This is a genomic window from Frankia sp. RB5, from assembly GCF_059816245.1.
The window spans coordinates 1-48,837 of record NZ_JCBATA010000061.1; the positions used below are offsets into that span (position 1 = coordinate 1).

Genomic DNA, 48,837 nt, shown 5'->3' on the forward strand with positions numbered 1-48,837 from the left:
CCAGCGGTGCGGGCACGCCGCGCACGCCGACGTGAACGCGGCGGTCAACATCTTGAGGGCCGGGCTGGCCCTTCGGGCCGCGCAAGTCGCCTGAGAAGCCGGCGGCTTCAGCCGTCGGAGTAGTCACGACCTCATCCCGGGCCTCCCGGCTGCCCCTGGTGGTCGCCTGCGGCGGATCCTTCCTCGCCTTCCTGGACGCCACGATCACGAACCTGGCCGTCCCGGACCTGGCCGGCGACTTCCACGTCGGTGTCACCTCGCTGTCCTGGGTCGTCACCCTCTACACGATCATGTTCGCGGCCCTGCTCGCCCCGGCCGGCTGGCTCGCCGACGTCGTCGGCCGGGTCCCGCTGTTCGTCACCGGGGTGGGCGTCTTCACCGCCGCGTCGCTGCTCGCCGCCGTGGCACCGACACTCGAGGCGCTGCTCGTCGCGCGGGGGGTGCAGGGCGTCGGGGCGGCCCTGCTGATCCCGGCGTCGCTCGCGTTCGTGCTCGCCGACACCCCGCCAGAACGCCGGGCGGCGGCGATCGGGCTCTGGAGCGCCTCCGCAGCCCTCGCCGCGGCGGCCGGCCCTGCCCTTGGCGGAGTGCTCGTCGACACGATGAGCTGGCGTGCGCTGTTCTGCATCAACGTGCCCGTGGGCGGCTGGCTCGTCTGGCAGGGCTGGCGGTGGCACCGATCCGGATCCGCCCGGCCCGCCGCACGCGGCGGTGAGGCCCGCCGGCCGGACGCGATCGGCACCGTGGCGCTCGCCGGCGGCATCGGCGTGCTCGTGCTCGGCGTCACCGAGGCGTCCACCTGGGGCTGGGCGTCGGCGGCGACGATCGGATGCCTGGTCGGCTCGGCGGTGCTGGTGGCGGCGGCGCTGCGCCGTTCGGCCGGCCATCCCAGCCCCGCGGTGGAGATCGGGTTGTGGTCGAGCCGGACGTACGCGGCGGCGAACGTCGTCTCCTTCCTGTTCGGCGCGGTCCTCTACACGACGCTGCTGCTCGGCGTCCTGTATCTGATCGACGTCTGGGACTACTCGGAGCTCGCCGCGGGCCTGGCGATGACGCCCGGAGCCGTCGCGTCCGCGATCGTCGGCATCGTCATCGGCAGGCTGACCCGCCGACCCTCCCCGCGCGCTCTGGTCATCGCCGGCTCGCTGGTGCTCGCGGGGACGACGGCCGCGCTCGCGCTGTGGCTACCCGCCGAACCGCGTTTCCTCACCGCCTGGCTGCCCAGCGGCCTCGGCCTGGGCCTCGGGATCGGTGCCTGCAGCGTCGGTGTGTCCAGCGCGGCCGCCCTGTCCGTGGCACCGGTGCGCTTCGCCGCCGCGACAGGCCTCAACGTCGCCGTCCGCCAGATCGGCGGCGCCCTGGGCGTCGCGGTCCTGGCACTCCTGCTGAACGACCGCGCGCCGAGCGACGGCATCGATCCGTTCCTGCACGTCTACTGGATGGTCGCCGCCGTGTCCGCCGCCGCCGCGCTCGCCGGCCTGGCCCTCGTCCTGCCGACCCGCCCCACCCCCACCCGGCCCGCCGCCTCGCCGCAGCCCGCCGCCGAGACGACGGGTCAGACCGCGGGGGTACCCGCAGGTGGGCGGATGGGATAACCCGCCTGCGTGCCCACGATGGCGGCCATGGCGCGCTGGCCGGCGGGCAGGGGATGGCCGCGGAGGTTCCCGCCGGACAGGCCGATGGGAAAGATCCACGGTTCCTTCGTGCACAGCTCATGGCCGGCGAGCGCGCCGGCGACCGATACGTAGGTCGCGCCGGCCGCGGTGGCTGCGGCGCGCAGCTGGCCGTCGAGATAGTCCTCGACCTGGTTCAGATGGAGGATCTCGGTAGCGGAGAGCCAGCGGCAGCCGGCGATCTGCGTGCCGGGCCGCGGAACGATCCGGGGATAGCCGACGACGATGACGCGGGCCTCAGGCGCGGCCTGCCTGATAGCGGGGACGACCTCCTGCCGGATCCGGGTGGCGACAGCATCGATCTGAGGCGCCTCATCCGCGGGATGGCGCACGCAGGCGATCAGGAAACAGGCCGCGAGCGTGCGGCTGAATCCGAGATCGTTCCCGCCGATCGTCACGCTTACCACGCCGACCGGGGTCTTGCTGTTGATGGCCGCGAGCCGGGTGACCTGCGGCGTCGCGTCGATGGAGCCTGGATGCTGCCCGCGTTTGAGGACGTCGTCGATGACTGCTCCCGAGCAGGCCAGGTGGCCGTTCGCGGCGATCTGGCCGGAAACCTCGACGCCCAGCAGGCGTGGCCAGGCCTGCTGGCTGCGGTGACAGGGATCCTTCAGGGTCGCCGTGCCGGAATCGAACGGCGGGTTGCCCTCGCCCGAGGAATAGGAGTCGCCCAGCGCCACATAGGTCGTGCGGGGATGCGTGCCGGTCGCCCACAACGCGACCCGGCCGGGAGCGTAGAGAACGAGATTGCCGTCGTTCTGCAGCTCCATCCAGGCGCCGCGATGGCCCTGCGTGCCGCTGGCCCAAAGCGGGCGGCGGCCGGGCGCGTAGAGGACAAGGTTTCCGTCCGGCTGCATCTCGAGCGATGAACCGTCGGTTCCGTTCGTTTCCGTCGACCATCTGGCGACATGGCCGCGGCCATACAGAACGGCATTCCCGTCGTCCTGCATCGTCAGCGACCAAACACCGTCCGGGGATCGCAGGCTCTGGCCGGCCAGCAGCGTTGTGCCGCCGGGCGCCTGGGTGCTGGTGGCCGGAACCGTGGATGCGGGCACCGCGGATTCGGCCAGCTCCACGATCCCGGTCTGCGCCGCGCTCGCTACGGGGGCCGCGGCGACCGACAGGTAGCTGAACACCAGCGCGAGCGCGAGGGCGAGGACGAGGGCGTATCGACTGTGCCGTGCGCGCCGATACGTCGACTTCTTCGTCAACTGCCCTCCTGGAAGCCCGCAAAGCGGCGGATCAGGACGTCGGAGAATTGACTTTAAGGGCGGCCGTCCGAACTGTCAAGAAAGAGCACTTTGTTCGGTTTTCTGGTCGCGATCGGGTATCCCCGAGCATCCCCAGCAGGGGGGAACGCGTGCGTAGCCGTGATTTCTGGCACCGGAGGAGGCCTCGACGGCGGGTGTGCGCGCGGCGCTCGCCGACCAGCCGGCCTGCCCGTCAGGCCCGCTGTGTGCGGAGTTCGGCCGTCCACATCTGGTTTGCGTGACTGTGGGATCCTGTTCGGGTGACGGGCGGGGGCGATGGTCGCGCTCTCGACGTCTTCGTGTCCTGCGCCGAGGACGGGCTCGGCTGGGCCGAGTGGATCACCACAACCCTGGTGGACGCCGGCTACCGGGTGCGGTTCGGCGCGTGGGACGCCGTGCCGGGCACCCACCGTGTCTCCTGGCTGGACGGGGTGATCCGGCAGGCGCGGCAGACGATCGCCGTCGCCTCGGACGGCTATCTGGCGTCACCCACGGCGCCGGCGGAGTGGGGTGCGGCCTGGTCGCCGCGGGTGCTCGACGGGGAACGCCGGCTGCTCGTCGCCCGAGTCACGGACCGGCCGATCCCCGGGCTGCTGGGGCAGCTCGCCCCGATCGACCTGGCCGGCCGCGGCGAACTGGCCGCGCGGGCGGCCCTGTTCAGCGCGCTGCTCGGCGAACCCCGCCGGCCGGAGACGGCGCGCGACGGCGGCACGTTCGCCTCCGGTGCCCGCCCGGAAACCGCCGGACGCGAACGTGCCGGTGGGACGGTGTTTCCGGGGGAGCTGCCGGCCGTGTGGAACGTGCCGCGGCCGGCCGCGCCGTTCGTCGGGCGGACGGGGGCGCTGACACGCCTCGGCGACGCGATGGGCTCGGCCCCGCTGGTCGCCGTGACGGGCCTGGCCGGGATCGGAAAGACGAGCCTGGCCGTCGAGTACGTCCGGGCGCGACGGGCGGACTTCGACGCGGTGTGGTGGGTGCCGGCGGGGCGCCCGGAGCTGGTGGGGGAGCGGGTGCGCGGCCTCGCGCCCGCGCTGGGCCTGCCGGCGCACGCGGAACCGGCGGCCGTGCTGGCCCGCCTCGACGCCGCCGACGGGCGCTGGCTGCTGGTCCTCGACGACGCGGCCGGTCCCGCGGAGCTGCCCGGCTGGCTGCGGCCGTCGTCCGGCGCGGGCCGGGTGCTGGTGACCTCACGCGCCGACGACTGGACCGGGCTCGGGGCGGCCTGGCGCGCAGGCCTGGACGGGGACGGTGCGCCGGCCACCGTGGTGCCGCTCGGGCCGATGGAACGGGCGGAGTCGGTGGCCCTGCTCGTCAACCGGCTGCCTGCGGTCGACCGGACGGCCGCCGGGCGGATCGCGGCCCAGCTCGGCGATCATCCCCTGGCACTCGACCAGGCGGCCCATCGCATCGACCGCGCCCGTGCCCCCGCCGAGACCTACCTCGCGGCTCTGGTCGAACGGCCGCTCGTCGTCCTCGGCCAGGGCGAGGTGCCCGGCCGACCCGGCGTCACGGCGGCCACGTTGTGGACCGAGCCGATCCGCCGCCTCGCCGCCGACGCACCCGCCGCCGGCGAGCTGCTACGCCTCGCCGCGCACGGCGACAGCACCGTCCCGCTGCCGCTGCGCCTGCTCACCGCCGATCCCGACGCGATCCCCACCGCCGAGCTGCGCGCCGCCGCCCGCGACCCGTTCGACCTGGCCGACACCGTCGCCGAGGTGGAACGCGCCGGCCTCGCCCACCGCGACGGCTCCGCGCTGGGCATGCACGTCCTGGTCCGCTCCGCCGTCCGCGCCGACACCAGCCCCGAGCACGCCGACCAGCTCGTCGACGCCCTCGGCCGCCTGCTGCACACCGCCCTGCCCGAGCGGATCACCGCCACCCCCGACGCCTGGCCCGCCTGGCGCGAACTCCTCCCCCACGCCCTCGCCACCCTCGACGCCACCCCACCGGACGCCGACACCCCCCACACCGCCTGGCTCGCCGAACACGCCGCCGCCTACCTCACCGAACACGGCCACGCCGCCACCGCCGAACCCCTCGCCGCCCGCGCCGCCACCGCCCACGAACGCCTCCACGGCCCCGACCACCCCACCACGCTCGCAGCCCGCGAAACGGTTGTGATCAGTCGCGCGGAGTGTGGAGAGAGGTGGATGGTAACTCGCAGCTTTGGGACGGCTGGGCCGTGTGTGCCGGGCCGGCATTTCATGATCCCGGCGTCCGAGCGGCTGCCCGAGGTGCCCGTCCTGGTAGCCAGGGAGAACTACTTCGTCCTGCACGCCCCGCGGCAGACCGGCAAGACGACAGCGTTGCAGGCCCTTGCCGCGGATCTGACCGCCGGCGGTCGCTACGCGGCGATCGTGCTGTCGATGGAGGCCGGGCGCCCCTGGCCGGATGACGTCGGTGCGGCCAGCCGGGCGATCCTCGGACGCGCCAGGCGCACCGCGCGGACCAACCTGCCGGCCGATCTGCGTCCCCCGCCATGGCCGGACAGCTGGGATGAGGTGCTCTTGTCCGATGCGTTCGCCGCCTGGGCCGAGGCCTGCCCGAAGCCGCTGGTGCTGTTCCTCGACGAGATTGACGCGCTGAGCGGGCGGACCCTGCTCAGCATCCTCGGTCAACTGCGCGACGGCTATCGCGACCGGCCTTCCGGCTTTCCCTCGTCGATCGCCCTCTGCGGCCTTCGTGACGTCCGCGAATACAAGGTCGCCTCCGGCGGGGATCCGACCAGGCTCACCTCACCGAGCCCCTTCAACATCACGGTGACGTCTCTGCGGCTGAACGACTTCACTCTCGATGAGGTCCGTGCCCTCTACGGGCAGCACACCACCGATACCGGTCATGGCTGGCCCTGGCCCGTTTCGAGAACGGTCATCCTGCGCCGAGTATCGAGCCGTTCCTGCCGCGTGGTGCCATCCGGGGCTCGGCTGTTGGGCGCATCGGTTCGGGGCGCTGCGTCAAACGGGCAGTCCGGCTTCCAGGTAGGCGAGTGCCTCGTCGACGAGGGCGGGCAGGTCCGCGTGAGGGTCGTCGGCCAGGGCGGGCAGCGTGGCGAGCATGGCGCCGATGGCGCTGCCGGCGATGGTGCGCACGGCGAGAGTGTCTTTCGGGCGCCCGGTGCGTTGTGCGATGGCGTCCGCGAGCAGGAGCGTGGCCTGGGAGATCTGGTCGAGCATGGCGGCGCGCAGGGCGGGCTCGGCGACGATGAGCGATGTGCGTTCCTGTATCGCCTGTCTCTGGTCGGGGGTGAGGGCGTCGAACTGGTGGCGGATCGCGGCCCGTATCGCCTGGACAGGTGAGAGGTCCGGGGGTTGGTGGTGGAATGCCTCGATGATCAGGGGATCGAGGTCGTCCTGGAGGACGACGCCCTCCTTGGTGGGGAAGTAGCGGAAGAACGTCGTCTCGGAGACTTCCGCGGCGTGGATGATCTGTTCGATGGTCGTGGCCTGGTAGCCCTGGTCGCGGAACAGCCGTAGGGCGTGGCTCTGGATGGCGGCCCGGGTCCTTGCCTTCTTGCGTTCTCGCAGTCCGGGTGTTGCCCGGTCAGTGCGCGACGGCATCGGCGGTCCCTTCCTCGGTCGGTTGGCCGGCTTCCGTTCTACGGGATCGACGGCCGGGAAGGACGGCCACGGCCATGACGGCGCCGAGCGTGGCGATCGCGGCCGACCCCAGCAACGCGGCGCTCATCCCGTCGACGAACGCCCCGAGGACTGCCCGGTGCAGTCCGGGCACGCCGGCCGTCGCGGCGGTGCCGTCGTAGAGGCTCCGGCGCGCACTCTCGGCCGCCGTCGCCGGCAGGCCGGCCCTGTCGAGTCGGGCGTGGTAGACGGCGACGAGGATGCTGCCTGTGATCGCTGTGCCGAGCGGGCCGCTGGTCTTGTTGAACGCCTGTACGACGGCGGATTCGGTGCCGCTGCGTTCGGCCGACAGCCTGGCCAGCGCCGCCGCGGTCGCCGCGGCGAGGGCCAGTCCGGTTCCCGCGCCGACGAGCACCGTCCAGCCAGCGGTGAACGCGGTGCTGGAGGTCGGGGTGGCGGTGGCTCCCAGGGCGAGACCAGCGGCCAGGACGACGAATCCCAGCGCGGTCGCCACCCGTGCGGTGACCGCCTCCGCCAGGCGGCTGGCAAGTCCGGCACCGGCGACCATACCGGCGATGAGGGGAAGCAGGCGCACGCCGCTGCCGAGGGTGTCGGTTCCCTGCACGCCCTGGAAGTACTGAGGCAACGTGAACAGCACACCGATCATCGCGAGGCCGGCGACCGCGGCCAGCGCCGACCCCCACAGGAACGGCCCAGGTTGCAGCAGCCGCGGGTCGATCAGCGGCTGGCCGGCGGGCAACCGACCGAGCCGGTGCTCCCACCAGACGAACCCGGCCACCACGACAGCTCCGAGGGCCATCGATCCCGCCGCGTCCGGCCTGCCCCAGCCGCGCTCCCCGGCGCGCACCAGACCGTAGATCACCATCGCGAGTCCCACCGCGGATGTGACCGTGCCGACCGGGTCGAGACCAGGGCGTTGGGTCGACCGCGACTCCGGGATCAGGACGAAGCCGATCAACGCGGCGAGCGCGACCACGGGCACGTTGAGCAGGAAGACCCAGCCCCACCAGAACCGTGACAGCATCCAGCCGCCGAGAATCGGGCCGAGCGGGAGGGCGACGAAGTTCGCCGCCTGGTAGATCCCCACGGCTTTCGGTCGTTCCCGCTCGTCGAACAGGACGACCAGCGCCGACAGGGCCATCACCGTGATACCGGCGCCGGCCAGGCCCTGGAGCAGCCGTCCCGCCAGGAACATCCCGATCGATGCGGCGTAGGCGCAGAGCACCGATCCCAGGCCGAACAGCGCCAGCGAGGCGAGCAGGACCGCACGCCGGCCGAACCGGTCACCCACAAGGCCCACGGGCAGGACCGCCGCGGCCAGCACGAGCAGGTAGCCGGAGGAGAACCAGAGCAGGTCGGACTGCGACGCGTCGAGCGCCGTCGCCAGCGTCGGCTGGGCCACCGACAGGACCGTGCCGTCCAGGCCGACGGCGAGCACGCTCAGGTTGACCGCCCCCAACGCCCACCACCGCCGTGTCCCCACCGCACCCATGTGACAGCTCCCAACTAATGGCGGTTACCTCCAAAAAATTGTAACCCCCACTTCTTCTAGGGTGTCCACTCGTACTCCAGACGGGCCGAGGGTTGGCTGTCCACGTTCGTAGACGTCGGGTAGTGTCTACGGACGTGGACAGATCTGATGCGCTGGGGAGGCAGACCTGACGGGAACCGTGGCGGTCAACATCGTGAACGCGCGGCAGCTCGGCACTGCGGTGCGGGCGGCCCGCAAGGAGCGTGGGCTGTCGCAGGAGGCCCTCGTCGCCCGGGCGGGCGTCTCCCGCGCCTGGCTGGCCCGCTTCGAGAACGGTCATCCCGCGGCGAGCATCGAGCCGGTCTTCCGTGTGCTTGGCGCCCTCGGTCTGAGCCTGGACCTGCGGGAACGCGCGATGTCCGACGGCGAGCGGCGTGTGCTCGACGCCCTCGCCGAGCGGGACAGGCGTCGATGACCACCAAGATTCTGCTGGTCGTCATGCAGGACGAGGTGGTCGGGCGCGTCACTCAGAGCTCCGAGTCGGCCGAACCGGAGTTCACCTACGAGCCCTCCTATCTCGCCACGGGCTCGGTGCCTCTCGGCGTGCGGATGGCGCTCGCCAGCAGCGCCTACCGAGGATCGGTTGTGCGAGCTTTTCTCGAAGGTGTGCTGCCGGAGGATCCGCGGACCCGTCAGCGCTGGGGCGGGCTCCTGGGCGTCGCCCCGGACGACACCCTGGCGATCCTGGCGCAGATGGGTTGGGACTGCCCCGGGGCCGTCCAGTTCTGCCTACCTGATGCGGTCGACGAGATGCGGTCGCGCGGGGGTGAGACGCGTCCAGTCAGCGATGAGGACATTGCCGGTCGTATCCGGGCCTTGCGTACCGAGGACGCCGCGTCGTGGACGCTGCCGGACGAGCACTGGTCGCTGCCCGGTCAGCAGTCGAAGTTCGCGCTCGCGAAGCTTCCGACCGGATGGCACGAGGCCCATGGCTCCGCGGCGACAACGCACGTCATCAAGCCCGGGATCGGGCGCCTCCATCATCAGGCGCTCGTCGAACACGCCACGATGCGGGCGGCGCAAGCACTGGGACTTGACGTCGCCCACACCGAATTCACCTACTTCGGATCAGGCGAGCCGGCGATCGTCATCGAGCGCTACGATCGCCTGGTCCTCGAGGACCAGGCGGTGGTCCGCCTCCACCAGGAGGATTTCTGCTCGGCCAGTGGACGGCTGCCGACGAAGAAGTACGAGGCGCACGGCGGCCCGGGACTGCGGGACCTCGTTCGCATCGTTCAGCAGAACGCGCGTGATCGAGCCGCGGGAAGAGCGGCTCTCGGCGCCTTCGTCGCGTTCAACTACGTCGCCGGTGCGCCAGACGGCCACGCGAAGAACATCTCCCTTCTGCTGCTGCCCGAAGACATTCGCGTGGCGCCACTCTATGATCTCGCGACCAGCCTTCCCTACAGTGGCGACGCAGGACTGCGCGAGGTCGCCATCGGCATCGGGGGCCGGCGGAAGTTCGGCCAGGTCCTCGGCAAGCACTGGGACAAGGCGGCGGCCATCCTCGGTATCCCAACCGACGAGTACCGCGACACCGCCAGGGCGATGGCGGAGGCGTTCCCCGACGCGTTCTCGGACGCGCTGACCGCCGTGGGCACAGCGGAGGCGAACGACGTGCGACGCCGTTCCCTCGACCCGATCGCACGGCACACCGACCAGGTGAGAGAACGTCTCGACGACCCGATCGCACCCTCGCCACGGTAGTCAGCTAGTCTCTGCACCTCCCTTTGCCCAGCACCTTTGCCCAGAACGGATGATGGAGGAGCTTGCCCGTGGAGGATGGCAGTATCCGTCGACTGGTTGACGATGCGCCGGTTGCAACCTCCGCAACCGCCTACCCGCTGCCCGATGACATGGTCCTCTTCGTCGCCCGCGGCGACACAGGTGAGGCGGTCGCGACGTTTCGGCTGCCACGCGTGGCGGCGGAGAAGCTGGCGGACTCGACCCTTCCGGCTGCTCTGATCATTGGCGCGAGTGTCGCCGATGCCATCGCCGCCGACGCGTTCATCACCGGCCAGAACGACACCGCGGACTGACGTCGGCCGACTCCGGATTGACGTGCTGCTGGAGGACTTGTCGTGGCCCTCTTCAGAACCGGAGTTTTTCACAGCGCCGCTCTGGAGCGGCGAGCGGCGGAATGAGTCACTGTAGGTGACCACAGCCGGCTGAGAGCGAGGTGCGTTCGACCAGGCCCGGTGGGGTGAACGGCAGCAGGCAGCGGGAGCAGGCCAGCAGGCCGTCGTCGGCGCAGTCGCAGCCGCGCAGCACCGCCAGCGCGCCGGTGAGCAGCTCGCGGACGCGGCTGGGGCGGGCAAGGTCGGCGAGGTAGCCGGTGCCGCCGGGCACCCGGTCGTGCAGCAGCAGCGCGGTGCGGTCCTGGCCGTCGACGGGCAGGTGCACCTCGAGGACGTCGAGATGGTCGGGCGCGCCGCCGAGCAGTTCCCGCAGGCCCAGCAGCAGCGCCGCGCGGAACGACGGGCCGGCGAAGTGGTCGAGGGTGAACTGCGGCGGCAGCAGGATACGCACCCCCTGCGTGCGCAGCGTCCGCCCGAGGGCGACCTCCGCCCAGGGCACGTCGATGGCCGTCCTGTGCGGGCACCAGGCGCGGTGGCGCGCGCCCTGCACGTCGCGCACGCCTGGCTGGGCGGTCGGGACGACGCCGCAGCCGGGGCAGGTCACGAACAGCGGCGCCCGTACCTCCACGCCGGCGAGGAGGCGCTGCGCGCCCTGCTCGACGGTGCGGCCGACGTTCACCCAGCGAACCTCGAGCTGGCGGACGTACTCGGCGCCGAAACCATGGACGACCACTGTCGCCGGAGGGCGCCGCACGATTCGTTGGTGGCAGCGTTCTGGCAGTGTCACGGCGGTCCGTGTCGCGTAATCCGGGGCAAAGCGGGCAGGGGGCCGCGAGTTCGCGACACGGTGCCGCTGACCCCCGCATCTACTTCCCGCCGGCGGGAAGTGGGCCCGATAGGCGGCTTATGGGAAACGGTCGTCGCCGTCGATGATCACATGCTCGCGGAGACGGTCGCGGTCGCCGAGGGTGCGGGCGAAGTCCTTGAGCCAGCCGGGGGGTGGGATGGTGTAGGGGCGCAGGCGGGTGGGGGTGCCGTCGTCGACGAGGAGGGCCTGGCCGGCGCGCAGGCGGGCGGTGCGGCGGCCGGCCAGCGCGTTGATGCGTTCGTCGAAGGACTCGCCGTAGCGGTGGGTGAGGACGACGCCGAACTCGTTGAGGATCTCGCGGCTGACGCGGCGCACGCCGGCCGCGGGCAGGGTGGCGATCACGAAGATGCCGGTGTCGGATCCTTGCTGAAGCAGGGTGCCGAGCGGGACGGCGAGGCCGCTGGCCTTCCACGCGCCGGGGGCCTGGGCGATGCCGCGGGCGCGGTGCAGGCCGTGCAGGATGACGACGCGACTGTCCGCGACGAGGTCGACGGTGAGGTCGTCGTCGGCCGCCCGGGTCTCCGCGAGTTCGGCCAGTTCCTCGAGGTGGGCGAGGTGTGCGCCGCCGCCGAGGTGGCGCAGGCCGGGGAGCAGCACCGTCAGCTCGTCGTGCACTGTGGGGTACCGGTGGTCGGGCGGGGTGAAGTCGACGACGGAGACGGCGTCGGAGACGGTGTCGGCGCCGGGCGGGCCGCCGCGGCCGACGCCGGCGGCGGCGAGGGAGGTCAGGACGGCGACGATCACGCCGACGTTCTCGTCATCCTCGCCGATGACCAACAGGCCCCGCTGCGCCCGCGCCGCGAGCTCGACGGACACCGGCCCGGCCAGCCCCATCGGCTCCCCGAGCCACAGCCGCAACGCACGCGACGGCGACGCCGCCGACCCGCCCCCAGCCCCAGCCCCAGCGGTGGCCAGGCGGGTGAACTCGCCGTCGCGGGTGATGTCGCCGGGACGGTAGCCGTCATACACCTGCGGAACCCGGTTGGACGGCAGGTCGCGGGCCCGGTCGCGCAGCGCGTCGAGGGTGGCGACGCGCAGGGACTCGTCGTGGAAGGCGACCTGGAAGCGGCTGTCCCGGCCGACCTGGCCGAAGCTCGGGTTGTAGATCGCCTCGCCCTGGGGGCGCAGCTCGGTGGCGGCGGGGTTGTTCTCGGCGAGGATGCGGCGGCTGGTCTGGTCGTCGCAGCGCAGGGCGATGCGCACGGCCATCTGGCGCATCGAGTCGCCCATCCGGACGGGGCTGCTCGGTGTCTGCGAGGCGAGCAGCACGTGGATGCCGTAGGCGCGGCCCATCCGGGTGAGGGTCTCCAGGCATTCGGTGGCCCGGCGGGCGATGTCGTCGTCGGTGTCGAACAGGACGTGGTACTCGTCGATGACGAGCAGGATGCGGGCCAGCAGTGGATCGGCCTCGACGCCGGCCGCGGCCTGCTCGTCCTCGGCCTGGTAGACGGCGAGGGCGCGGGCTCGCCGGTAGGCGGCGAGGCTCACCACGGCGTACTTCTTGAACAGAGCCGCCCGGGTATCGATCTCGGTCAACAGGCGGTTGAGCGCCTCCAGGCCGAACTCCCGGTCGCTGTGGATGGACACCACCCGGGCGTGCGGCAGGGACCGGGTGGCGTACTCCGCGAACTCGACGCCCTGCTTCAGGTCGATGAGGTAGAGCTCCAGCTCCTTGGGGGAGTAGAGGACCGCCGCGGCCGAGATCATCGTGTGCAGCAGGGTCGACTTCCCGGAGCCGGTCATCCCGGCGACCATCACGTGGTGGCGGCCCCCCTCGCCCAGCCACATCGGCAGCACGTCGTCCAGGCTGTAGGTGCCCAGCGGAATGACCAGGCCCGCGGCCGCGTCGGCCTGCCACCAGGTGCCCGGGTCACCGACGCGCACCGTGCGGGTGACGCCGGGGATCCCGCCGACCTCGGGGCGGGCGCCGGGCGGCACCAGCGACAGCAGCCAGTCGAGCGTGACGACGACCCGGTTCGCGTCGCGGGCGAGGTCCGCGACCCGTTCGACGATCGTGCGCAGCTGGGCGGACGCCTCCCAGGTCGGCTCCGGCGGATGCTCCAGCTCCAGGTCCCAGGCGCCGACGGCGGGCGGCGCGAACGCGGCGGGACCGGTGCTCGCCCGTCCGCCGGCGTCGAGCGCCAGATGGTGCGGATGGTCCTCGCTGTCGCCGGTGAGCACGAGCACCGTGTAGATGCCGCAGTGCGGGCCGTTCGTCATCACCTGGTCAAGCCGGGTGAGGCTGTCCGGCGTGGTGAAACCGCGGGGGAAGTCGAAGATGATCAGAACGTGGTAGGGCTCGGGGCGGGCGTTGGACCGGTGGTTGTACTCGACGAGCGAGGTCAGCCGGTGCGGGCCGAGCAGGTCACGGTCGACGCGGCTGATCCGCCCGATCAGCTCGCCGAGCTTGTCCTCGACCGCCCGCGGGTCGATGAGCGGATCGTCCATCAACCGGACGTCGTCCGAGTTGAGCCCGGCGAGCGACCGCACCGATCTGCCCAGCGACAGCGGGTCGACGACGGACAGCCGCAGCTGGCCGGGCGGCACGCAGGCCAGCATCCGGCTGACCAGGCCCAGCACCGCGTCGGCATGCGCGGCGTTGCCGCGAGACGCGCGCACCACGAGGTTCGTCGTCGCGGGGAACGGGAACAGCGCGGGCACGCCGATCCGCTCCCCGTCGGCCCCGGCCAGCAGATGGGTGCCGAGCCGTAGGCCCTCGACAGGGTGGCCGACCGGCCTCCAGCCGCTCCAGTCCGCGCCGGCCGGCGGGCTGTACCCGTCGAGCTCGGCGGTGGCCGCCGCGATGGCCAGTGACAGCTGCGCCAGCGCGTGCTGCCAGGTCCGGGCCGCGGCCTCGACGGCCTCGTCGCGCACGTCCGACGCCTGCTGGACGGCGACCTTGCGACGCTGGTCGGCCCCGGCGTCCGCGCGGGCGATCAACGCGTCGGCGCGGCGGACCGCGGCGACCGCGACCGCGATCCACAGCCGCTTGCGCCGAAACGGCGAGCGGAGCCGGCTCACGGCCAGCGCCAGATCGTCGACGGCCGCCGTCAGCGGACTGCCTGCCGCGTCGCCGGCCCCGCCCTCGGCCGCGCGCCCGCCCCCGCCCGCGTCGGCGCTGTGGCGGCCGGGAGGTTCCCCCCGGGTCGCCGCCCGCTCCTGTGCCTCCCACAGGCTGACCCGCGGGCCGAGTAGCTCGCGGGCCTCGGCGACCAGTTCGCCGACATGATGCGCCCGCCAGGCCGCATGCCCCGCCTGGGTGCGCCGGCGGGCCTCGGTGAGCTCCTCGCCACGGCGGGCCAGCGTCTCGTCGGCCTCGCGGACGGCGCGGTCCCACTCGTGGCGCGCCCGGGTGACCTCGATACGGATGCGGTCCAGCCGGTCCAGGAGCGGGCCGCCGGCCGCCCAGCCGCCGTCGCTCGTCATCACGCGCCCTCGCCGAAGCCCCGGTGAATGCCGACCAGGTCGCCGTCGATCGCCGCGGACAGCTGGTGGATCTCGGTGAGGGCGGCGAGCATCGGCGCGCCGAAGTACTCCAGGTAGTGCCGGCCGGGCAGATCCGTCCAGGATCGCGTCAGCGCGTCGAGACTGCCGCCGAACAGGCTCAGCAGGTCCAGGAGCAGCGTCAGGATGCCGAGCAGTCGACCCCCGCCCCCGCCCTTGCCCTTGCCGGACGACGGCTGCGAACGCCCTCCCGCCCAGGCGGCGGGCGCCCATCCGGCCCGCTCCCGGCCGACCCGTCCCGGCGGGTCGGTGAGGTAGGTCTCGAGCAGGTCGACGCGACGGGTGAGGACGAAGGTCGCGTCGACCGCCAGCTCGTGGAACATCCCCTCGGTGGTGGCCATCGCCTGGCCGAGCTGGACCACGTCGACGATGCGGACCATCAGCTGGCTGGCCGCCTCGACCCGTTCCTCGGCGGCGTGGCGGGCGCGGCGGGCCCGCTCCAGCGCATCCTGAGCGCGGGTCAGCGCCTGGCCGGCGGCCTCATACCCCGACCGGGCCGCGGTGACGGCCGCGTACGCCGTGTCGACGGCAGCCTGGGCGGCGGCGACACCGCTCGACGACCCGTAGCCCGAGCCGCCGCCGCCCCCCTCGCCCGAGCGCGACGCGGCGGCAGCAGCCGCCGCCTGGGCCTGCGCGAGCGCGGCCTGGGCCTGCGCGAGAGCTGCCTGTGCCTGCTCCAGCCTCCGGCGGGCCTCGTCGCGGGCGTCCCGCGCCTCGTCGTACGACGTTTCACATCGCGTCACCGCGTGACGGGCCTGCTCCAGCGCCTGCCGCCGGGCACGCAGATGCTCCGTGCCGCGCCCGTGCAGGTCGTCGAGTGTGGCGACGGCGTCGAGCACCATCCCGCCCGCCTGGGCGATCGCGGTCGCGAGCAGCGCCACATGCGCGGTGAGCACGCTCGGATCGGCGACTACCAGCACCACCGCCATCCACCCCCCGATGGTCTCGTGCCGCGGCTGCCGGTCAGAAGCCGCGCAGGTACTCGTCCAGCGGGCCGGCCTTGCCGAGCAGCTTCGTCGCGATCTCGTTCGCCGTGACGAGGAAGTCGCGGAAGCGGCCCGTCACCTCCTCGACCTCGGTGGCGAAGCGGGCCTGCTGCGCGTCCCGCCAGTCAAGCCCGTCGAAATGCGTCCGCAGGCCCTTGATCTCGTCGCCGACGGTGGTGCCGAAGCGGCCGATGTGGGTCGCGAAATCCCGCAGCTCCTCCGGATCGGCATGTACACCCGACATCCGAAACACCCTCTTCCCCGATGTCGCCACCCGCCGCCGGTATGGCCCGCTCGATCATTACAGCATCAGATCGGTCACGCAGCGCATTATCGGAAAATCCGGCGGAAGGCGGGCCGGGTTGGCGCCCGGATCTTGGGCGTGCGAGGCTCGCAGGGATGGCCGGGATCGGGATCGGGGTCGAGGGGGTGCGGGTCGGGCACTGGACCGACCCGGTGGGGCTCACCGGCTGCACCGTGGTGGAGCTGCCGGAGGGGACCGTCGCGTCGCGGGAGGTGCGCGGCGGGGCGCCCGCGTCGCGGGAACTCGACGTGCTGGCGCCGTCGATGGCGGTGATGTCCGTCGACGCGGTGCTGCTCACCGGCGGGTCCGCGTTCGGCCTGGCGGCGGCGGACGGGGCGATGCGCTACTACGCCGAGCGGGGCCGCGGGGTGATGACGGCGGGCGGTCCGGTGCCGATCGTGCCGACGCTGGCCCTGTTCGACCTGGCCGTCGGCGATCCGACCGCCCGTCCGGGCGCCGAGGCCGGCTACCAGGCCGCGCGGGCCTGCGCCGGCGAGCAGGTGCTGCGCGGACGGATCGGGGCGGGCACGGGCGCGTGCGTCAGCCAGTGGCGCGGACCCGCGCTGCGCCGCCCCGGCGGTGTCGGCCACGCCGCCCGGCGGGCCGGCGAGCTCGTCGTGGCCGCGCTGTGCGTCGTCAACGCCTACGGCGACGTCGACCACGGCAGCGGCCCGATGTCCCTTGACACCGTCACCTCGGGCTGGCATCCCTTCGACCTCAGCCCCGGTCGTCGGCACACGACGATCGGCGTCGTCGTCACCAACGCCCGCCTCGACAAGGGCGGCTGCCTGCTCGTCGCCCAGGGCGCCCACGATGGTCTCGCCCGCGCGATCATCCCGCCGCACACCCGCTACGACGGGGACGCCTTCGTCGCCGCCGCCACCGGGCGCCTCGAGGCCGATGTCGACCTGGTCCGCCTGCTCGCCCTCGTCGCCGTCACCGACGCCATCCGCTCGGTGGACCCGCCCCGCTGAGGATGGCGGCGGGGAACCGGGCGTCGGGTCAGGCCGCGCGGCGCAGCGCGCCGGCGACGAAGGCCAGCTGGGCGGGGGCGACCGAGCGCCAGTACTCGGGCGTGTGGCCGCCAGGTCCGAGGCTGTGCTCCGCGGGGCGCAGGTCGGTGACCGCCTGGCGGGAGACGGCCGCGAACGGGTCGGCGCTGCCGCAGTCGATGCGGTAGGTGACGCCGGGCGCCGGCGGGGTGCCGAGGACGCGGTGGGCGGCGAAGTCGGCCGCCGAGTCGAAGGCACCGGGGGCGCTCGCGCCGTAACCGCGCCACATCGCCGGGCTGCTCGCGGCCGCGGCGACGACGAGGTCCGGATGGCGCCGGGCGAGCAGCAGCGCGCCGTAGCCGCCCATCGACCAGCCCATCAGGGCCAGCCGGTCGGTGCGCAGCCCGGTGGCGGCCAGCCGCGGGCGGACCTCGTCGAGGATCATCGCCTCCGGATCGTCGCCGGAGGCGCGCCGATGCCAGTAGGCGGTGCCACCGTCCACGGTGACCAGGGCGAACGGTGGCGCGCCGGCGCGGATCGCCGCGGGCAGGAGCACGTCGAGGCCGAGCAGGCCGACGGCGCCGCGCGCGTTGTCACCGCGGCCGTGCAGGACGACGCACACCGGCAGGCCCCGACCGCCACCGGACGGGGTGACGACCACCATGCTGACCTGCCGCCGCCGCGCCGCGCTGGCGAACGACGTCGCCGTGACCACGGCCGGCCCGGACGCCGTCGCCGCGCCCGCCGCCATGCCGGCGCCCGTCCCCGTGCCGGTGGCCGTGCCGGCGGTGGTAGTGCCGGCGGTGGTCGCGCCGGTGGTAGGCACGTCGGTGGTGGGGGAGCGGGGTGTGGGCGAGCCGCCGGAGGTGGCGGTCGGATCGGGCCGGTCGTACGGGGAGGCACAGCCGGCGGCGAGGCTGACGAGGGTCGCGGCCGCGGCGGCCGGGGCGGTGATCACCAGGGTTCGCCTGCTCGGTCGCATGGCGCCGATGATCCCAGCTGGCGCGGTTCGTCCCCGCGCGGCCGTCGCACGGCGCCCGGTCGAGCGGCCGACGCGGTGCGCCCGTCAGCGATGGTGAGCGTTAACCAAATGCATTGTTCGGCCGCTATGGGGCTCCCCACTTGTTGTCCCAGCGGGCCGTCCGTGAGGGACGGTGGTCGAGTGACCGATGATGACGACGACTGGGCTCCGCCCCCCGTGCACCACGGTGGCGGGTACCCGGTGGTGGCGGCCGCGGACGCGTACGACGAGGCCCTGCAGGCGCTGCGTACCGGGATCTGGGTCCCGGACATGGACGAGATCGACGCGGCCGTGACCATCCTGCACCGCATGGACATCGGGCAGCGCAGCCCGGACATTCCCCTGCGCCGGGTCGTGCACCGGGCGTTGGACGAGACCTATCCCCTCCTCACGGTGTGGCGGGGCCGTCCGCTGTACCTGTACGCGGCGGTCAAGACCGTGCAACTGCTGGCCTCGGCGCCGCCCAGCGAGCAGAACGCCGTCGCCGCCCGCTCCGCCTGGGACCGGCTCGGCGATCTGCTGCGCGCCGTGACCGCGACCGTCGGTGCCGGCCCCTGACGGCCGCCGGCTGACCTTCCCGCCCCACCGTTCCTTCCCGCCCCACCGTTCCTCTCCGCCCCACCGTTCCTCTCCGCCCCACTGTTCCTCTCCGCCCCACTGTTCCCGACGCTTGCGGACGAACCCTCGGACCGACCGGGCCCGAGGGTTCCCACCATCCCGTCGATGACCTGACAGAGCAGGTCAGGGGCGACCCGGACGACGCTGCCCGTTGACGACGAATCGGGACACTCATTAGCGTGTGAGGCCTGTCACGGGTGGAGGAGGCTGGTCGGATGCGGGGTCGCGTGGTGATCGTGACGGGCGGCGGTGGTGGAATCGGCTCCGAGGTGTCCCTGGAGCTGGCCCGCCAGGGCGCGACGGTGATCGTGGTCGACGACGGCAGCGGCGTCGGCGGCGAACCGCTCGCCGAGGCGACCGCCCAGGACACCGTCGAGCGAATCGAGGCGCAGGGCGGCCGGGCCATCGCCGCCGCGATCTCCGTCACCGACGAGGCCGCCATCCAGAAACTGGTCGACGAGACCCTCGCCACCCACGGCACCCTCGACGCCGTCGTCAACACCGCCGGTGCCATCCGCTTCCCCCGCATCGTCGACGGCACCGCCGAGGACTGGGCGATCGTCCTCGACGTGCACATCCGGGGGCACCTCACCATGCTGGCCGCGACGCTGCCGCCGATGGTGGCGGCCGGCCGGGGTCGCTTCATCGCTGTCTCCTCGGGGGTCGGGCTCGCCCGCACGTCCGTCGACGGCCCCGCCTACGGGGCGGCCAAGCGCGCCGTCGCCGCGCTGACCTGGCAGCTCGGGCCGCGGATGCCGGCGGGGGTGTCGGTCAACGCGCTGTCGCCGATCGCGGCGACGCGGATGGTCCGGGCGAGCCTCGCCTTCGCCGGCGCCGACCCCGGCGGCCTCGACCTGTCCGCGATGCCGCAGCCGGAGCACATGGCCCCGGCGGCGGCGCGGATGGCCGGCGACGCGTTCGGCTGGTGCCGTGGACGGGTGATCTTCTCGGCGGGCCCGGAACTGTCCCTGATCGCGCCGCCGCGGCTGGTGGAGGCGTTCGCGACGGGTGGGGTCGGCGCCGCCGCCGCGCTGCCCACCCTCGGCCCGGTCGTGCTCACCCCGGCCCACGAGCAGCAGCGTTCGACCGGCGGTTCCAACCCGCGCTTCGGCCCGCTGGACGCCGCCGCCGCACCCACGGCCGCGACCGGTGCCGATTCCGGCCGCACCTGTCTCGTCGTCTGCGACGACAGGGACCTCGCCGACGGGCTCTCGGCCGCGCTGACCCCCTGGGGTCACGCCACCGTCGTCGTCCCGGTCGGCGTGTCCGGCGGCCCCGACCCGGTGGCCGGCTTCATGGCCGCGGAGGAGGGCATCCGCCGGGCCGCGGCGACGTCCCCGACCGGCGCCGGGCTCGACGCGGTCATCGTCGTCCACGGCCTCGACACGCCCGACGCCGCCCCCGGTGTCCTGGGGTTGGGCGAACCGGCGTCCGGCGTATCCGCGTCCGGCGTATCCGCGTCCGGCGAAACCGCGTCCGGGGGCGGGCCAGGCTCGGCGGTGGACTGGCAGGCGGTGCTGGCCAGCCATGCCGGGACGGCCGGCGCGATCCTCACCCACGCCGCCTGGGCCCGCGCCGCCGCGCGGCACGCCGCGACGAGCGGCCAGCCGCTGCGCATCGTGCACATCGTGCCGGCGACGTCACCGGGTGGACGCAGCGCCGCCCAGGCCGTCACCCAGCTCGCCCGTTGCGTCGACGACACCCCGGCGGCGCTGCCGGCCGACCACGACGGCGCCCCGCCCGCCGGCGGCCCGGCCCGGCTCGTCGCGTTCGCGATCAGCGGGGAGAGTGCCGATCCGGCCGACGCCGTCCCGCTCGCGGAGCTCGCCGCACGGCTCGTCGCCGCGGACGACGCCCTCCCGCTCGCAGGCGCCGAACTGGTCCTGCGACCAGGCTGGATCGGTCTGCGCACCCATCCCGGCCCGGCCGCCACCCTGTCCCTGGCCGGCGCCGATCTCGGCACCTGGACCGACGACGCCCTCCGCGACGCCCTCGACCCCTTCGCCTAGCGCGCTTCCGACCGGCTGGCGGGGCGGTCGGCGAGGAGGTAGGAGGCGGTCGACGCGGCGGCCGTGACGGCGAGGACGGACGGCCAGGCGCCGAGCTTCTTCGCCAGGGGATGGGCGGCGCCGAAGGCCGCCGTGTACGTGCCGAGCAGCACGCCGGTCAGGGTGGGGCCGCGCTGGCGCAGCCAGGAGCGACCGCAGACCGCTCCGCCGAGGGCGAGCACGACCCCGCCCAGTTCACGATGCCCGCTGAGACGGGCTACCGAGTAGCCGCCGACCAGCCCGGCGGCGACGACGGGTGCAGTGGGTACCGATGCCATGCCGGTCACGCTACGCCCACTGCGCGGCCACGTTCCCGGGCCCAATGTCATCCCCTCGCGGGCCGCCCGCCCCTGTCAGGCTCGGCCGATGGTGGTCGAGGTGGCGGCGGAGGTGGTGAGGGTGCGGGGACCGAGGAGCTTGGCCATCAGGTGGTCGGCGACGGTCTCCGCCGGGTAGCGGGCCGGGTTGTCCGCCGAGACGCAGGTGGGCAGGCACTCGACGACGGCGTCGTGGTTGCCCTCGTGGAAGAACGCGATCGAGCGGCGCAGCGCCGGCCCGTGCTCGGCGGTGGGCGGGGGGACGACGCGGTGCAGTGTGGAACGCCAGCGGTCGTTCGTCCAGCGGGCCAGCAGATCCCCGATGTTGACGATGAACGCGCCCGGCGCCGGCCGCACGCCGTGCCAGCGGCCGTCCGGGCCGAGGATCTCCAGTCCGGGCACGTCGTCGGCCAGCAGGATGGTGCACGCGCCGTAGTCGGTGTGGGCGCCCATCCGCAGCTGGCCCGGCGCCGGGTCGGGTGCGCCCGGGTGGCGCAGGTAGCGGTTGGCCCGCATGACGTTCGGCGCCCGTCCGGTGCGGGTGGCGAAGTAGTCCGTCGGCAGGTCGAGTGCCTGCGCGAACGCCGACATCAGGGTGCCGGCGAGCCGGCTGAGGGTGGTGAAGTACTCGACCCAGACCGCGCGCATCCGGGCCGGGTGCGCCGGCCACAGGTTCGGCGCGAACATCCGGTGCGACTCGGCCTCGTGGTACGGGTCGCCGGCGGGCCACGCGTCCACGCCGACGTTGAACGCCTCGAACAGGTCGGGCAGCGCGTCCTCGGCGCCGAGGCTGTAGGCGAGCGCCTCGCTGCCGAGCGGGGCGTACCCGCGGTTGACCTCCGGGCCGGGGGGCAGCAGCCGGCGCTTCTCCTCAACCGGTTGGTCGAAGAACTCGGTGGTGACGGCGAGCATGTCGGCGATCAGGGTGTCCGGGACGCCATGGCCGACGATCTGCGCGAAGCCGACCGTGCGGCAGACCGCGTCGAGCCGGCGGGCCACCGCCTGGCGCTCGGTGGACCGGTCGGCGGCGTCCGGCGCCGTCCACGCGGAGACATCCACGATCGGGACGACGCCCGGCCTCGTGTCCCGCGGTCTCCCGCCGTCCGGCATCGACAACCCCCTCGCGCTGGTCGGCAGCATGCGACGCCCAGCACGGTAGAGGGCTCCCGTTACCGCCGCGTGACGGCCGGGTCGATCCTGACGCGGGCGGGTTGGCGACCCCGCCCGCGCGGGCCGCCTCAGCCGCCGAGCTTCTCGCCCAGCGCCTCGTCGATCGCGGCGTGCCGGTGGTGCAGGCCCGGCTCGTTGCGGCCGAAGACGAGTTCCGGGCGCGCCCCGGAGGCGAACGCCCGCTGGATGTCACCCGCGAGCCGGAAGTCCTCGTCACGCACGGTCGCGTGCGCGTACTCGAAGATGTCGTCGGCGGCCTTGCGGGTCGCCTCGTCGGTGAGGTCCATTGGCGAGGCGTTCTGGTGGTAGGTCACCGAGTGACCCGCCTCACGCCCGGGATAGACCCGGAAGACCTCGCCGTTGGCCACGGTGCAGGACAGCACGATGTTCGGGAACAGCGCGTAGATCACCACGAAGTTGTTCAGTGGTTCCCACGACTCCTCCGGCTGATCCTGGAGATCAACGATGTTCCGCATCGGGAACACCAGCCGATGGTGCGGGCCGAACGAGTCGAACAGCGCGCAGTTGCTGCGGGTGAACAGGGCGAAGGTGTCCTTGTGCACGGTCGCGAAATGGTAGTTCTCCGCGAACGTGTCCAGGACGAACTTCCAGTTGGCCTGGGCGTCGAGAACTTTCTCGCCCACCGGCGCCCAGTTCCCGATGTTCCAGGACTCGAGCTCCGGGCCGAGCTCGCCCAGGTGCGTGGCGATGTCCAGCGGCCCGTCCTGCGGCCGCAGGCCCACCCAGAGGAATCCCGAGTGCTCGGCGGCGGGCAGCTCGGTGAGCGCGGGCCCGGTGCCCGGCGCCCCGCTGCCCAGCGTCGTCGGGAAACCCTCCCGGCCAGGTCCGCCGACGAAGCAGCCCCGGTTGTCGTAGGTCCACGCGTGGAACGGGCAGACGAACCGCTCCGCCTCCCCGCAGCCCTGCGCGACCGGTGCCTGACGGTGCGCGCAGATGTTCTGGAAGGCGCGCACGACGCCATCGGACCCCCGGGTCAGCAGCACGGGGACGTCCATGACGGTCTTCGTGGTGTAGCTGCCCGGCGTCGGGAGTTCAGAACGATAACCGACCAGCTGCGGCGACCTCAGGACGAGTTCCCGCTCCCGGCGGAAGCGTTCCTGATCGGTGTATGCCGCAGCCGGCTGACGGCGCTCCGACACCGTCATGTCCGTTGTCTTGTCCGTTGCGATTTTGAGTGCCCGTCGAGTCAGGTCGACAAGCTCGTCGCGGTCTATCGGATGCCTCCCTCAAGCGGCGGGGGTGCGCGGTGCGTCGCCGAGCCGGCGACGCACAAGATCGCAAATCCCGGTCGGAAACAGATCGTATGTGTCAGCCTTCAAACGCTGCCGCTCCGGTATGAGTCCTAATTCCGACAGGAGTGACTGAGTCGCATTGCGTGCGATCCGGCGCCCGATATGTCCGGTCGTCTGCGCACACGGACCACGGTTCGTCACGAAGCGTCACAGTTTGTGCTCGCCGTATCGAATCCGCGTAACTGGTTCGCCGCCGGGCAGGGCGACGGTGCCGGCTCGTCCGGTGTGAGCAATCCGACGCGAACGAGACGAGAGGAGCACGCTGATGACCCACGACATGGCAGGCACCCGGGTCGCGTTTCTGGTCGCCCCGGAGGGCGTCGAACAACTGGAACTCACCGAACCGTGGGCGGCGGTGCGCGACGCAGGCGGGGACCCGGTCCTGGTGTCCACGCACCCGGGGACGGTCCAGGCCTTCCATCACCTGGACCGCGCCGACCGCTTCGCTGTCGACGAGACGCTCGACACGGCGCGGTCGGCGGACTTCGACGCGCTCGTCCTGCCCGGCGGCGTGGCGAACCCCGACTTCCTGCGTACCCAGCCGCAGGCCGTGCGATTCACCCGGGAGTTCGTCGATGCCGGTCGGCCCATCGCGGTGATCTGCCACGGGCCGTGGACGCTGATCGAGGCGGACGCGGTGCGCGGGCGGCGGATCACCATCTGGCCGAGCCTGCGCACCGACCTGCGGGGCGCCGGCGCGAGGTGGGTCGACGAGGAGGTCGTCGTCTGCGTCGACGGCCCGAACCCGCTGATCAGCAGCCGGCGACCGGACGACCTCAAGGCCTTCTGCGCGGCGATCGTCGACCACGTCCGTCCAGTACGGGACACCGGCGTCGGCCCGCATGCCGGGTTCGGCCCGCACAACGGTGCCGGCACCTCCCGTCCGGCGGGTGCGGGTCTGAGCGACGCCGAGGCCGCTCGCCAGGTGGCCGGGCAGACCTCCGCGGACCGGCGGGCAGCCGACGTGTTCGCCCGCGAGTCCGGCGGTGCCGGCACGGACACCGAGGCCGCCCGCGCCAGCGCTGACGATCTGCGCTGATCGATCTGCGCTGATCGACTTGCGCTGATCGACGCCACCATCCGGGTCCCGCGGGACCCGCGCGTCTGCGTGCTGGTGGGATCCGCGCGTCCAGGTCCCGCGGGACCGTGAGCATCGCGCGCTCCGTCTGCGCGTTCCCCCCGGACGCGACCGTCCCTGACCAGGTCTGACCCGCCATGGGCGGGGCCGCGGGACGCTCCGCCGGGATATCATCATGATTAGCGGAGCAGTTAGGTGGCGCCCGGTGCCGGACGGCGGAGACCGGACGGCGGAGAGAGGCCTCGACAGTGGACTTCAAGGACGCGCTCGGCAAGCTCGGCGATCTGGCGGAGAAGCACGACGACAAGATCGACGCCGCGGCCGAGAAGGTCGGCGACGTGGTCGACGAGCGCACCGGGAACAAGTACAGCGACCACATCGACCGCGCCGTGCAGGAGCTGCAGGACCGCACCTGAGCCCCCATGGCCGTTCCGTTCCAGACCGACCCGGCCCGGCTGCGGGCGCGGCTGACGGACTGGCTCGCCGTCCACGACGCCACGCCCGGGGACGGGCCGACGCGCTGGGAGCTGGGTGAGCCGTGCGTCCCGCCGGGTCAGGGGTACTCGGGGGAACTGGTGCTGCTGCCGGCGCACCGGACCGGGCCGGACGGGCGGCGGGTGGCCCGGCCGCTGGTGGTGCGCCTGGCGCCGCGGCGGTTCCAGCTCTACCCGTGGGACCGGTTCGCCGAGCAGTGCCGTGTCGTGGAGATCCTCGGCCGGCACAGCGACGTGCCGGTGCCGCCGGTGTACGGCGTCGAGCTCGATCCGGCGGTGCTCGGGGCGCCGTTCGTCGTCCTCGGCCTCGTCGACGGCGACGTGCCGCCTGACATCCCGCCGTACCACATGCAGGGTTTCCTGCACGAGGCGACGCCGGCCGAGCGGGCGCGGATGTGGGACGCGGCGCTGGTGGCGATGGCGCGCATCCACCGTCTTGATCCCGGCCAGCTCGGCCTGGAGTTCGCCGGGCAGCCGGAGTACGGGCCGGCCGGCATGGCGCAGCAGCTCGCCGCGTACGAGCGTCATCTGGACTTCTTCGCGCCGGAGGACGTCGCCCGCGCCACTCTCGTGGCGGCGCTCGACTGGCTGCGCGCCCATCCGCCGGCCGAGCCACATCCCGTCCGGCTGCTGTGGGGCGACGCCCGCCTCGGCAACATGATCTTCCAGGGGGAGCGGGTAGCATCCGTCCTGGACTGGGAAATGATGTCGCTCGGCCAGCCCGAGACCGACCTCGGCTGGTTCCTGCACCTGGACCGGCACCTCAGCGAGGGCGTCGGGATCGCGCGCCTGTCCGGCCTGCCCGACCGCACCGAGACCGCCGCCCGCTACGCCGAGCTGCTCGGCCGCCCGCTGGTCGACCTCGACCACCATCTGCTGTTCGCCTCGGTCCGCCACACGCTGCTCGGCGCCCGCGTCACCCGGATGATCCGCGAGTACGAGCTCCTGCCACCCCATCTGGTGCCCCGCATCGACCGCTACGCCGCCACCCTGCTCACCCGGGTCCTCGTCGAGACGCGCGACGCGCGCGCCTGACCGCCGCCGGTCGCGGCCGCCGGTCTCGGTCGCCCAGCACGTGGGGACGCTGCCGCCGGTGTCGTCGCTGTTCGCCACCGTCCTCGGCGTGAACCCGGTCGAGCACCTGCTGGCCGCGGACGGCCGGCGCCGCCGGAGCATCGGGCCGTGCTCACCGGCCGCGACTTCTTCCCGCACCTGCTGGCCGGGCCGTTCCATCACGGGCTGATGGTCGTCTTCGGCGTCGCCGCCGGCCTCGGCGTGCTCGCCGGTCTCGCCTCCCAGCTGCGCGGCGCGCTGCCGAAACCGCCGCAGACGCAGGGGGCGGCCGAGGTGGCCGTGGCGGCCGAGCTGGCCGTGGCGGCCGGGGTGGACGAGCTGGCCGGGGTGGCTGGTGGGACCGGTGAGGCTGGCGCGACCGGCGCGGCTGGGGCGGTCACGGGCGCCGGCCCGGCTTCTCGCGAGGATCATTCCGGATAACGGCGTTCGATCCGCGGCGACTCCAATAGTGCGCTGAATTCCACCCGAGACCGCTCTTTTACTGGTGGGTGACGAGGAGGAATCGACGTGTAATCCTTCAGGATGGCGGTCCAAACTATGATCTGAAAGCTTGTGTCGATGCGGCCCAGCAAATGTGCGGAATTGTTGGACTCTGCAGGACGGGTGGTTCTGACGGTAGCGCGAGACGGGTGTGGCTGCCTGTTGGAACCGACCGATGGCGTGATACGTTCTTTCCGTCATCGAATGGCGCTGGGCGCGGCTCAGTCGGGGTGCGCATTGTGTGGCGGCGGCGGTCCGTGCGCAATCCGAAGTAACGCGGAAGGGTGGCCGATATAACCCACCGCTGGGACGTCTGGCCATGCGGCGAGCCGGAGTGTCAGCGTCACGATGAGGCCCGGCCGCGGTCCGGGGGGACGCGGCCGGGCCGCCGTGGTGCCCGCGCGCTCCCGTGGTGTGCGTCGACCTGGATTCGCCCGGCCCTGGTGGCCCTGGTGGCCCTGGTGGGTCGGGCGATGGCGTGGTCACGGGGATGGCCGGCGGGAGGCCAGCCGGACGACGAGCTGTTCGGCGTCGCGGACCTGCCGGGCGTGCGGGGGGTAGTAGTCCCGGCGGGCGGCGAGCGCGGCGCGGGCCGAGGCGAGGGCTCGCGGATCGTTCGGGGGCAGCGCGCGAGCGAGGAGGCAGTCGGCCCAGCCGGGGGTGAGCCGGATGCGGGTGCGGTCCGCGACGGCCTGGACGTAGCGGATCCGGACGGCGGCCGGCTCCACCCGGCTGAGCAGCAGTTCCGCGTGTGCGGCGACCAGCGTCGCCTGCAAGGTCACCTCGGAGGGGCCGAACCGCCGCTGACGGGCCCGCAGGATCGGCTGCAGAATGTCCAGCGCCTTCTCGCACAGCGCCTGCCGCACCACGGCGCCGGTCGGCGGGGACTCGGCCTGGCAGAGCATGGTCTGCGCCATGATGACCAGGGCCGACCAGGTGACGGGGTCATCGGGGCCGAAGTCGGCGGTGCGGTCGTGGATCTCCTCGGTGAGGATCCGCCGTGCGCGGGCGAAGTCGTCGGGCGAGCCGCGGTCGCGCAGGGCCACGGCGAGGTTGGTGCGGGTGATGTGGGTGCGCTGGTCGTGCAGCCCGAAGCGGCTGCGGCGCTCCTGCAGCTGCCGCTCGTAGCGGCTCACGCCGTCGTCGAGCTCGGCGGGGCCGCCCCGCAGCCGGGTGTAGCGGATGGCGAACGAGTGGGCGCGGGTCACCGCGTCGTCCGTCGGGCCGAAGGCACGCACGCCGTGATCGTGCAGCGCCAACCAGGCCCGCGCCGACTCGTCGACGGTACGCCGGGCGTCGCGTCGTTCCTCCAGGGCACAGCGGATGCGGAACGCGATGCGCGGGGCCTCCTCGCTCGCGGTGAGCTGGGCGGACGCGTCAGCCAGCAGGTCCTCGAGGTCCCGGATGCGGCCGGCATCGAGGTCCCCGCGGCCGGCAGCGCGTTCCACCGCGTGGTGCTGCAGGGCGAGCAGCCGGGCGCGCAGTCGTTCCTCGACGTAGCGGGCCTCGCGGTGCCGCGGGTCAATCACCGCGTCGGAGGGCACAGCAGCTCCATGAGGTCGGCGAAGGTGGGGCCGAGTTCGTCGGCGAGCAGGGCGCGCCGCGGCGGCGGGATCGTCGGCACGAGCCGGGCGAGGGTCGACACGGAGGCGACCAGATCGCCCATCGCGTGGGTGAGGCCGTCGCCGGCGTCGAAGGCCAGGCCCATCAGGCTGTCGTGGACGACGTTGAGCAGGTCCGCCGGGCCGCGGCCGTGGTCCTGCAGCGCTCGGCGCGTCACGGTGGTCAGCAGTTCGACGGCGTCGGACGGGTTCAGCTGGCTACGGCTGACGACGAGCAGGTCCTCGACGGCGGCGAGCGGCGGGGCGAATCCGTGGCAGGCCGCGACCGCCCGATTCCGGCTGGCCCATTCGGCGACCATGAGCACGAGCGACTCCGCCGCCGTGCGTCGGACCGGGTCGTCCAACCCGGCGAGCACCTCGAGCCAGCCGTCCCGACAGGGCCAGTACGTCCAGACCTTCACCTCGGCGGCCCAGATGCCCTGCGCGGTCGAGATGCGCATGGCACTCAGCGCGCCCTGGCCCCGCTCCTCCGCCGGTTTCCCCGCGTCATCGCTGTGGGGGACTTTCCGGTAGACCAGGCAGGGCGGTTTGTCGGCGTGGAACATGTGGTGCAGCGAGCTGCGGGGGACCTCCGTTTCCTCGAGGAGCTGTGCCTGGGTGAACCGGGTCCTCGCCAGCGCCGTCACATCCCCGCCGCTGCCGGCGAGGCGGCGGCGGAGCATTGCTTCGAACTGGTCGTAGGCCGGGACGCGCGCGAGCGATGACCGCCGTCGCCGCTGCTCGGCGAGCTGCTCATACCACCGGGCTGTGGGCGTACTGCGCAGCCGGTCGACGAAATGCGTCATCTTCCCCCCGTGAGCCGATGCCGTCAGGAACTGGAACGTGCCTTCCAGGAACGGCCTATGGGGGAGTAGGCCGAGGATGAGTCTACTCACGATGATGTCGACGCGGACAGCATGTCCGCCGGAATCGGGAGACATGCAAATATCTAGACGGTTTGTCTCGCGATGGTTCGGGGCCGCTTCCCCCGCGCCCCCGGCGACGCTGGTTCCGCCGTCGCCGTCGATACCCGCGGCGCGACGTCCTCCTGACCCCTGACGTGACGTGAATGTTGGCGGGGCGTTGGTGGCGGCGTGGCGGTGGTGGCGCGGGGGGAGGCAGTCGAGCTGTCCGTGCGCCCTACTCCGGGGTGTGGCGACGGTGGTGGGGGCCGGTTCGGTCGATCAGGGCTCCTCTCCTTCGCCGTCGCCGCCGACGGGGATTGTCAGGTGCTTTCCGAATCCTGGGCTGGTGGGTCGCATCACCGCTCCTGGTCCGTGGATGTAACGCTGGCAGGCAGCAGAATTGCCTTCGCCGCCGCCCCCACGGAAGATCACAGTCAGGACATAGTGCTGCCAGAATGGCATTCCGCGGACACGTGGCGCGCGGACGGACAAAAGGCGGACACGGTCCGCGCAGCTTTCAGGCGGGAAGGGTCGCGCGGCTCTCAGGCGGGAAGGGCCGCCGGCAGCCCGAACCGGGCGAACAGACCGGTGTCGGTGAAGGCCCGGAAGTCCGGGCCACTCACGCCGCGGCGGGTGACGTCGAGAAACGTCGTCACCGCGGTGACAGGGCCGCCGCCCTTGTCGGTGTCGGCGTCGTCGCCCGCATCGGCGAACGTGAGAACGTTGATCGCGTGCGGGAGGTAAGGAGTGTTCGGCGGCTCGGTGCTCAGAGCCGAATATGCCGCCAGCGCCGGCTGACCGTTTGCCCGCGTCGCGATGCTGCGCCACCGGAAGTAGCGGAACGGATTGGCGGCCAGGAACGCGCCGATCGCGTCGTGCCCGGCGAACCATGCTGGCTGCGGCGGCATCGACCAGGTCGCGTCCTCCCGCAGCATGCCGACGACCGCGGTGACGTCGGCGTCGTCCATCGCCCGCTGGAAGCGCGCCACGGCCGCGTCGATGCCGGCGTCACCGAGCCGGCGCAGCGTCGCCTGCTGCGACCGCGCGGGCACCCGATCGGCGACGAGGGCGCGGGCGCGCTGCAGGGCGCTGTTGAGCGCCGCCGTCGTCGTGTCGAGTGCCTCGGCGGCGTCGCGGGCCGGGTAGCCGAGCACGTCGGTGAGCAGCAGCGCCGCCCGCTGCCGGGCCGGGAGGTGCTGCCAGGCGGCGACCAGAGCGAGTTCCACGCTCTCACGCAGCTCGTACGATTCCTGCGGGTCGGGCGCCGCCCGCGGGCCGAGCATCGCGTCCGGCAGCGGCTCCAGCCAGGTCGACTCGGCGCTCGGCGCGCCGGCAGCGTCACCCGGGTCGCCCGAGCGGAAGCCGACGTCTATCGGCAGTGCCCGCCGCGACCGGCTGCGCAGCGCGTTCAGGCAGGTCGTGGTGGCGATCCGATACAGCCAGGTGCCGATCTGACTGCGACCGTCGAAGCCACCGAGCCCCTGCCACGCCTTGATCATGGTGTCCTGCAGGGCGTCCTCGGCGTCGAACAACGAGCCCAGCATGCGGTAGCAGTGCGCCCGAAGCCGTGCCTCCTGCGGCGCCATCAGCCGGCGGAACGCCTCCGCGTCGCCGGCCCTGGCCGCGGCCAGCAGCTGTTCCTCCTCGGCACGGCCAGCGTCTCGCGCGTGCGCCGCGTCCAGGTTGTCGGTGGCGTCCATGACCGCTCCCTGGCTGGTCCTTCAGGTTCTGTCTGGCTCCGGTCGTCCGGTCGGTCGCATTGTGCCGTCTTCGCGAAAGCGAGGCACCTCCGGGGCCTCGGGCGCGGCCAGCCGGCCTGTGTCCTGCTCCCGCGGCGGAAGGCCGTCTCCCGCTGCCCGTACGATGAGCCACCGTGGACCTCGACGCCGGATCACTCGACGCCGGATCACTCGACGCGGGATCCGTGGAGACCGAGGGCGGCCGAGCCGCCCGCCTGCTGGCCGCTCAGGATCGCGCGCGGGCGCTGTTCGACGAGGTCGCCGCCCGTGGGCTGGTCGTCGCCGGACGCGGGGAGCGCGAGGTCAGCGACGCGATCCGCGATCTCGCCGAGGAGATGTTCGGTACCCGCCAGCACTGGCACAAGCGGATCGTGCGCGCCGGCCCGAACACCCTGCATCCCTACGCGGACAACCCGCCGGACCGGCTGATCGCCGCGGACGACATCGCGTTCTGCGACTTCGGCCCGGTCTTCGGTGACTGGGAGGCCGACTTCGGCCGCACCTTCGTCCTGGGTGACGATCCGGCCAAGCACCGGCTGTGCGCCGACCTGACGCGGATCTTCGACGCGGCCCGGTGCCACTACGACGACCATCCCGCCATCACCGGCGCTGAGTTCTACGCGGCGGTCAACCGGCTGGCCGAGGAGGCGGGCTGGGCGTTCGGCGGCCCGATCGCCGGTCATCTCGTCGGCGAGTTCCCCCACGCCCGCATCCCGGGTGACAAGGTCGAGTACTACGTGACGCCGGGTAGCGACCGTCCGATGCGCCGGCTCGACCACGACGGGCGGCGCTGCCACTGGATCCTCGAGATCCATCTGGTCGACCGCGCCCGTGGGTTCGGCGGCTTCCACGAGGAACTCCTCGACCTCGGCCACGAGTAGCCGCCCGACTCCCATCGGCGGGCCAGCCCGCCAGCCCGTCTTGCCTGTCGGGTCTGTCGGGCCGTCCGGTCTGTCGCGCCGCCGAGACCAGCCAGGTGTCCGCATCGAGGACGACTGGGACGGCATGGGCCAGCGCACCACCGCTAGGCTAGGTCAACGCAACCATCTGGCGCACCTGCTCGGCATGGTCTCGGGCGCGGAGTGGCAGGCAGTCGGACTGCCCGCTGCCGTCGTCGCCGCGTGCACGATGGGCTGATACTGCGGCCGGAGATCGTCTGCGGTTATGCAGGGGCGGGCTCCAGGTCAGCATTGTCAAAGGGTGGATAGCTCTCGCTGCCCATTCGCTCGGCCGCGTCGATGTAGGTGGTGAGCGCGTCGCGGGATTGCGCAAGCCTGTCTATCTGGTCGTTCAGTCGCTGCAGCCGGGAGCGCATCGCGGCCAGCAGCTCGGGGCACCCGGGCAGCTCCGGGGCCTCTCCGACCGCGCAGGGCAGCAGGTACGCGATGTCCTCGGACGACAGACCGGCACCAAGCAGGTGCCGGATCTGATTCACCCGCAGCACGGCGTTCTCGCCGTACTCGCGGTAACCGTTCGCGCCGCGGTCTGCCTCCAGCAGGCCCTGAGCCTCGTAGTAGCGCAGCTGATGGGCGTTGACGCCCGTCCGACGACTCAGCTCCCCGATCCGCATCGAAACCTCCGCGTGACCTTCACACCGGTCTCAACGTTGACGATGCTGCCATGAACGACAGCCCCGACACACCCGTGACAGTCATCGGACTCGGACGGATGGGCCAGGCACTCGCCGGCGCGTTCCTGAAAGCCGGGCATCCCACAACCGTGTGGAACCGCACGACCTCCAAGGCCGACAAGCTGGTGGCCGAGGGCGCACGGCTCGCGCCGACGGTCGGTGACGCGCTCAGGGCAGGTTCCCTGACGGTCATCTGCGTCACCGACTACCGGGCCATGCACGAACTGCTCGCCGCGAGCGACATCGAGCTGGACGGCACGATGTTGATCAACCTGACCTCGGGCGACTCGGCCCAGGCCCGGGAAGCCGCCCGATGGGCCGAGCAGCACGGCGCTCACTACCTGGACGGCGCCATCATGGCCATCCCGCCGGCGATCGGGACCGCCGAGGCGGTGATTCTGCACAGCGGGCCGCGGCCGGACTTCGAGGCACACAGGCCAACACTCGACGCGTTGGGCACCGTCACCTACCTCGGCGCGGACCACGGGCTGGCGTCCCTGTATGACGTGGCCGGCCTGGCCATGATGTGGAGCGTCCTGAACGCCTGGCTCCAGGGCACTGCCCTGCTCAGGACGGCCGGTGTCGACGCCGCGACGTATGCGCCGTTCGCCCAGCAGATCGCCGCCGGCGTCGCCGAATGGCTGCCCGGATATGCCGAGCAGATCGACGCCGGCTCCTTCCCCGCCGAGGTGTCGGCCCTGGAGACCGACGCGCGGGCGATGACGCACCTGATCGAGCAGAGCGAGGCGGTAGGAGTCAACGCCGAACTGCCCAGGCTGATCAAAACGATGGCCGACCGCTCGATCGCCGCCGGACATGGTGGGGAGCAGTATCCCGTGCTGATCGAGGAGTTCGGCATACCCGGCGACCACTGACCGATCCCGATATCGAGATCTGGCTGGCCGGGATGCCCATCGACAACGCGACCAGAGGCCCACGGTCGTGAAGATCCATGCGAGCGAGAACGAGAGGATCAGCAGGATCGCCAGGATCATGCCGGATGCGCCGGCCTCCGGGCGGAAACCGAGGGCGAGACCGAGTGCGGCAGTCAGGACCAGCGGAAACCCGAGGAGACGGGCCAGCAGAACCAGGTTCTGGTGGCCGGTCAACCCTTCGTCGACCGAGGCGAACTGGCCGATCAGATCGTCTCCTTCTCCCTCGATCTTCGACGGCCCGAAGACCTACGGCGCCCGCGCCCAGGTGCTGCACGCCGCCCTCGACACCGGTATCGCCCGTGGTGCGCTGGACGCCGCCGTCGCACAGGTCACGAAGGCCGGGCCATGGTTCGAGAGTGGTGCGGCGAGGGCCGCCGACGAGCCGCTGCTCCTCCAGCAGGCCGGCGATCTGGAGATCGAGGTCCGGGCGGCGGAGGCCCTGCTGCGCGAGGCTGCGTCCGCATCGACGAGGCCGACCTGAACCCGACGGACGACAGCACCGCCAGGGCCTCGGTGGCCACCGAGGCCAAGGTCGCCGGCGCAAGGACCGCGGTGCCCGCCGCGTCGGAGCTGTTCGAGCTCGGCGGCACCCGCACGGTTCGCGGGCGCGCTGAACCTCGACCGCTTCTGGCGTGACGGCCGCACCCATACCCCGCACGACCCGGTCCGCTGGAAGGTCCAGCACATCGGCCGCTGGCTGGTGAACGGCACACCGCCACCGCGGCACGGTCAGCTCTGGCACCGCTGCCCTCGCCCGCGCCGCTGCCCGTGTCGCTCTCGCCCGCTCGCTCGCCCTCGCTCATGTGCCAGTCCCCGCCCGAGGGACCGCCCGCGGCCACACGCCTGCCCGCGGCCACGCACCGGTGCGTGCCTCCATGTGATCGCGCGGCCGTCGCCCGCCGACCCTCATCCCGCTGGTATACGCGGCTCGGGAACGGGCGGGAAGGGCTGGTTGCGGTGGTTGCGGCGCGGTCGGCGGCGAGGGTCGACGTGGGCGGGTGGGATGAAGGTGGGCCGGTGGTCGTCCTCGAAGTGGATCGTCCACTTGTCGTGGTGGACCTGCCGGTGATGGGGACCGCAGAGGAGGACGAGGTTGTGAAGCTTCGTGCCTCCTCCGTGCAACCAGTGGATGACGTGGTGGGCGTCCGTCCACTGAGGTGGCGCGTCGCATCCCGGGAACGCGCATCCGCGATCGCGGACGACGAGGGCGCGGCGCAGCGTCGGGTACACCGTGCGGGCTGCGCGTCCCACGTCGAGGGGGACGCCGCCCGGGTCGAGGACGATCCGGGTGACCTCGGCGTCGCAGGCCAGGCGAGTGAGCACGCCACGGGGCAGGGGCAGGTCCCAGTCGGTGATGGCTGGTTCGAGGCCGGCGCCCACGAGGGTTTCCCAGGGGATGATCACGCTCAGGTGGGGACGCAGCCCGCCGGAGGTGGGTAGCGACGAGCCGCTGAGCGCGCGAGTGACGAGCTCGACGAGGGCGTCGGCGCGGCGGTGCGCGGGACTGCGGGGGTCGAGACGGCCGTCGGCGGCGGGCCGGGGCGCGGCGAGGCGGTCCAGGGCCGTGCGAAGCAGCGCGGCGCCCTCGGCGTCGAGCTCGCCGCTGATCAGAGTGGTGCCGCGGACGGTGTCGGTGAAGGTGAGGCGGCGGATCTGGGCGGGGTCCGGGGAGGGACGGTCGTCCTCGTCGCCGGGCCCCCGCCGGCTGCCGCCGTCGGCGCCGCTGCCGCCGTCGGCGCCGCTGCCACCGTCGGAGCGGCTGTCGTCGTTCGGGGCGTCGCCGGGCTGGCCGGTGTGGCTGTCGGCGTGTGGATCGTCGCCGCCGGGGGAGGTGTCGACGCGGGTGAGGTGCTCGCGGATGCGGGCGGCGAGCTTCACCAGCCGATACGGGTCGAGGACGTGGGCGTGGTCGAGCAGGGTCTGCTCGGCGGTCCTGCGTTCCTCGTCGGTGATGTCCTGCGGCAGCGCGAGGAGGGCGTCGCGAATGACGTGGGCGTGCTCGACCGTGATGTCGCCACTGGCGAGCGCCCGGCCGGTGGCCTCGCAGGGGCCGTTGTGGATGGCGAGGGCGAGACCGACCTGCCGGCGGGCCTCCCGGGCAGACAGGGCGAGCTGGTCACGAATGAGGCTCGTGATGTCGACCGCGCCCACACGGGGTGGCAGGCCACGCTCCTGCGCCTCGGCGATGAGCCGGCCGCGCAACGCCGCCGTCCGTCCGCCGAGCCGGCCGGCCCTGTCGAGCAGGACGGTGAGCTGACCGTCGCTGAGCTGCCAGGGTTCGTCGCGCAGCAGGGAGTCGAACAGGCCGACGAGCGCCTCGAACCGCTGCGGCATCTCGGCTGGCTCCTCCTCCGGCGGCACACGAGCACCGTCCGCGCTGGCACCGGGATGCGCGCGGGCATTGGAGTCCCCATCCGAGGTGGGGTCGGCGATGGGGCGCGACGGGGGCGCGGACCCGGGTGTGGGGCCTGCGTTCAGGCCTGTGGAGCGACTGGGGCCGAGGCTGGCGGAGGGACCGGTGCTGAGTGCGATGGGCGGGCCGGATGAGCCGGGGGGCTCGCCGCGGGGGGCGTTGATCACCATGGAACGACCGTAGCCGGGGCAGCCCGGACTGTCGAACGTATGTTTGAATCTGTGGACAGGTCGCGTGGCCGCCGCGCGCCGCTCGGGCGGGTCGCCTAGAGCGGCCGGCAGGCGTGGGTGAGAGTCCAGACGGCGCCCGCCGCGGCCGGGACGACCGTGGGTGTCGTGACGCCCGACGGGGAGGCCTGGCCAGAGTGGAGAGGGGGCGGGCCGGTGGTGAGAGCAGTCGCGGTGGTGCTGGCGATGGTGTCGGCTCGGCGGTGGAGGAGGGTGGCGGTCAGGGGGGCGACGTCGATGCGCCAGAAGACGTCGGGTGGGCAGCGCAGGACGGTGAGCAGCACGGCGCGGATGACCGCCGGGTGGGTGACGGCGATGACATGATCCGGCTCGGCGGCCAGGCCGGCAAGCCAGCCGGCGACCCGGTCGAGCAGGTCGGTGCGGGACTCACCACCGGGCGGCGCGGCGGATGGATCCTCATGCCAGCGGCTCAGCCCGGCGACGGCGAGGTCGGCGAGTTCCCGACCTCGCCAGTCGCCCACGTCGAGGTCGCGCAGAGCCGCGTCGATCCGTACCCCGGCCTCACCGGCGCGGGCGGCGAGGCCGAGGGCTCGCGCGGTCTGGCGGGCCCGGGCCGAGCCGTCGACCAGCACCCGCGCCCGACCCGGTAGCGCTCCCGCTCCGTTCGCCGCGAGCGTGCGGGCGGCGGCCGCGGCCCGGCGCAGCCCGTCGGCGTCGAGGCCCTCGTCGTCGGCGAACCGCGCGGCCCGCGTCGCCGGAGTGGGTGCCGTACTGACCAACGCCAGCCGGACGGTACGCCGCGTGTTCACCGGGCGAGGCAATCAATCCCACCCCGTCCTGTCAACGTCTGCCCTGGTCCGCAGTGGCTGGCTATCGTCCTGGACCACGTCATGGTGGCCAGGGTGCCGCGCCGACTCCGCGCATCACCTTCCAAGGCCACGCCCCTGCCTGGTCCCGGAAGGACAGAACGTGTCCGGCTGGCGCCGTCACCACGTGTCCGGCTGGCGCCGTCACCGCCTTGGACCAGGTCGCCCCGCGGCGTCCGCCGGAACCCGTCACCGGTCCGAGGCGACCGGTCCGGCGAGGGCGGCATCGCGGGCGTCCTGCGGCCCGTCACCGCCCGGTCGCCGGCCCTGGCAGGTCCTGACCCTGGCCGCGGTGGTCCTGGCGGAGGCGGCGTCGGTGGAGGCGGCGTCGGTGGAGGTGGTATTGGGCGAGGCCGACGGTAGAAGGTCCGACGCCGGTGTCGTCGGCGGAAGTGGCCCTCGGGGCTTCAGCCGCGGGAGCAGTGAGGGGCGGGGAAGGAGGACTTCAGCGCGGACGGCGGCGAGCAGGACGCGAGGCAGGTCACGGGTCGCGGGCCAGCAGACGTAGCGAGGCTGCCAGGTCGGGTCGAACTTGGCGTTGAAGCGGTAGAGCGACTCGATCTGGAACCAGCGGGAGGCGGCCAGCAGCATCCGTCGCCACAGGCGCAGGACGGGGCTCGCGCCGATCCTTTCGCCGCGGGCGAGGATCGCGCGGAACGCGGCGAAGGTGAGGGCCACCCGGGTGACGCGCAGGCGGCGGGCGTCGCGCAACAGGGCGACGAGCATGAAGTCGACCAGGCCGCCGGCGGCGGTGCGCTCGCGGCGCATGACATCGAGGGTCAGCCCGTCACGGCCCCAGGGCAGGAAGGTGAGCAGGCCGCGCAGCCGGCCGTCCTGGAAGGCACGGACGACGACGCAGTCGGGGTCCTCGGCGGCGCCGACGCGGCCGAGGGTCGTGGCGCAGCCGCCCGCGCCGCCGCGGGAATGCCAGGCGGCGGCCCGCTCCGCGAGCATCGCCCGCTCGTCGGCGGTCAGGTCGGCGATCCGGTCGACGCGGGCGGTGTAGCCGGCGCGTTCGACCCGTCCGACGGCCTGCCGGACGCCGCGCATCGACCGGCCGTCGAGACTGAACGTGTCGACGCGGACGACGGCCTCGTCGCCGAGTTCCAGCACCCGCAGGCCGGCGCGCTGCCAGGCCCGCCCGCCGTCCGGCCCGCAGCCGACCGCCGCCGGCACCCAGGCGTGGGCGGCGGCGAGGTCGAGGAACGGGCCGATCACCTGTGGCCACGCCTCCGGATCGCCGACCGGGTCGCCGCAGGCCAGAGCGACGCCGCCGACCACCCGGTAGGTGATCGCGGCCTTGCCGGACGGAGACCACAGCACGCTGTTGTCCTGGCGCAGCGCCGCATAGCTCAGCGAGTCGCGTCCCCCGTGGCGGGTCAGCAGGGCCCGCAGCCGGTCGTCGTCGGTGTCGGTGCGGGCGCAGACGGGGCTCGCCGGGCGCAGCGCCAGATAGCCGGTCATCCCGACGGTGACGGCGCCGAGGGCGAGCAGGACGGAGCCGACCAGGTCGCCGTCGCCGTGGCCGGGCGGGAAGTGGACCGGCCCGGTGACGCCGACGAGCCCCGCCAGCACGTGCAGGAGGCGTTCGGACGTGCTGCCGGTGCCGTGCCGGAAGCGGATCAGGGACAGTCCGATGGTCAGGTCTGCGACGGCGAGGGCGCCGAGGGCGCCGAGGGCCCGCCAGCGGGTCCGCGGGTCGCCGGCGGCGTGGAAGCGGCGCCGGGTGGCGACCAGAACCGCGAACGGGACGAGGTCGAACAGCGCCTGCGGGACGGCGAAGCCGCGAGCGAGGTCGAGCAGCACCGCGGCGCCGCACAATGCCACCGCGGCCCGCCAGGCCCGCCGCTTGCGCCGGCGAAGGCCGTGGGCGAGGCCGACGAGCAGCAGGCCCGCGCCGACGCTGGTACCCGTCGCCGCGTCGGTGACGATGCCGGGGATCAGCCGGCCGATCCACGTCCAGCGCGTCGGCCGATGGCTGATCGCGGTGATGATGTCGATCAGCCCGACGAACGCGGTGAGCGTGGCGATGAGCGCCGGGCCCGGCGTCGGCAGCCGGCCCGCCGCGGCCCGGCAACGCGTTAACGGACGCCGGCGAGACCCGCCTGGACGGCCTGCGTCGCGCGACCGGCGTGGTGCCGTGGCCGGACCGGCCTGTTCGGGCGAGTCGTTCGCGGCGGTCGCTGCCGCCTCGTCCTTTTCCTTGTCGCGACGTCTCACGTCACCGTCACTCCCATGGCGCGGACCGGGGGCAGGGGTGTTCCGGTGGCCTGGCCTGAGGCTCCGCCACCGTCTCCGCCGCCGGGTTCGCGCCGCGGGCGATGACCCGTCGCCGGGCCGCCGCCGCGCCGCGCGGGAGGCCCGCGCACGGCCTCCCGATCCCGGGGCGTGTCCCGGGCAAGATCACGCGATCACCCTGGACCGGCGTACGGTACATCCCCCGATGCGGACGGCGCGCCACCGGTGCCCGCCTGTTGCCGTGATGGGGACAGACCATCGTCGCCGCCCTGGGCGCCCGCTGGCCGTGGGCTCGGCGCGCCGCTCCGCGACCTTCACCGCGGCAGCCCCGCGTGGCCGTGAAATGTCCCGGACGACCACCCGCTCGCCCGCAGGGGCGTTTCCCGGGTCTTCTTTCGGGCGGCTTCCCGGGCGTTGTCGCGCGACCCTGCCGGAGCGTTTCGGAATTCATGCGGACACCGGACTCACCGCTTTTCTTCTTGTTCGGTGATCGGAGGAGTGTTGTCGGCGGGGGATGGGAAGGGCAGCGTCCAGCCGGGAAGTTCGGCCGCAGGTGCCACGGGGAGGCGACCGGTGACGTCCGACACGTCCGTCGAAGACCAGTACGGCTCTCCGGAAAAGTCCACGGAATCCGGAGGATCAGGCTCCGGAACGGATGGGGAAAACGCGCCCGGAAAATCCGGTACCGTTGGAAGATCCGGGATGGTCGGGGCATTCCAGGCCGGGGACCGGGAGATGCGGCGGCATCTTGGGTTCGCCGGGCTGACGTTCGTCTCGCTCGGGTCGATCATCGGGTCCGGCTGGCTGCTCGGGGCGCTGACGGCCGCGCAGGCCGCGGGCCCGGCGTCGCTGATCTCCTGGGTGCTGGCGGGCGCGCTGGTCGCCGTGCTCGCGCTGGTGCACGCGGAACTGGGCGCGGCCTATCCGGTCGCGGGCGGGACGGCCCGGTACACACATGTCGTGTTCGGGTCGCTCGGCGGGTTCGTCGCCGGTTGGATGGCCTGGATCCAGGCGGTGGCACTTGCGCCCGTCGAGGTGCTGGCCGCCCTGTCCTACCTGGACAACGAATGGCCCGGCCTGGTGCACGACAACGGCACGCTCACCCGGTTCGGTATGGCGGTGGCGATCGTCGCGCTGCTGGTGTGCACAGTGGTGAACATGCTGGGTGTGCGCTGGCTGGCGCACACGAACGCGGTCACCGTCGTCTGGAAGTTCCTCATACCGACGATCACGGTGGTCGCGCTCATGGTGGTGTCGTTCCACACGGCGAACTTCAGTGCCGGCGGCGGATTCGCGCCGTATGGCGCGCGGGGGGTGTTCGCGGCGCTGCCCGCCGGGGTGGTGTTCGCGCTGCAGGGTTTCGAACAGGCGGTCCAGATGGGCGGGGAGGCCCGGGATCCGCGCCGCGACCTGCCCCGCGCCATCTTCCTCGCGACGCTGCTCGGCACGGTGCTTTACCTGATGCTGCAGGTCGCCTTTCTCGGGTCGCTCGACCCGGCCCGTCTGGTCCATGGCTGGGCCCACCCGATTGGGCCGGGCGACTTCGGCCCGTTCGCGACACTGGCGACGAACCTGGGCCTCGGCTGGCTCGCCGTGCTGCTCTACATCGACGCCGTGGTCTCCCCGGGCGGGACGGCCCTCATCTACGTGGGCACCTCGGCGCGTCTGGCGTACTCCCTCGGCCGGACCAGGTACCTGCCGCGCCAGCTGACGGCACTGGACCGCCGCGGCACGCCGGTCGTCTCCATCCTGCTGGCGTTCGCCGTCGGCCTGCTGATGATCCTGCCGTTCCCGAGCTGGCGGACCCTCGTCACGCTGATCAGTTCGTCGACGTTCGTGATGTACGCGTTCGCCCCGATCTGCCTGACCGCGCTGCGCCGCGCCGACCCCGACCGCCCCCGCCCCTACCGGATGCCCGCCGCCGGCCTCCTCGCCCCCGCCGCCTTCGCCGCCGCCAACCTGATCGTCTACTGGGCCGGCTGGCACACCGACAAGCGCCTGTTCCTCGCCATGGCCCTCGGCCTCGCCCTGTTCGCCGTCCACCAGGCGCACGTCCGGCGCACCGGCACCGCGACCCGCGACGACCTCGCCTGGCGGACCGCCCTGTGGATCATCCCGTGGCTCGGCGGCCTGGCTCTGATCTCCTGGCTCGGCCAGTTCGACGGCCGCCAGGTCATCCCGTTCTGGGCCGACCTCGCCACCGTGGTCACGTTCGCCCTCGTCATCTACGAACTCGCCGTCCGCAGCACCCTGTCCACCACCCACGTCCGCGAACTGGCCGCGATGGACAGTCCCCTTGATCTCGCGCCCGCCGGTCCGTCAGGCGGTTGAGGCGGTGGCGGGGGTGGGGGCTTCGAGGAGTTCGACGGCGTGGATGCGGGCGGCGCGGTCGGGGGCGCTGGGGGCGAGCATGAGCTCGTTGGCGCTGGTCTGCTCGGCGAGGTCGGCGAGGTAGGCGCGGGCCTGGTCGGGGGTGCCGACGGCGGTGTAGCGGGCCATGTCCCGCACCTGGGCGCCGCCGGGGGAGTCGAGGAACGCGTCGATCTCGGCGTCGGTGAACGACTCGCCGCGGGCGACCAGCGCCCGGGCCCGCTGGCGCAGGGCGGCGCGGGCCTGCTCGGCGGCCTCGTCGGCGGACTCGGCGACGATCAGGTTCGCCGCGACGATCACGTAGGGCTCCCGGTGCTCCGCGGACGGGCGGAACTCCGAGTGGTAGGCGCGCAGGGCCGCATGCAGCGCCGCGGGCGCGAAGTGCGAGGCGAACGCGTACGGAAGGCCGAGCGCGGCGGCGAGCTGGGCACCGAACAGGGACGAGCCGAGGATGTACAGCGGCACGTTCGTCCCGTCGCCCGGGGTGGCGCGCACGCCGGGGATGCGGGTCTGGCCGGTGAGATAGCCCTGCAGTTCGAGGACGTCGCGGGGAAACGCGTCGGCGGACTCGGGGCCGCGTCGCAGGGCGCGCATGGTGTTCTGATCGGAGCCGGGGGCGCGGCCGAGACCGAGGTCGATGCGGCCGGGATGAAGGCTCGCGAGAGTGCCGAACTGCTCGGCGATGAGCAGCGGGGAGTGGTTCGGCAGCATCACGCCGCCCGCGCCGAGGCGGATCGTCTCGGTGTGCGCGGCGACGTGGGCGATGATCACGCTGGTGGCGGCCGACGCGATCCGCTTCATGTTGTGGTGCTCGGCGTACCAGACGCGGTGGTAGCCGGCACGTTCGGCGGCCCGGGCGAGGGGGACCGCGCCACGCAGCGCGTCCCCCGGCCCCTCGCCGTCGGCGACCAGGGCGATATCGAGCAGCGAATAGATCATGGTGTTCGTCTCCGCGCGACGTGGGGATCGGCCTCCACTGACGAACGTAGCACTGCAAGCGGACGCACCATCCGCTTCGCTCCCCGTCTGCTCTGTCACCCCGCGGCGCAGCCGTTGGCGGCCTGGATGATCCGGGTCAGCTTCCCGTGCAGGTCCTGCAGGTCCTGCAGGTCGGCGACCTCGACGCCGAGGCGGTCGACCACTCGCACCGTCCTCTCGGCGGCGGCCCGCGACCGGATCGTCCTGACGCGGAGACCTTTCCGGGGTCGGGTCGTCGGAGGTGATCCGCTGGCCGTTCGGCGAGGGCCCGCGGCTGACTTCCCGTGGGTGGGGAGAGTGTGCAGGGGGCAGCGGCACTGTGTCGCCAACTCGGCGTGTCGTGTCCGGTTTGCCCAGGAGTTTGCGACACGGGCCTCCGCAAAGCTGCCACAACGCTGCCACGAGAAGCCGGCTCGCCGCGCGGGGACGGCGGGGTGGGCTAGGGACGGCGAGGGGCGCGCAGGAGGACGGTGACGGCGAGGGCGGCGAGGGCGGTGACGGCGGCGCCGCCGAGCAGGGCGATGCCGAGGCCGTCGACGAAGGCCGTCTGCGCGTGGGTGCGGATCGGTTCGCCGAGGTGGGCGGCGAGGCCGAAGGAGGAGCGGGCGCGGTCGGCGAGCGCCGGCGGCACGGCGTCCGGCAGCGTCAGGTGGGATCGGTAGGCCGAGCCGAGCAGGCTGCCGAGCACGGCGATGCCAAGGGCCCCACCGAGCTCGCGGGACAGGTCGTTGACGGCCGACCCGACACCTTGCATCCGCGCGGGCAGACTGTCTGTGATCGCGGTCGTGGCGGGGGTCATCGCGAGCCCCATGCCGAAGCCCAGCGGGAACAGCCCGAAGGCGACCACCAGGTACGAGCTGCCGTCGTCGAGTCGCGACAGCACCACCATCCCCGCCGTGACCAGCACCAGCCCGCTGACGCAGCAGATCCGAGACCCGACGGCGGCGACGAGGCGCGGAGCGAGCCGGGAGGACGGCATGATCCCCGCGGTCAGCGGCAGCATGCTGACCGCGGCGATGAGCGGGCTGTCACCCCGCACCAGCTGCAGGTACTGCATGATGACGAAGATCAGTCCGAAGAACGCGAAGAACTGCAGCGCGATCGACAGCGACCCCGCGGCGAACGCCGGACGGGTGAACAGCCGCGGATCCAGCAGCGGCGACGCCGTCCGCAGCTCCCAGGCGACGAACCCGACCAGCAGCACGACCCCGACACCGAGCCCGCCGAGCGTGACGGCTGACAGCCATCCGTTCTCCGGCGCCTCGATGATCGAGTAGACGAGCGCGCCGAGCCCCGCGACCGCGATGACGGCGCCGACCACGTCGATCGGCGGGCTGTTCGGGTCCGCCGTGTCGGGCACGAACCGCCAGGTCCCGGCGACGGAGACCGCCGCGAGCGCGACACCGAGGACGAACACCGCCCGCCAGGACCACTTCTCCAGCAGCAGACCCGAGGCGAGCACGCCGAGGATGGCGCTTGACCCGGCGACCGCCGTCCACACACCGACCGCCGCCGCCCGCCGTTCCCGCGGGAACGTCCCGGTGATCGTCGACAGCGTCGCCGGCATGACGAACGCCGCGCCGAGCCCGAGTACTGCCCGCAGGCCGATCAGCGTCGCCGCGCTGCCGGTGAACGGCGCCACCGCGGACGCCGCGCCGAAGACGACCAGCCCGGCGAGCAGTGCGCGGCGCCGCCCGAACCGGTCGCCGAGCGCCCCCGCCGGCAGCAGCAGCGCGGCGAAGACCAGGCTGTAGGCGTCGATGATCCAGGACAGCCGGGTCTGCGAGGCATGGGTGTCCGCCGCGATCGACGGCAGCGCGACGTTCAGCGACGACATCGCCGAGACCACCGTCGCCAGCGCCAGGCACGTCACCGCCAGCACTCGCCCGTGCCGCACCGTTGGCGGCGCGGCCGGCTGTCGAAGCGAGGACGGGGAGGGCTGTGAGGGCTGCGGGGGCTGTGCCTCGGGTGGCGTCTCGGTGGCGGAGGTGGGGGTCATGGCTGTCGTCCTTCCAGCGCGGTGAGTGGCTGGACGGACAGTGCGCCAGGCGGCTAGCGTTCTTCAACCGTGATGAATTCTTCGGCTGACGCGCCGTCGCCGTCGCCATCGCCGGGGCAGAGCTCGGAGGCACCATCGTCGGCGCGCGGTCCGGGGACGGAGCCGTCAAGGACAGAGCCGTCGGGGACGGGTCGGGGGCGGCGGCCGGGGAGGCCGGATGTGCGGGGGCAGATCCTCGCGGTCGCGCGGGAGCGGTTCCGCCGGGAGGGCTATGAATCGGTGACGATGCGTTCGCTGGCGGCGGAGGCGGGCGTCGACGCGGCGCTGATCAGCTACTACTTCGGCTCGAAGAGCGGCCTGTTCGCCGCCGTCCTGGAGTTCGCGATCAGTCCCGCAGACGAACTGGCCGTGCTGCTGCGCGGCGACCTCGAGACGCTGCCGGCGCGGGCCATCCGACGCCTGGCCGCCGCCTACGACGATCCGGAGATCGGCGCCCCGCTCATGCTGGGGATCCGCGCCGCGATCGCCGATCCCGAGCTCGGGACCCTGCTGCGGGCCGGCATTCACCACCAGCTCGTCGAGCGCCTCACCGATCGTCTGGGCGGCGCCGATGCCCGGTATCGCGCGGGCCTTTTCACCTCGCAGATGGTCGGCCTCATCGTCTCTCGCTATCTGCTGTCCGCCGAGCCGCTCGCCTCGATGCCCGTTGATGAAATAGTCCGCCTGCTCGCCCCGTCCCTGCGCACCACCCTGCTCGGCCCGCTGCCCGCCGGGGCGAGGCCGGGCGGCGGTGGCGGCAGGGCCAGTGATGTCCAAGGCAGCGGTGTCCGAGGCGGCGACGTCCGAGGCGGCGCCGCCGGGGGCGGCGGCGTGGGTGGCGGGGCGCGGCGACCGGGCGGGGGTGGCGGTCAGGCGTCCTCGAGGGCGTGGGAGCCGTAGGTGACGGGCCCGGCGGGCTCGTAGGTGGCGAGGATGATGCCGCCGCTGGTGATGGTCGAGGCGGTGAGCTTCAGCGCGGCGGACGGCAGGCCGTCGGCGAACAGCTTCACGCCCGAGCCCAGATGCAGCGGGTAGATCATCAGGCGGTACTCGTCGATGAGGTCGTGCTCGATGAGCGTGTGGGCGAGCCGGGCGGAGCCGTGGACCTGCAGCTCTCGCCCCGGCTGCCTCTTCAGCTCGGCGACGGCGGCGGCGACGTCACCCTCGAGCAGGGTCGAGCCCGACCAGCCGACGCTGGGCAGCGTGGTCGACGCGACGTACTTGGGCAGCCGGTTCAGCGGTCCGGCGATCGGGTTGTCGGGGTCGGTGATCTTCGGCCAGTACTCGGCGAAGATCTCGTAGGTCGTCCGTCCGAGCAGGAACGCGTCCGCGTTCCCGAACCAGCCGACGATCGCCGCCCCGACCTCGTCGTCCCCGTACGGGAACTCCCATCCGCCGTGCGCGAACCCGTCCCGGGCGTCCTCCTCCGGTCCGCCCGGCGCCTGCATGACGCCGTCCAGGGTGACAAATGCCTGCAGAGCGAGCCGCATGATGATCTCCTCGGGTTTCGCGGTGAACGTACCTACCACTGAGACACCGCGCTCAACCCGATCTCATCGCCGCGTGCCCGACGAGTTCACCGACGACCGGCCGCCGACGCGACCGCAGGGGGTACCGGATTGTGACGGGATCTGGCGGAGTCCGTTGCGGCCCGGTCCCGCCATCACCGCGCAAAGTGAGACGATGGCGGCTCCGGGTGGTTATGGCCCGGTTGTGGGCGGATCCGGTCGTTCTGGCGGATCGTCTGGGACGTAGGAGCAGCGGGCGTGGTCGGGGGTGACCGGTGCCGGACGGTCTGTCCTTCGGGGAGATCGGCGCGCTCGCCGCCGCGTTCCCGGAGCCTGGGGCGGCCCGGGCGGTGCTGGTCGCGGCAGGCATCCCGATCGAGCGGCTGCCGTGGAACGTGGAGAACGCGGCGACGTTCTGGGGTGAGGTCTCGGCGAACCTGTCGCACGGGATCCTGATCGGTGGCAGGGTCCGGGTACTGACGGCGGCACGGCGGATGCTGCCGGACGATCATGCGCTGGCCCAGGGGCGGACGCCGGACGACTCGCCGCTCGGGCCGGTGGCGTGGGACGTGCCGCGGGCCGTGGGGCGGTTCGTCGGGCGGGCGGACGCGGTGACGCGGCTCGACGCGGCGCTGTCCGGGTCGTCGCTGGTGGCGGTGACGGGGATGGCGGGGATCGGGAAGTCGCGGCTGGCCGTCGAGTACGCGCAGCGCCACCGCGGGGATCTGGATGTCGTCTGGTGGGTGGGGGAGAGCGGCGGGGAGCTGATCGACGAGCGGGTGCGTGACCTCGCCGGGCACGTGGATCTGGCGGGGCCGGTGGAGCGGTCCGGGCTGGCGCGGCCGGAGTGTGTGCTTCAGCAGCTGGACGCGTCCGGTACCCGGTGGCTGCTCGTGCTCGATCACGCGGCCGATCCGGCGGCGTTGCCGGAGTGGCTGATGTCCACGCTGGCGTCCAGCGAGTCGGGTCGGGTGCTGGTGACGTCGCGTAACCCGTATTGGGCGGGCGCGGGTCTCGACGGGCGCGGGGTCGCGGTGGCGGTCGGGCCGCTGGACCGGGCGGAGTCGGTGGCGCTGCTCACGGACCGGCTGCCGGCCGTCGACTGGGCGGCGGCGGAGCGGATCGCGGCGGCGCTGGAGGATCATCCGCTCGCGTTGGAACAGGCGGCGAACCGGATGGGGCGCGGACGGCTGCCCGCGGAGAGCTACCTCGCGGCTCTGGTCGAGCGGCCCACCGTCGTGCTCGGTCAGGGTGAGGCGCCTGGACGCGCCGGTGTCACGGTGGCGAAGTTGTGGAACGAGTCGATCCATGATCTGAACGCCGAGTCCCCGCCCGCCGGCGAGCTGCTCCGCCTCACCGCCCACGGGGCCGGCGGCACCCCGCTGCCGCTGCGGCTGCTCGCGGCCGACCCGCAGGCCATCCCCGACGCCCGCCTGCGCGCTGCCGCGTCAGACGACCTCGAACTGGCCGACGTCGTCGCCAACCTCGAACGATCCGGCCTCGCCCACGCCGACGGCGACGGCTGGGCGGTGACGATGCCCTCGCTCGTCCGCGAGTTCGTGCGGGCCACCGCCGACGACGCGCAGAACGCCGAGCTCACCGACGCGCTCGGCCGGATGCTGCACGCCTGCCTGCCCGAACGGGTCACCGCCAACCCGCCCGCCTGGATGGCCTGGCGTGAACTCCTCCCGCACGCCCGCGCCGTCCTCGACGCCACCCCGCCATCCGCCGACACCCCCCACACCGCCTGGCTCGCCGAACACACCGCCGCCTACCTCACCGAACAGGGCCACGCCGACGCCGCCGAACCCCTGGCCGCCCGCGCCGTCACCGCCCACGAACGCCTCGACGGACCCGACCATCCCGATACCCTCACCGCCCGCGAGACCCACATCCGCGCCGCCCTAAGCCTGGATGCACCGCCGTTTATGGCTGTCTGTTGGGGTCCCTGAACGCGGCAGTGCCCTCTGAGCTGGGAGGATGGGAGTTCTCTACGCTTCCGTCCGCCAGATCGAGAGGGCACTTCGCAGGTGCGATTGTTGCATGCGGCGTCGAGGACGCACGCGCGGTTCGACGACCCTGACCTGATCGGCTGCGCGGGGCTGGTCCCGGTGGTGCGCCTGGCCGAACGGGCGGGCCTACCCGAGCTGGTCGAGGAGTACCTGCGGCCGGTGGACCCGCTCGGCGTGAACGCCGCGGTGAAGGTCGGATGTCTGGTCGCGGGCATGGTCGCCGGGGCCGACAGCATCGAGGACATGGAGCTGCTGCGCAACGGGGCGGTCGGCGAGCTGTTCGCCGGGGTCCGTGCCCCCTCCACGCTCGGGAGCTTCCTGCGCGCCCTGGACTGGGGCAACGTCCGCCAGCTCGACAAGGTCAACCGGTTGTTCCTCACCGCCCTGGCCGAGCAGACACCACTGCTGCCGGGTGCCGCAACGTTGGCGTTCCTCGATGTCGATTCCAGCCAGCGCCGGGTGTTCGGCCCGGTGAAACAAGGCGCCGCGTTCGGCCACACGAAGATCGCGGGGAAGTCGCTGCTGGTCCGCGGCCTGAACACCCTCGAATCCCGCCACCAACTTGGTGTCACCTTTCGTCAGGCTGGAAGATTCGATGAAGCATCTCGGGAACTCGCTCAAACGATCAGTGCCCGTGAGCAGATTCTTGGTCCGGAGAATTCTCGTACCCTTGACAGTGTCGAGGAACTCGCCAGAGTCTATATTGACACGGAATGTCCAGGTGATGCGATATCGCTTCTCGACCGTGCACTGGCTAGTCGAGAGCGGCAGTTCGGGCCTGATCATCAAGCCGTGATTACATCTCGGGAGACACTGACCCTTTCCCGGCAACGAGTCGTCGCGCTGGGTGACGGTTACGGGCTGTGAGGGTCCGGCGGGTGGCTTCGGGCCGGGAGACGAGACGACGCGGGGTCCCGGTAGGAAGTAGTCCTTCCACAGATCACTTCACCGAAAGACCCCGCGTCCCGCATGAGTTTCACATACACCGCCGAGCTGCCCTTCGGCGATCACACCGTCTTCC

At 72.8% G+C, this 48,837-nt stretch carries 39 protein-coding genes and 1 pseudogene; 19 read left to right on the forward strand and 21 right to left on the reverse strand.

The window, feature by feature from the left end:
• Positions 1 to 158: 158 nt before the first annotated feature.
• On the forward strand, positions 159 to 1,595 hold the full coding sequence (locus AC6EXY_RS25830) for a DHA2 family efflux MFS transporter permease subunit (protein ID WP_499818370.1): 1,437 nt from the start codon (positions 159 to 161) through the stop codon (positions 1,593 to 1,595).
• Here AC6EXY_RS25830 and AC6EXY_RS25835 read toward each other — a convergent pair.
• Positions 1,556 to 2,809 carry a GDSL-type esterase/lipase family protein gene (locus AC6EXY_RS25835; protein WP_133150612.1) on the reverse strand — a complete coding sequence of 418 codons (1,254 nt, stop codon included), beginning with the start codon at positions 2,807 to 2,809 and terminating at the stop codon, positions 1,556 to 1,558. The genes AC6EXY_RS25830 and AC6EXY_RS25835 overlap by 40 nt on opposite strands.
• A 374-nt stretch (positions 2,810 to 3,183) precedes the next feature.
• On the opposite strand from AC6EXY_RS25835, the pseudogene AC6EXY_RS25840 reads away from it, so the two are divergent.
• A pseudogene (locus tag AC6EXY_RS25840) lies at positions 3,184 to 5,760 on the forward strand (tetratricopeptide repeat protein); the annotation flags it as partial.
• Between the two features lie 117 nt (positions 5,761 to 5,877).
• On the opposite strand, the gene AC6EXY_RS25845 reads toward AC6EXY_RS25840, so the two are convergent.
• On the reverse strand, positions 5,878 to 6,480 hold the full coding sequence (locus tag AC6EXY_RS25845) for an acyl-CoA-like ligand-binding transcription factor (protein WP_101831045.1): 603 nt from the start codon (positions 6,478 to 6,480) through the stop codon (positions 5,878 to 5,880).
• Positions 6,464 to 8,011 (reverse strand): MFS transporter, encoded by a 1,548-nt coding sequence (locus AC6EXY_RS25850; protein ID WP_499818371.1) that lies wholly within the window; start codon positions 8,009 to 8,011, stop codon positions 6,464 to 6,466. The genes AC6EXY_RS25845 and AC6EXY_RS25850 overlap by 17 nt, the downstream gene beginning before the upstream one ends.
• Positions 8,012 to 8,204: 193 nt before the next feature.
• Here AC6EXY_RS25850 and AC6EXY_RS25855 point away from each other — a divergent pair, with 193 nt between their 5' ends.
• From AC6EXY_RS25855 to AC6EXY_RS25865, 3 genes are all read left to right on the forward strand, one after another.
• Positions 8,205 to 8,465, forward strand: a complete 261-nt coding sequence (locus AC6EXY_RS25855) for a helix-turn-helix domain-containing protein (RefSeq protein WP_165818300.1) — start codon at positions 8,205 to 8,207, stop codon at positions 8,463 to 8,465.
• Positions 8,462 to 9,757, forward strand: coding sequence for a type II toxin-antitoxin system HipA family toxin (locus tag AC6EXY_RS25860; RefSeq protein WP_499818372.1), 1,296 nt, complete (start codon positions 8,462 to 8,464; stop codon positions 9,755 to 9,757). The genes AC6EXY_RS25855 and AC6EXY_RS25860 overlap by 4 nt, the downstream gene beginning before the upstream one ends.
• 68 nt (positions 9,758 to 9,825) lie before the next feature.
• On the forward strand, positions 9,826 to 10,089 hold the full coding sequence (locus AC6EXY_RS25865; protein WP_133150614.1) for a hypothetical protein: 264 nt from the start codon (positions 9,826 to 9,828) through the stop codon (positions 10,087 to 10,089).
• Between the two features lie 106 nt (positions 10,090 to 10,195).
• Here AC6EXY_RS25865 and AC6EXY_RS25870 read toward each other — a convergent pair whose 3' ends face one another.
• The 4 genes from AC6EXY_RS25870 to AC6EXY_RS25885 form a co-directional block, all read right to left on the reverse strand.
• Positions 10,196 to 10,882 (reverse strand): DUF1998 domain-containing protein, encoded by a 687-nt coding sequence (locus tag AC6EXY_RS25870; protein WP_243407338.1) that lies wholly within the window; start codon positions 10,880 to 10,882, stop codon positions 10,196 to 10,198.
• Between the two features lie 150 nt (positions 10,883 to 11,032).
• Positions 11,033 to 14,422 carry an FtsK/SpoIIIE domain-containing protein gene (locus tag AC6EXY_RS25875; protein WP_499818373.1) on the reverse strand — a complete coding sequence of 1,130 codons (3,390 nt, stop codon included), beginning with the start codon at positions 14,420 to 14,422 and terminating at the stop codon, positions 11,033 to 11,035.
• Positions 14,422 to 15,420, reverse strand: a complete 999-nt coding sequence (locus tag AC6EXY_RS25880; RefSeq protein WP_133150760.1) for a hypothetical protein — start codon at positions 15,418 to 15,420, stop codon at positions 14,422 to 14,424. The genes AC6EXY_RS25875 and AC6EXY_RS25880 overlap by 1 nt, the downstream gene beginning before the upstream one ends.
• A 43-nt stretch (positions 15,421 to 15,463) precedes the next feature.
• On the reverse strand, positions 15,464 to 15,730 hold the full coding sequence (locus AC6EXY_RS25885) for a WXG100 family type VII secretion target (protein WP_101833137.1): 267 nt from the start codon (positions 15,728 to 15,730) through the stop codon (positions 15,464 to 15,466).
• Between the two features lie 155 nt (positions 15,731 to 15,885).
• Between AC6EXY_RS25885 and AC6EXY_RS25890 the strand changes: the two genes are divergently transcribed.
• A complete protein-coding gene (locus AC6EXY_RS25890; RefSeq protein ID WP_499818374.1) occupies positions 15,886 to 16,764 on the forward strand; it encodes a P1 family peptidase in 879 nt (292 codons plus the stop codon).
• A 28-nt stretch (positions 16,765 to 16,792) separates the two neighbouring features.
• Here AC6EXY_RS25890 and AC6EXY_RS25895 read toward each other — a convergent pair whose 3' ends face one another.
• The gene (locus AC6EXY_RS25895; RefSeq protein WP_499818375.1) at positions 16,793 to 17,764 is read right to left on the reverse strand and encodes an alpha/beta hydrolase; all 972 of its coding nucleotides are present in this window, start codon (positions 17,762 to 17,764) and stop codon (positions 16,793 to 16,795) included.
• A gap of 180 nt (positions 17,765 to 17,944) precedes the next feature.
• Between AC6EXY_RS25895 and AC6EXY_RS25900 the strand changes: the two genes are divergently transcribed.
• Together AC6EXY_RS25900 and AC6EXY_RS25905 are read left to right on the forward strand one after the other, a co-directional pair.
• The gene (locus AC6EXY_RS25900; protein WP_101833139.1) at positions 17,945 to 18,361 is read left to right on the forward strand and encodes a hypothetical protein; all 417 of its coding nucleotides are present in this window, start codon (positions 17,945 to 17,947) and stop codon (positions 18,359 to 18,361) included.
• A 275-nt stretch (positions 18,362 to 18,636) separates the two neighbouring features.
• Positions 18,637 to 20,430, forward strand: a complete 1,794-nt coding sequence (locus AC6EXY_RS25905) for an SDR family NAD(P)-dependent oxidoreductase (protein ID WP_499818376.1) — start codon at positions 18,637 to 18,639, stop codon at positions 20,428 to 20,430.
• On the opposite strand, the gene AC6EXY_RS25910 is transcribed toward AC6EXY_RS25905, so the two are convergent.
• The 3 genes from AC6EXY_RS25910 to AC6EXY_RS25920 form a co-directional block, all read right to left on the reverse strand.
• Positions 20,427 to 20,747, reverse strand: a complete 321-nt coding sequence (locus tag AC6EXY_RS25910; protein ID WP_101830400.1) for a hypothetical protein — start codon at positions 20,745 to 20,747, stop codon at positions 20,427 to 20,429. The two genes, AC6EXY_RS25905 and AC6EXY_RS25910, sit on opposite strands and share 4 nt — an antisense overlap.
• Positions 20,748 to 20,822: 75 nt before the next feature.
• Positions 20,823 to 21,845 (reverse strand): isopenicillin N synthase family dioxygenase, encoded by a 1,023-nt coding sequence (locus AC6EXY_RS25915; protein WP_499818377.1) that lies wholly within the window; start codon positions 21,843 to 21,845, stop codon positions 20,823 to 20,825.
• 179 nt (positions 21,846 to 22,024) lie between these two features.
• Positions 22,025 to 23,122 (reverse strand): aromatic ring-hydroxylating oxygenase subunit alpha, encoded by a 1,098-nt coding sequence (locus AC6EXY_RS25920; protein WP_101830398.1) that lies wholly within the window; start codon positions 23,120 to 23,122, stop codon positions 22,025 to 22,027.
• A 412-nt stretch (positions 23,123 to 23,534) separates the two neighbouring features.
• On the opposite strand from AC6EXY_RS25920, the gene AC6EXY_RS25925 reads away from it, so the two are divergent.
• The 4 genes from AC6EXY_RS25925 (at position 23,535) to AC6EXY_RS25940 (ending at position 26,335) form a co-directional block, all read left to right on the forward strand.
• Positions 23,535 to 24,308: a type 1 glutamine amidotransferase domain-containing protein gene (locus tag AC6EXY_RS25925; protein WP_101830397.1), complete on the forward strand. Its 774-nt coding sequence runs from the start codon at positions 23,535 to 23,537 to the stop codon at positions 24,306 to 24,308.
• 287 nt (positions 24,309 to 24,595) lie between these two features.
• Entirely contained in the window at positions 24,596 to 24,763 is a 168-nt protein-coding gene (locus tag AC6EXY_RS25930) for an antitoxin (RefSeq protein WP_101830396.1), read from the forward strand.
• 6 nt (positions 24,764 to 24,769) lie between these two features.
• Positions 24,770 to 25,876 (forward strand): phosphotransferase family protein, encoded by a 1,107-nt coding sequence (locus AC6EXY_RS25935; RefSeq protein WP_101830395.1) that lies wholly within the window; start codon positions 24,770 to 24,772, stop codon positions 25,874 to 25,876.
• Between the two features lie 147 nt (positions 25,877 to 26,023).
• Entirely contained in the window at positions 26,024 to 26,335 is a 312-nt protein-coding gene (locus tag AC6EXY_RS25940) for a hypothetical protein (protein WP_499818378.1), read from the forward strand.
• Between the two features lie 542 nt (positions 26,336 to 26,877).
• Here AC6EXY_RS25940 and AC6EXY_RS25945 read toward each other — a convergent pair.
• From AC6EXY_RS25945 to AC6EXY_RS25955, 3 genes are all read right to left on the reverse strand, one after another.
• Positions 26,878 to 27,939, reverse strand: coding sequence for a hypothetical protein (locus AC6EXY_RS25945; protein WP_101830394.1), 1,062 nt, complete (start codon positions 27,937 to 27,939; stop codon positions 26,878 to 26,880).
• Entirely contained in the window at positions 27,921 to 28,892 is a 972-nt protein-coding gene (locus tag AC6EXY_RS25950) for a hypothetical protein (protein ID WP_499818379.1), read from the reverse strand. The genes AC6EXY_RS25945 and AC6EXY_RS25950 overlap by 19 nt, the downstream gene beginning before the upstream one ends.
• A gap of 551 nt (positions 28,893 to 29,443) precedes the next feature.
• Positions 29,444 to 30,601: an RNA polymerase subunit sigma-70 gene (locus tag AC6EXY_RS25955; RefSeq protein ID WP_101830392.1), complete on the reverse strand. Its 1,158-nt coding sequence runs from the start codon at positions 30,599 to 30,601 to the stop codon at positions 29,444 to 29,446.
• A gap of 173 nt (positions 30,602 to 30,774) precedes the next feature.
• On the opposite strand from AC6EXY_RS25955, the gene AC6EXY_RS25960 reads away from it, so the two are divergent.
• Positions 30,775 to 31,521: a M24 family metallopeptidase gene (locus AC6EXY_RS25960; protein ID WP_499818380.1), complete on the forward strand. Its 747-nt coding sequence runs from the start codon at positions 30,775 to 30,777 to the stop codon at positions 31,519 to 31,521.
• 281 nt (positions 31,522 to 31,802) lie between these two features.
• Here AC6EXY_RS25960 and AC6EXY_RS25965 read toward each other — a convergent pair whose 3' ends face one another.
• Complete coding sequence (locus AC6EXY_RS25965; RefSeq protein ID WP_101830391.1) at positions 31,803 to 32,210, reverse strand: MerR family transcriptional regulator; 408 nt, start codon at positions 32,208 to 32,210, stop codon at positions 31,803 to 31,805.
• 50 nt (positions 32,211 to 32,260) lie between these two features.
• Here AC6EXY_RS25965 and AC6EXY_RS25970 point away from each other — a divergent pair, with 50 nt between their 5' ends.
• A complete protein-coding gene (locus tag AC6EXY_RS25970) occupies positions 32,261 to 33,145 on the forward strand; it encodes an NAD(P)-dependent oxidoreductase (RefSeq protein WP_101830390.1) in 885 nt (294 codons plus the stop codon).
• Between the two features lie 118 nt (positions 33,146 to 33,263).
• A complete protein-coding gene (locus AC6EXY_RS25975) occupies positions 33,264 to 33,686 on the forward strand; it encodes a hypothetical protein (RefSeq protein WP_243407211.1) in 423 nt (140 codons plus the stop codon).
• A 425-nt stretch (positions 33,687 to 34,111) separates the two neighbouring features.
• Here AC6EXY_RS25975 and AC6EXY_RS25980 read toward each other — a convergent pair whose 3' ends face one another.
• The 3 genes from AC6EXY_RS25980 to AC6EXY_RS25990 all read right to left on the reverse strand — a co-directional run bounded on the left by AC6EXY_RS25980 (position 34,112) and on the right by AC6EXY_RS25990 (position 38,892).
• Positions 34,112 to 35,539, reverse strand: a complete 1,428-nt coding sequence (locus AC6EXY_RS25980) for an HNH endonuclease signature motif containing protein (RefSeq protein ID WP_499818381.1) — start codon at positions 35,537 to 35,539, stop codon at positions 34,112 to 34,114.
• Between the two features lie 344 nt (positions 35,540 to 35,883).
• Positions 35,884 to 36,615, reverse strand: coding sequence for a histidine phosphatase family protein (locus AC6EXY_RS25985; RefSeq protein ID WP_101830947.1), 732 nt, complete (start codon positions 36,613 to 36,615; stop codon positions 35,884 to 35,886).
• Positions 36,616 to 36,861: 246 nt separating this feature from the next.
• Positions 36,862 to 38,892 carry a phosphatidylglycerol lysyltransferase domain-containing protein gene (locus tag AC6EXY_RS25990; RefSeq protein WP_243407323.1) on the reverse strand — a complete coding sequence of 677 codons (2,031 nt, stop codon included), beginning with the start codon at positions 38,890 to 38,892 and terminating at the stop codon, positions 36,862 to 36,864.
• Between the two features lie 720 nt (positions 38,893 to 39,612).
• Between AC6EXY_RS25990 and AC6EXY_RS25995 the strand changes: the two genes are divergently transcribed.
• A complete protein-coding gene (locus AC6EXY_RS25995) occupies positions 39,613 to 41,241 on the forward strand; it encodes an APC family permease (RefSeq protein ID WP_499818382.1) in 1,629 nt (542 codons plus the stop codon).
• On the opposite strand, the gene AC6EXY_RS26000 is transcribed toward AC6EXY_RS25995, so the two are convergent.
• Positions 41,230 to 42,219, reverse strand: a complete 990-nt coding sequence (locus tag AC6EXY_RS26000) for an LLM class flavin-dependent oxidoreductase (RefSeq protein WP_101829883.1) — start codon at positions 42,217 to 42,219, stop codon at positions 41,230 to 41,232. The two genes, AC6EXY_RS25995 and AC6EXY_RS26000, sit on opposite strands and share 12 nt — an antisense overlap.
• 478 nt (positions 42,220 to 42,697) lie before the next feature.
• On the reverse strand, positions 42,698 to 44,257 hold the full coding sequence (locus tag AC6EXY_RS26005) for an MFS transporter (RefSeq protein WP_101829884.1): 1,560 nt from the start codon (positions 44,255 to 44,257) through the stop codon (positions 42,698 to 42,700).
• Positions 44,258 to 44,476: 219 nt separating this feature from the next.
• Between AC6EXY_RS26005 and AC6EXY_RS26010 the strand changes: the two genes are divergently transcribed.
• Positions 44,477 to 45,196 carry a TetR/AcrR family transcriptional regulator gene (locus tag AC6EXY_RS26010; RefSeq protein ID WP_499818383.1) on the forward strand — a complete coding sequence of 240 codons (720 nt, stop codon included), beginning with the start codon at positions 44,477 to 44,479 and terminating at the stop codon, positions 45,194 to 45,196.
• Here AC6EXY_RS26010 and AC6EXY_RS26015 read toward each other — a convergent pair.
• The gene (locus AC6EXY_RS26015) at positions 45,166 to 45,786 is read right to left on the reverse strand and encodes a dihydrofolate reductase family protein (protein ID WP_499818384.1); all 621 of its coding nucleotides are present in this window, start codon (positions 45,784 to 45,786) and stop codon (positions 45,166 to 45,168) included. The genes AC6EXY_RS26010 and AC6EXY_RS26015 overlap by 31 nt on opposite strands.
• Positions 45,787 to 46,079: 293 nt before the next feature.
• On the opposite strand from AC6EXY_RS26015, the gene AC6EXY_RS26020 reads away from it, so the two are divergent.
• Both AC6EXY_RS26020 and AC6EXY_RS26025 read left to right on the forward strand, forming a co-directional pair.
• Positions 46,080 to 47,756: an effector-associated domain EAD1-containing protein gene (locus AC6EXY_RS26020; protein WP_499818385.1), complete on the forward strand. Its 1,677-nt coding sequence runs from the start codon at positions 46,080 to 46,082 to the stop codon at positions 47,754 to 47,756.
• 87 nt (positions 47,757 to 47,843) lie between these two features.
• Positions 47,844 to 48,683, forward strand: a complete 840-nt coding sequence (locus AC6EXY_RS26025; RefSeq protein WP_499818386.1) for a tetratricopeptide repeat protein — start codon at positions 47,844 to 47,846, stop codon at positions 48,681 to 48,683.
• The last annotated feature ends 154 nt before the right edge of the window (positions 48,684 to 48,837 follow it).

Excerpts from the sequence above, each read along its gene's own strand:
- AC6EXY_RS25845 (WP_101831045.1), bottom strand. The coding sequence starts at position 6,480 with ATGCCGTCGCGCACTGACCGGGCAACACCCGGACTGCGAGAACGCAAG.
- AC6EXY_RS25850 (WP_499818371.1), bottom strand. The coding sequence starts at position 8,011 with ATGGGTGCGGTGGGGACACGGCGGTGGTGGGCGTTGGGGGCGGTCAAC.
- AC6EXY_RS25860 (WP_499818372.1), top strand. The coding sequence starts at position 8,462 with ATGACCACCAAGATTCTGCTGGTCGTCATGCAGGACGAGGTGGTCGGG.
- AC6EXY_RS25875 (WP_499818373.1), bottom strand. The coding sequence starts at position 14,422 with ATGACGAGCGACGGCGGCTGGGCGGCCGGCGGCCCGCTCCTGGACCGG.
- AC6EXY_RS25885 (WP_101833137.1), bottom strand. The coding sequence starts at position 15,730 with ATGTCGGGTGTACATGCCGATCCGGAGGAGCTGCGGGATTTCGCGACC.
- AC6EXY_RS25890 (WP_499818374.1), top strand. The coding sequence starts at position 15,886 with ATGGCCGGGATCGGGATCGGGGTCGAGGGGGTGCGGGTCGGGCACTGG.
- AC6EXY_RS25895 (WP_499818375.1), bottom strand. The coding sequence starts at position 17,764 with ATGCGACCGAGCAGGCGAACCCTGGTGATCACCGCCCCGGCCGCCGCG.
- AC6EXY_RS25905 (WP_499818376.1), top strand. The coding sequence starts at position 18,637 with ATGCGGGGTCGCGTGGTGATCGTGACGGGCGGCGGTGGTGGAATCGGC.
- AC6EXY_RS25910 (WP_101830400.1), bottom strand. The coding sequence starts at position 20,747 with ATGGCATCGGTACCCACTGCACCCGTCGTCGCCGCCGGGCTGGTCGGC.
- AC6EXY_RS25920 (WP_101830398.1), bottom strand. The coding sequence starts at position 23,122 with ATGACGGTGTCGGAGCGCCGTCAGCCGGCTGCGGCATACACCGATCAG.
- AC6EXY_RS25925 (WP_101830397.1), top strand. The coding sequence starts at position 23,535 with ATGACCCACGACATGGCAGGCACCCGGGTCGCGTTTCTGGTCGCCCCG.
- AC6EXY_RS25935 (WP_101830395.1), top strand. The coding sequence starts at position 24,770 with ATGGCCGTTCCGTTCCAGACCGACCCGGCCCGGCTGCGGGCGCGGCTG.
- AC6EXY_RS25955 (WP_101830392.1), bottom strand. The coding sequence starts at position 30,601 with ATGGACGCCACCGACAACCTGGACGCGGCGCACGCGCGAGACGCTGGC.
- AC6EXY_RS25965 (WP_101830391.1), bottom strand. The coding sequence starts at position 32,210 with ATGCGGATCGGGGAGCTGAGTCGTCGGACGGGCGTCAACGCCCATCAG.
- AC6EXY_RS25970 (WP_101830390.1), top strand. The coding sequence starts at position 32,261 with ATGAACGACAGCCCCGACACACCCGTGACAGTCATCGGACTCGGACGG.
- AC6EXY_RS25975 (WP_243407211.1), top strand. The coding sequence starts at position 33,264 with ATGCCGGATGCGCCGGCCTCCGGGCGGAAACCGAGGGCGAGACCGAGT.
- AC6EXY_RS25980 (WP_499818381.1), bottom strand. The coding sequence starts at position 35,539 with ATGCCGCAGCGGTTCGAGGCGCTCGTCGGCCTGTTCGACTCCCTGCTG.
- AC6EXY_RS25995 (WP_499818382.1), top strand. The coding sequence starts at position 39,613 with ATGGTCGGGGCATTCCAGGCCGGGGACCGGGAGATGCGGCGGCATCTT.
- AC6EXY_RS26000 (WP_101829883.1), bottom strand. The coding sequence starts at position 42,219 with ATGATCTATTCGCTGCTCGATATCGCCCTGGTCGCCGACGGCGAGGGG.
- AC6EXY_RS26005 (WP_101829884.1), bottom strand. The coding sequence starts at position 44,257 with ATGACCCCCACCTCCGCCACCGAGACGCCACCCGAGGCACAGCCCCCG.
- AC6EXY_RS26015 (WP_499818384.1), bottom strand. The coding sequence starts at position 45,786 with ATGCGGCTCGCTCTGCAGGCATTTGTCACCCTGGACGGCGTCATGCAG.